The sequence below is a fragment of the Bradyrhizobium sp. Gha genome (assembly GCF_900113735.1).
In the GTDB taxonomy this organism is placed as follows: Bacteria; Pseudomonadota; Alphaproteobacteria; order Rhizobiales; family Xanthobacteraceae; genus Bradyrhizobium.
The window spans coordinates 113314-170288 of record NZ_FOQM01000001.1 but is presented as its reverse complement, the minus strand read 5'-3'; the positions used below and the strand labels follow the sequence as shown (position 1 = coordinate 170288).

General features: G+C 62.2%; 55 protein-coding genes and 2 pseudogenes (2 of these 57 only partly in view). 44 read left to right on the top strand and 13 right to left on the bottom strand.

Going from position 1 to position 56975, the window contains the following annotated elements; genetic code table 11:
* Together BM222_RS00915 and BM222_RS39755 are read left to right on the top strand one after the other, a co-directional pair.
* Positions 1 to 2414 carry the 3' portion of a PIN domain-containing protein gene (locus tag BM222_RS00915; protein ID WP_092226352.1) on the top strand. It extends 1507 nt beyond the left edge of the window, so 2414 of the gene's 3921 nt are visible here — the last part of the coding sequence; its start codon lies off the left edge, out of view; its stop codon occupies positions 2412 to 2414.
* 74 nt (positions 2415 to 2488) lie between these two features.
* Positions 2489 to 3277, top strand: coding sequence for a hypothetical protein (locus tag BM222_RS39755; RefSeq protein WP_143105882.1), 789 nt, complete (start codon positions 2489 to 2491; stop codon positions 3275 to 3277).
* Between the two features lie 39 nt (positions 3278 to 3316).
* Here BM222_RS39755 and BM222_RS00905 read toward each other — a convergent pair whose 3' ends face one another.
* The 4 genes from BM222_RS00905 to BM222_RS00890 form a co-directional block, all read right to left on the bottom strand.
* Positions 3317 to 3550, bottom strand: coding sequence for a DUF6894 family protein (locus tag BM222_RS00905; protein WP_092226350.1), 234 nt, complete (start codon positions 3548 to 3550; stop codon positions 3317 to 3319).
* A 500-nt stretch (positions 3551 to 4050) separates the two neighbouring features.
* Entirely contained in the window at positions 4051 to 4773 is a 723-nt protein-coding gene (locus BM222_RS00900) for an SOS response-associated peptidase (RefSeq protein ID WP_092226348.1), read from the bottom strand.
* A 3-nt stretch (positions 4774 to 4776) separates the two neighbouring features.
* Positions 4777 to 5226, bottom strand: coding sequence for a hypothetical protein (locus BM222_RS00895; protein WP_092226346.1), 450 nt, complete (start codon positions 5224 to 5226; stop codon positions 4777 to 4779).
* 45 nt (positions 5227 to 5271) lie between these two features.
* Positions 5272 to 5667: a hypothetical protein gene (locus BM222_RS00890; protein WP_177242936.1), complete on the bottom strand. Its 396-nt coding sequence runs from the start codon at positions 5665 to 5667 to the stop codon at positions 5272 to 5274.
* Positions 5668 to 5812: 145 nt separating this feature from the next.
* On the opposite strand from BM222_RS00890, the gene ku reads away from it, so the two are divergent.
* The 3 genes from ku to BM222_RS00870 all read left to right on the top strand — a co-directional run bounded on the left by ku (position 5813) and on the right by BM222_RS00870 (position 7996).
* Entirely contained in the window at positions 5813 to 6745 is a 933-nt protein-coding gene (gene ku, locus BM222_RS00885) for a non-homologous end joining protein Ku (protein WP_092226344.1), read from the top strand.
* A gap of 286 nt (positions 6746 to 7031) precedes the next feature.
* Positions 7032 to 7535, top strand: a complete 504-nt coding sequence (locus BM222_RS00875) for an NUDIX hydrolase (RefSeq protein WP_092226342.1) — start codon at positions 7032 to 7034, stop codon at positions 7533 to 7535.
* Positions 7532 to 7996 (top strand): metallophosphoesterase family protein, encoded by a 465-nt coding sequence (locus BM222_RS00870; RefSeq protein ID WP_092226340.1) that lies wholly within the window; start codon positions 7532 to 7534, stop codon positions 7994 to 7996. The genes BM222_RS00875 and BM222_RS00870 overlap by 4 nt, the downstream gene beginning before the upstream one ends.
* A gap of 78 nt (positions 7997 to 8074) precedes the next feature.
* Here BM222_RS00870 and ligD read toward each other — a convergent pair whose 3' ends face one another.
* On the bottom strand, positions 8075 to 9022 hold the full coding sequence (gene ligD / locus BM222_RS00865) for a non-homologous end-joining DNA ligase (RefSeq protein ID WP_092226338.1): 948 nt from the start codon (positions 9020 to 9022) through the stop codon (positions 8075 to 8077).
* Between the two features lie 244 nt (positions 9023 to 9266).
* On the opposite strand from ligD, the gene BM222_RS00860 reads away from it, so the two are divergent.
* Positions 9267 to 9455 carry a DUF3606 domain-containing protein gene (locus BM222_RS00860; RefSeq protein ID WP_092226336.1) on the top strand — a complete coding sequence of 63 codons (189 nt, stop codon included), beginning with the start codon at positions 9267 to 9269 and terminating at the stop codon, positions 9453 to 9455.
* A gap of 20 nt (positions 9456 to 9475) precedes the next feature.
* Here BM222_RS00860 and BM222_RS00855 read toward each other — a convergent pair whose 3' ends face one another.
* Positions 9476 to 9754 (bottom strand): hypothetical protein, encoded by a 279-nt coding sequence (locus BM222_RS00855; protein WP_092226334.1) that lies wholly within the window; start codon positions 9752 to 9754, stop codon positions 9476 to 9478.
* A 269-nt stretch (positions 9755 to 10023) separates the two neighbouring features.
* Positions 10024 to 10278: a hypothetical protein gene (locus BM222_RS40795; protein ID WP_177242935.1), complete on the bottom strand. Its 255-nt coding sequence runs from the start codon at positions 10276 to 10278 to the stop codon at positions 10024 to 10026.
* A 759-nt stretch (positions 10279 to 11037) separates the two neighbouring features.
* On the opposite strand from BM222_RS40795, the gene BM222_RS00850 reads away from it, so the two are divergent.
* The 7 genes and pseudogenes from BM222_RS00850 (at position 11038) to BM222_RS00820 (ending at position 22527) form a co-directional block, all read left to right on the top strand.
* Positions 11038 to 12000: an ArdC family protein gene (locus tag BM222_RS00850; RefSeq protein WP_092226332.1), complete on the top strand. Its 963-nt coding sequence runs from the start codon at positions 11038 to 11040 to the stop codon at positions 11998 to 12000.
* A 96-nt stretch (positions 12001 to 12096) separates the two neighbouring features.
* Positions 12097 to 14214 (top strand): ParB/RepB/Spo0J family partition protein, encoded by a 2118-nt coding sequence (locus BM222_RS40790; protein WP_092226330.1) that lies wholly within the window; start codon positions 12097 to 12099, stop codon positions 14212 to 14214.
* A 182-nt stretch (positions 14215 to 14396) separates the two neighbouring features.
* Positions 14397 to 18715: pseudogene (locus tag BM222_RS00840) on the top strand (strawberry notch-like NTP hydrolase domain-containing protein).
* Entirely contained in the window at positions 18715 to 19776 is a 1062-nt protein-coding gene (locus BM222_RS00835) for a DUF7146 domain-containing protein (protein ID WP_092226328.1), read from the top strand. Before BM222_RS00840 ends, BM222_RS00835 begins: the two are co-directional and overlap by 1 nt.
* A gap of 338 nt (positions 19777 to 20114) precedes the next feature.
* Complete coding sequence (locus tag BM222_RS00830; RefSeq protein ID WP_092226326.1) at positions 20115 to 21038, top strand: DUF2493 domain-containing protein; 924 nt, start codon at positions 20115 to 20117, stop codon at positions 21036 to 21038.
* On the top strand, positions 21035 to 21628 hold the full coding sequence (locus tag BM222_RS00825; RefSeq protein WP_349509840.1) for a hypothetical protein: 594 nt from the start codon (positions 21035 to 21037) through the stop codon (positions 21626 to 21628). Before BM222_RS00830 ends, BM222_RS00825 begins: the two co-directional genes overlap by 4 nt.
* Positions 21629 to 22206: 578 nt before the next feature.
* On the top strand, positions 22207 to 22527 hold the full coding sequence (locus BM222_RS00820) for a DUF736 domain-containing protein (RefSeq protein WP_092226322.1): 321 nt from the start codon (positions 22207 to 22209) through the stop codon (positions 22525 to 22527).
* 103 nt (positions 22528 to 22630) lie between these two features.
* Here the strand turns inward: BM222_RS00820 and BM222_RS00815 are convergent, their stop codons facing one another.
* Positions 22631 to 22879, bottom strand: a complete 249-nt coding sequence (locus BM222_RS00815; protein WP_092226320.1) for a helix-turn-helix domain-containing protein — start codon at positions 22877 to 22879, stop codon at positions 22631 to 22633.
* Positions 22880 to 23025: 146 nt separating this feature from the next.
* On the opposite strand from BM222_RS00815, the gene BM222_RS00810 reads away from it, so the two are divergent.
* From BM222_RS00810 to BM222_RS00790, 5 genes are all read left to right on the top strand, one after another.
* On the top strand, positions 23026 to 23298 hold the full coding sequence (locus tag BM222_RS00810) for a DUF2285 domain-containing protein (protein ID WP_092226318.1): 273 nt from the start codon (positions 23026 to 23028) through the stop codon (positions 23296 to 23298).
* Positions 23299 to 23463: 165 nt separating this feature from the next.
* Positions 23464 to 23658, top strand: a complete 195-nt coding sequence (locus BM222_RS00805; protein WP_092226316.1) for a transcriptional regulator domain-containing protein — start codon at positions 23464 to 23466, stop codon at positions 23656 to 23658.
* A gap of 79 nt (positions 23659 to 23737) precedes the next feature.
* Entirely contained in the window at positions 23738 to 24235 is a 498-nt protein-coding gene (locus tag BM222_RS00800) for a DUF2285 domain-containing protein (RefSeq protein ID WP_092226314.1), read from the top strand.
* A 133-nt stretch (positions 24236 to 24368) separates the two neighbouring features.
* Positions 24369 to 24650: a helix-turn-helix transcriptional regulator gene (locus BM222_RS00795; RefSeq protein WP_027562534.1), complete on the top strand. Its 282-nt coding sequence runs from the start codon at positions 24369 to 24371 to the stop codon at positions 24648 to 24650.
* Positions 24651 to 24672: 22 nt separating this feature from the next.
* Positions 24673 to 25554 (top strand): replication initiator protein A, encoded by an 882-nt coding sequence (locus tag BM222_RS00790; RefSeq protein ID WP_092226312.1) that lies wholly within the window; start codon positions 24673 to 24675, stop codon positions 25552 to 25554.
* A 253-nt stretch (positions 25555 to 25807) separates the two neighbouring features.
* Here the strand turns inward: BM222_RS00790 and BM222_RS41805 are convergent, their stop codons facing one another.
* Positions 25808 to 25945 (bottom strand): hypothetical protein, encoded by a 138-nt coding sequence (locus BM222_RS41805; RefSeq protein WP_244546998.1) that lies wholly within the window; start codon positions 25943 to 25945, stop codon positions 25808 to 25810.
* Between BM222_RS41805 and BM222_RS00785 the strand changes: the two genes are divergently transcribed.
* The 18 genes and pseudogenes from BM222_RS00785 (at position 25889) to BM222_RS00700 (ending at position 43558) form a co-directional block, all read left to right on the top strand.
* Positions 25889 to 26308 (top strand): DUF2840 domain-containing protein, encoded by a 420-nt coding sequence (locus BM222_RS00785; protein WP_244546992.1) that lies wholly within the window; start codon positions 25889 to 25891, stop codon positions 26306 to 26308. The two genes, BM222_RS41805 and BM222_RS00785, sit on opposite strands and share 57 nt — an antisense overlap.
* On the top strand, positions 26305 to 26817 hold the full coding sequence (locus BM222_RS00780; RefSeq protein ID WP_092226307.1) for a S26 family signal peptidase: 513 nt from the start codon (positions 26305 to 26307) through the stop codon (positions 26815 to 26817). Before BM222_RS00785 ends, BM222_RS00780 begins: the two co-directional genes overlap by 4 nt.
* Positions 26818 to 27023: 206 nt before the next feature.
* Positions 27024 to 27713 carry a lytic transglycosylase domain-containing protein gene (locus tag BM222_RS00775; RefSeq protein ID WP_244546973.1) on the top strand — a complete coding sequence of 230 codons (690 nt, stop codon included), beginning with the start codon at positions 27024 to 27026 and terminating at the stop codon, positions 27711 to 27713.
* Positions 27714 to 28098: 385 nt separating this feature from the next.
* Positions 28099 to 29862, top strand: coding sequence for a relaxase/mobilization nuclease domain-containing protein (locus BM222_RS00770; protein ID WP_092226305.1), 1764 nt, complete (start codon positions 28099 to 28101; stop codon positions 29860 to 29862).
* 36 nt (positions 29863 to 29898) lie between these two features.
* Complete coding sequence (locus BM222_RS00765) at positions 29899 to 31887, top strand: conjugal transfer protein TraG (protein ID WP_092226303.1); 1989 nt, start codon at positions 29899 to 29901, stop codon at positions 31885 to 31887.
* 6 nt (positions 31888 to 31893) lie between these two features.
* Positions 31894 to 32319: a CopG family transcriptional regulator gene (locus tag BM222_RS00760; RefSeq protein WP_092226301.1), complete on the top strand. Its 426-nt coding sequence runs from the start codon at positions 31894 to 31896 to the stop codon at positions 32317 to 32319.
* Between the two features lie 135 nt (positions 32320 to 32454).
* Complete coding sequence (locus tag BM222_RS00755; protein ID WP_092226299.1) at positions 32455 to 33783, top strand: MFS transporter; 1329 nt, start codon at positions 32455 to 32457, stop codon at positions 33781 to 33783.
* Between the two features lie 229 nt (positions 33784 to 34012).
* Positions 34013 to 34927, top strand: coding sequence for a P-type conjugative transfer ATPase TrbB (trbB, locus tag BM222_RS00750; RefSeq protein ID WP_177242974.1), 915 nt, complete (start codon positions 34013 to 34015; stop codon positions 34925 to 34927).
* A 46-nt stretch (positions 34928 to 34973) separates the two neighbouring features.
* Positions 34974 to 35255 (top strand): TrbC/VirB2 family type IV secretion system protein, encoded by a 282-nt coding sequence (locus BM222_RS00745; protein ID WP_244546991.1) that lies wholly within the window; start codon positions 34974 to 34976, stop codon positions 35253 to 35255.
* On the top strand, positions 35255 to 35518 hold the full coding sequence (locus BM222_RS00740) for a VirB3 family type IV secretion system protein (protein ID WP_092226292.1): 264 nt from the start codon (positions 35255 to 35257) through the stop codon (positions 35516 to 35518). The genes BM222_RS00745 and BM222_RS00740 overlap by 1 nt, the downstream gene beginning before the upstream one ends.
* A gap of 10 nt (positions 35519 to 35528) precedes the next feature.
* Positions 35529 to 37970: a conjugal transfer protein TrbE gene (gene trbE, locus BM222_RS00735; protein ID WP_092226290.1), complete on the top strand. Its 2442-nt coding sequence runs from the start codon at positions 35529 to 35531 to the stop codon at positions 37968 to 37970.
* Positions 37967 to 38698 carry a P-type conjugative transfer protein TrbJ gene (gene trbJ / locus BM222_RS00730; RefSeq protein WP_092226288.1) on the top strand — a complete coding sequence of 244 codons (732 nt, stop codon included), beginning with the start codon at positions 37967 to 37969 and terminating at the stop codon, positions 38696 to 38698. The genes trbE and trbJ overlap by 4 nt, the downstream gene beginning before the upstream one ends.
* Positions 38698 to 39066, top strand: a complete 369-nt coding sequence (gene trbK-alt, locus BM222_RS00725; protein WP_092226285.1) for a putative entry exclusion protein TrbK-alt — start codon at positions 38698 to 38700, stop codon at positions 39064 to 39066. Before trbJ ends, trbK-alt begins: the two co-directional genes overlap by 1 nt.
* Positions 39063 to 40292, top strand: coding sequence for a P-type conjugative transfer protein TrbL (trbL, locus tag BM222_RS00720; RefSeq protein ID WP_092226283.1), 1230 nt, complete (start codon positions 39063 to 39065; stop codon positions 40290 to 40292). The genes trbK-alt and trbL overlap by 4 nt, the downstream gene beginning before the upstream one ends.
* Before the next feature lie 95 nt (positions 40293 to 40387).
* Positions 40388 to 41069: pseudogene (trbF, locus tag BM222_RS00715) on the top strand (conjugal transfer protein TrbF).
* Complete coding sequence (trbG, locus tag BM222_RS00710) at positions 41066 to 42100, top strand: P-type conjugative transfer protein TrbG (RefSeq protein ID WP_177242934.1); 1035 nt, start codon at positions 41066 to 41068, stop codon at positions 42098 to 42100. Before trbF ends, trbG begins: the two are co-directional and overlap by 4 nt.
* Positions 42097 to 43308, top strand: coding sequence for a TraB/TrbI/VirB10 family type IV secretion system protein (locus BM222_RS00705; RefSeq protein WP_092226281.1), 1212 nt, complete (start codon positions 42097 to 42099; stop codon positions 43306 to 43308). Before trbG ends, BM222_RS00705 begins: the two co-directional genes overlap by 4 nt.
* 4 nt (positions 43309 to 43312) lie before the next feature.
* On the top strand, positions 43313 to 43558 hold the full coding sequence (locus BM222_RS00700; RefSeq protein WP_092226279.1) for a DUF2274 domain-containing protein: 246 nt from the start codon (positions 43313 to 43315) through the stop codon (positions 43556 to 43558).
* On the opposite strand, the gene BM222_RS00695 is transcribed toward BM222_RS00700, so the two are convergent.
* From BM222_RS00695 to BM222_RS00680, 4 genes are all read right to left on the bottom strand, one after another.
* Complete coding sequence (locus BM222_RS00695) at positions 43525 to 44463, bottom strand: LysR family transcriptional regulator (RefSeq protein ID WP_092226277.1); 939 nt, start codon at positions 44461 to 44463, stop codon at positions 43525 to 43527. The two genes, BM222_RS00700 and BM222_RS00695, sit on opposite strands and share 34 nt — an antisense overlap.
* Before the next feature lie 54 nt (positions 44464 to 44517).
* Entirely contained in the window at positions 44518 to 45147 is a 630-nt protein-coding gene (locus tag BM222_RS00690) for an acyl-homoserine-lactone synthase (protein ID WP_092226275.1), read from the bottom strand.
* A gap of 96 nt (positions 45148 to 45243) precedes the next feature.
* Positions 45244 to 45966 (bottom strand): helix-turn-helix transcriptional regulator, encoded by a 723-nt coding sequence (locus BM222_RS00685; protein WP_092226273.1) that lies wholly within the window; start codon positions 45964 to 45966, stop codon positions 45244 to 45246.
* A gap of 182 nt (positions 45967 to 46148) precedes the next feature.
* On the bottom strand, positions 46149 to 46880 hold the full coding sequence (locus BM222_RS00680) for an enoyl-CoA hydratase/isomerase family protein (RefSeq protein WP_210188480.1): 732 nt from the start codon (positions 46878 to 46880) through the stop codon (positions 46149 to 46151).
* A gap of 158 nt (positions 46881 to 47038) precedes the next feature.
* Here BM222_RS00680 and BM222_RS00675 point away from each other — a divergent pair, with 158 nt between their 5' ends.
* From BM222_RS00675 to BM222_RS00640, 8 genes are all read left to right on the top strand, one after another.
* The gene (locus BM222_RS00675) at positions 47039 to 47797 is read left to right on the top strand and encodes an IclR family transcriptional regulator (protein ID WP_092226270.1); all 759 of its coding nucleotides are present in this window, start codon (positions 47039 to 47041) and stop codon (positions 47795 to 47797) included.
* Positions 47798 to 47945: 148 nt separating this feature from the next.
* Positions 47946 to 48977, top strand: a complete 1032-nt coding sequence (locus BM222_RS00670; protein ID WP_177242933.1) for an acyl-CoA dehydrogenase family protein — start codon at positions 47946 to 47948, stop codon at positions 48975 to 48977.
* On the top strand, positions 48974 to 50137 hold the full coding sequence (locus tag BM222_RS00665; RefSeq protein WP_092226266.1) for an acyl-CoA dehydrogenase family protein: 1164 nt from the start codon (positions 48974 to 48976) through the stop codon (positions 50135 to 50137). Before BM222_RS00670 ends, BM222_RS00665 begins: the two co-directional genes overlap by 4 nt.
* A complete protein-coding gene (locus BM222_RS00660; RefSeq protein ID WP_092226264.1) occupies positions 50137 to 51612 on the top strand; it encodes a CoA-binding protein in 1476 nt (491 codons plus the stop codon). Before BM222_RS00665 ends, BM222_RS00660 begins: the two co-directional genes overlap by 1 nt.
* Positions 51609 to 52718 carry an acyl-CoA dehydrogenase family protein gene (locus BM222_RS00655; RefSeq protein ID WP_092226262.1) on the top strand — a complete coding sequence of 370 codons (1110 nt, stop codon included), beginning with the start codon at positions 51609 to 51611 and terminating at the stop codon, positions 52716 to 52718. Before BM222_RS00660 ends, BM222_RS00655 begins: the two co-directional genes overlap by 4 nt.
* A gap of 12 nt (positions 52719 to 52730) precedes the next feature.
* A complete protein-coding gene (locus BM222_RS00650) occupies positions 52731 to 53909 on the top strand; it encodes an acyl-CoA dehydrogenase family protein (protein ID WP_092226260.1) in 1179 nt (392 codons plus the stop codon).
* A 61-nt stretch (positions 53910 to 53970) separates the two neighbouring features.
* Complete coding sequence (locus BM222_RS00645) at positions 53971 to 55173, top strand: acetyl-CoA C-acyltransferase (RefSeq protein ID WP_092226258.1); 1203 nt, start codon at positions 53971 to 53973, stop codon at positions 55171 to 55173.
* A gap of 13 nt (positions 55174 to 55186) precedes the next feature.
* Positions 55187 to 56975 carry the 5' portion of a 3-hydroxyacyl-CoA dehydrogenase NAD-binding domain-containing protein gene (locus BM222_RS00640; protein ID WP_244546972.1) on the top strand. Its footprint extends 263 nt past the window's final position, so only the first 1789 of its 2052 coding nucleotides appear in the window; the start codon lies at positions 55187 to 55189; its stop codon lies off the right edge, out of view.

Here is a 56975-nt window from a genome sequence, read left to right as displayed (position 1 = left end):
GCCAGCTTGCCGAGAGGCTCGACGATAGCCCGATGAGCAGGATTATTCGTGCCGATCTTTGCGCCGAAGCGGACCCGGACACCGCGCGCGCGATCCTGTCGGATCGCGCGGCCTTCGTCCGCATCAACGATATCGTACCCGCAGCACTGGTGGTGATCGAAACATTCTTGAAGCAAGGGCGCTTCCAAGAAGCAGAGGATGAGGCTCGCCGGCTCCAAGCGGTCTTACCAGAGCATCCCGAAGGGTCACTTGCTCTGTTTCGCGTGCGTCAAGCCCGAGGCGACCAGGATGCCCAAGCATCGCTCGACGAGGCACTGGCATTAGTCGATGACGAGACGGAGTTTCCGACGCGGTTTCTTGTGGCAGAAGCGCTGGCTTCATCTCAGCGCTTTGACGACGTGGCAGAGCTTTTATCGAGTACGACATCGACGCAGATCGACTCCCCTGCGCTTCGTACGCTCATAGCCGCAGCCATCAATTCGGACCGTCGAGTTTTAGCGCGCAGGGTTCTCGATGAGCTTCCTCCAGCAATCAGCCAGCTCTCTTTCTATCGAAAAGCGCGTATTGGACTGGAAAGTCGCTCAGGTAATATCCCGATCGCCGAGAAGCTTATTCGGGCCTTCCTTGCATCGGAGCCCGATAATCTTGAACTGCATCTTCTACTTCTCGCCGCGCTATTCAGGCAGAACAAGCTTAACGAGTTGAAGGTTGAGACTGCCAAACCTTGGTCCACGTTCAAGGGGGCGCCGGAAGATTTTATGAAGCTAGCGCAGTTCATGGATGATTTTGCCGACTGGCATGATGCCCATGCGCTGGCCTACCGAACACTTCTCGATAACCCTGCGCGCCAGATGGTCGCTATGGGCTATGTGGGCCTATTCCTGCGGCCGGGGCACTCGCGCGGTCTGGAAGTCAGCCCCGCGAGTATCACCCTCAATATGGCCGTAGCCCTTGAGCTGGAGGACGGTACCAAACCCGTCTTCGTCATTGAGCCAGATCCAAAGCTTCGGCCGACTCCTCAGTACATTGCAGCGGACCACAAGGTAGCCAGTCTACTTATCGGAAAGGGCAAAGGCGATGAAGTGGTCATGCCGGACTCGTCGCGCGGCAAGATCATTTCGATCAAGCCCAAGCAGCTCCACACCTTGCACGATATTCTCGAAAACTTCGGCAATCGATTTCCTGAAACGCGCGGCCTCCAAAGGGTCATGGTCGATTTTGGCAAGGATGGTGGGCTTGAGCCCATGCTGTCCAAAGTCCGTGACCGGCATGACGCCATCGACGAGGTCAACAAACTCTACGAAGCAGGCACAATGCCGCTCGCCCTTGCGGGCCGAGCGCTCGGCTGCGATCCTATCGAAACTCTCGTCGGTATCGCGGACTCGGGAATCCGCATACGCTCATGTGATGGCACACATTTAGAGCGGGCGATAGCGTTCGCCGCGATCAACAACAACGCCGGCCGTGGCTGTGTGACAGATTTGGCCACGCTTCACATCATTAGGCGCCTCGGCTTGGAAAAGGCGGTAATCGGCGTATGCGGAGCGATCGGAATCGTTGCGCAAACGGCCTTGCATTATCAGCGCCGTATTCACGAGCTTCGCGAGCGTCTTTCCGAGACGGATATGTCTGTTTCGTATCGCGACGGTCAATATTATCGCACCGACATTACGTCTGAGGAGAAGCGACAAGCTCTCGAAGTGGCGGAGTCCGATCGTGCTTGGATCGAGGAAAATGCCACGATGCTACCTGCGGAGGGAGCGACCGACTTATCGCCGAATTGGCGGCCGCTTATTGCTGAGTTTGGCGCCGGGTTCCTGGACGATCTGCGAGCTGCGCAAGGCAGTGGCCGATTACTGCTTTGCGAAGATCAGCTACTTCGCCAACTCGCGCAGCTCGATTTTCAGGTGCCGGGGACGTGGCTCCAGCCTGTTTTGATGCGTGCGTTAAGTTTGAAGATCATCACGGAAGACGAATACCGCACGGCTATCGTCCAGCTTATCGATTCAGGCCTTGAGTTTATTTCGATCAGTCAAGAACTCCTGGCTTCGTCTCTGAATGGTTGTAATGACCTCTCGCTGCCAAGCGGGTTTACCAAGTTAGCCTCCCGTATCGGTGGCAAGAAGGCAGACCTTACCTCGCATGCTCAGGTTGCCCTCGGTGCCAGTATTCGGATTTGGCGTGACGACAGTCTCCCTTGGACCTTAAGGCAAGCTGCTCTGGGTCATCTTCTCGAACGACTCATCGCTGAACGATCTCCCGAGGATGCTGCGAGCGTCATGGCAACCTTCGTGCAAGGCGATCCGTGGCGTGGTACACACTCGTCGATTTCGAATTACGTGGCCGATTGGCTGCATGGGCACTTCCTCTTCTCGGTCGTGACGCCGCAACCACGATCGCGGCGGAGATCTTAGGACTACGGCCGCGGCAATTGCGAGCGTAAGCCAAGACAGTTTTGGAAAACGGCCGATTTCAGCGCTTTTCGAGCTTGGAACTCTTGCGGCCCCCCTCGTACACTCCGCCTTTTTGGAGGTCACCCGTGGCACGTAAGAACAGGGTCTCGGAAGCCATCTACCGGCATCACATCAGGCTTTTCCGCTTTTTGAACGATGCGTGGATTTTCACGACGCTTATGCGCCCCTTGCTCAAGGAAAAGGGGGATGCGCTCATCGGCAGCAAGTCAAAAGCGAAAAAGGAGTATCCGGTCCCGAAGAAAGACCGGACAGTGAGCAGCAGGCGGCGCGATGAGGACGTTGGAGCGCTGTTCCTGGCGCAGCACGGCCGCGGAATCTACGACACCAACATCATATCCATCATCTCGCGCGTCGAAGCATTCATACAGGATTGCATGTTCGAGGCCGTCAAACAGTATCCAGAAAAGCTCGCCATCATCGGAGGGAAGTCAGGCATCCCGCTGGACCTCTACCTCAAGCACGAGGACCGCGACGATTTGCTGGAAGTGTTCATCGCCCTGCGCTGCCAGGATCTGATGTTCGGGAAGCCGTCGGAGTATCTCGCGAAAGCGGCAGAGGTGCTTTCGATCCAACTCAAGCCGGACGTCATCGCGACTTACGTCGAAATGAAGGCCTCGCGCGATTTGATCATCCACAACGGCGGCCGGATCAATCAGCTTTATCTCGACAAGGCGGGCCGCAAGGCGCGCGGCGAAATCGACGATGAGCTCGACATCGACGAGGACTATTTCGAGGAAGTCATCGTGAACGCCAAAGCGCTTTCAGGCACCATCCAGCGTGAGACGGAGAAGAAATACGGATGAAGAGAGCTTTGGAGATCCCTTAGCCCGATAGTTCGGGGGTCAGCTATTCAGTTTCGGGTAGAACGGGTGACGCGCGATCTCGTTGCCGGAGGCATCCACGACGGATACCTCGGCATCGCCATAGTGAAAATCATCCATGCTGATGTCACAGGCAACGCGCGCGCCGTAGTCATCGGCCTCGCGCGCTGACGCGAATTCCGTACCCTCGTCGTCGATCGATACGCGTTCCCCGTGCTCGCCATGCCGGATGTGAAAAAAATAGCGACTGGACATCTCTCGCCCTTCAAAAACTCGCGGCTGTGGCTGCCTGATACATCATGGACGCCGGTCAGTCACGCGTGGCGCCTCGGGGGAACCGACCTAGCTGTCCAGCCGCTTAAGATACCTCGCCGCGCCCAGGCGCATCAGGTCAAGAGCGTCCGTTGATCGCGGGGGATCGCGCCGGGTCATTCGATGGGACCAGTGTATCGGCTTCGACTCCCTCTCGGGACGTATCCACCATCGGATGATTTATCGGTAGTGACCGAACAGGAATATCGTGCCGCGCAGTCGTTATTTCAAAAGAGTCTACCAACCGGCCGAGGCTAGATCGGCCCGTTCCCAGCCTAATAGCGCTTGCGCGCTCGACGAGGCAGGGTTGCCAACAAAGTGGCGTGAGCTTTCACTCTATCCCCCAAGCGCGCCGAAAGCGTGGCTGCTTTCCGCTGCCCCGGAGGCCAGCAACGAGCATTGACACGCGTGGGATCGTTGCGGCTGAAGGCAATGCGGTGGCTTTACGCTGACCCAGCCGTATCTTCCTTGAGGCCGCGGGCGACGATCTGGAGCATTCCGTCGGCAAGCGGCCGCTGCAGCTTCAGAGCCTCGTCCGGAGGAGCCGTCATCCAGGTCTCGACCTCGTCCGGCGTCGTCAGGATCACGGGCATAGCCTTGGGGTGGATGGCGCCGACCTCGGTGTTCGGCTCCGTCGTGAGGAACGCGTAGAGGTCGTTGGTCGTCTCGCCTTCCTTGACCTTCCGGACGGACGTCCAGTTGGTCCAGATGCCGGCGAAGCAGGCGAGGGGACGGGTCTCATCGAGCCCGAACCAGATATCACCGCCCTCGGCCTTGTTGAATTCGCTGAAGGAATTGAATGGCACCACGCAACGGTTCTCGACGCCGAGCCAGCGCGCCCAGTGTTTGCTCTTCACATTGCGGATGTTGGTCGTGCCGCCGTCCGGCTCCAATCTGAGCAATTCCTTGAAATCGACCGTCTTGCCTTTGGCCTGAAGCTTCTCGGCTCGTTTCTTCGTGGCGTCCATCAGCGCTTTTGACGACGATGGCATTCCCCATCGCGCAGTAGTGAGTTCGCGGCCCTCGGCTCCGTTGCGCACGATCGGTGCCTTGTAGTCGGGAAAAACCCCCGGCATCGGCGCCAGATTTCCAACATATCGGTTCACCACACGAAACAGCGCGCTGATGGCAGCCTGGTTGGTCGTGATCGAATAAAGATTGCACATCGGTCAGGATTCGGTTCGAGGGTGGCGCGGCTGCCACGTCAACTGTAGCAGAGTCGCGGACGGACGCCGGCCCGCCTTGGCGCATTTGCGGCAGCGCAGCCGGCTGGCGAGATCGTGCACGAAGGTGGTCGGCGGATGCTTCATCGCCGCGAGGTCCACTTCGCTCGGCGTCTTACAGCGCGCGCACCTGATCTCAAGCCAGGGGAAGCCTCCATTCACGGCCTGATCGATGGTCGGCGACGGATCGATCGGTTCGCCATCACTCCACATCCGCTCGTTCCAGCTTTCGCAAAGCAACCTGTCGGCTTGCTGGATCATCGCCTCGCCCTTGGCCCGCATCTCCGCCGATTGGGTAGCCAGGATGTTAGCCATCGCGCGTGCCTTGCCGAGCTCTTTCGCCAGAGCCTTGCGATCGCCGCCCGACAGCGGCGTGGGGTGATACTTCGGGGCCATCCGGACATCCAGGCGCAAGAGATCGGATCGGCAAATCCAGAGTGACTACGGCGTCTCGAACGCTGGCCAGCACCCGTCTTCTTCATGCCTGCCGGTGCGCTGCTGACAGGTGTTGTCGAGCAATCGCTGCGCCACGTCCTTCCAGACTGCGTTCGCGCCATACAAGCGGACGGCATCGGCGGTCTGGATTTCCACGGTTCGCTCGCAGCGGCGGCAGGAGACACGGAGCACGTGGGCCTTAATTTCCGAGAGGCGTCGCTCTCGGGCATGGGTCCCGCTCGCGCCGGCGCGAGGATCTTTGAGCACCGATTCCCAATATTCGGCCGGGAGGGAGGCATCCGGACCCGTAGCGGACGGCGCTCGGCTGCGGTCGGCCTCGGCGGCTAGTTTTTCCATCTGCTTCGGGGTCGGCATGCGCCAGCTCGCTGGTCGGTCGGTCATGCCCGAATTAGAACATAACAAGAACAAATGTCGAGTCCGACCAGGCAGCTGCTGAGAAAAATCCTCCCTTGGCACGGACTGCGATGTCGGAACCAAGCGGGTTCGTTCGTCTTGAATCCGGTATCGGTATCGGAGTTCCCTCGGCATGGCCCCCCGCGCTAACTGGAAAGGCTTCTTGCGTCTTTCCCTCGTCACCTGTCCGGTCGCGCTCTATCCGGCCACCTCGGAATCCGAAAAGGTCTCATTCAACCAGCTCAACCGAAAGACCGGCCACCGCATCAAGTACGCCAAGGTGGACGCAGATACCGGCGAGGAGGTCGACAACGAGGATATCGTCAAGGGCTACAAGGTCGACACCGACACTTTCATCGAGGTGACGAAGGAGGAGCTCGAGAACGTCGCGCTGGAATCGACGCGAACCATCGAGATCGACGAGTTTGTCGACCGCAGCGAGATCGATCCGCGCTACCTGATCCGCCCCTACTACCTGACGCCGGATGGCAAAGTCGGGCACGATGCCTTCGCCGTTATCAGGGAAACCATCCGCGAGATGAACAAGGTCGCAATCGGCCGCGTGGTGCTGACCAATCGCGAGCACATCATCGCGCTAGAGCCTCTGGACAAGGGGCTGATGGGAACGCTGTTGCGCTACCCCTACGAAGTCCGTTCCGCGGATGAATATTTCGATGACATTCAGGACGTCAAAGTCACCAAGGACATGCTCGATCTCGCCAAGCACATCGTCAATCAGAAGGCGGGCCATTTCGAGCCGGACAAGTTCGAAGACCAGTACGAAACCGCGCTCATCGATCTCATCAATCAGAAGCGCGCCGGCAAACCCATCACCGCGAAAGCCCGTCCTCGAGGTGAGAACGTCGTGGATCTGATGGATGCGCTGCGTAAGAGCATCGGACGAGAGGGGGCGGCAGCGGCGGAGGCGCCGAAGAAGACAGCCAAGAAGCCGCGCAAGGCAGCCGCCGGGCAGAAGGAAATGCTGATGCCGATCGCAGGCAAGAAGCCGGCGAAGGAGACCGGGGCGAAGAAGCCGGCGGCCAAGCCGCAGCGGAAGTCGGCTTAGGTGTCGTGAAGCATCCGGTGACACCGGACGGCCATACTTCGTCTTTCGCGGCAGGCTCTGGCGAATGGCAAATCCCATCTCGACGAGGTCACGCAAGATCATCTTGTCGGCCGTCTAATGGCGCCCCGGCGGGTCGGTGCGCGCGCCAGGAAGGCGGCCGACCGCGAGGCCGAAGTAACGGTGCATAGGACCGTGGACGAGGCTAAGCAGGCGCTCGGTGAGCGCAGTCCGGTATGGTGGGACGACGGCTCGCCGGATCTCGATTGCTCTGCAAAATAGGAGCGATATGGCTGCAGTGAAAAAGACTTCCAGGAGATTGACCTCGAGCGCGGGCATTCTCGCATACCGCAAGGGCGCTCGTGGGCTCGAGGTTCTGCTCGTTCATCCCGGCGGTCCGTTTTGGCGTAAGAAGGATGATGGCGCCTGGTCCATCCCAAAGGGTGAAATCGATGCCAATGATGCTCCGGAGCATGTCGCTCGACGCGAGTTTGCCGAAGAGCTCGGCCCGAGCGCTTCGATTGGTCCACTCCAGCCGCTTGGGGAAGTCCGACAGCGAGGAGGCAAGCGCGTCATCGCATTCGCCGGCGAGGGCCACTTTGATCCGGTGGCGCTGATCAGTAATACATTCGATATCGAATGGCCGCCCCGAAGCGGTCGACGGCAGAGTTTTCCCGAAGTCGACCGGGCGGAATGGTTTGATATCGAGCTCGCGCGGACCAAGATGCTGTCCGCTCAGGTTGAGTTTCTCGATCGTCTTTTGGCAATCGTGGTTGAGAGCGCCGGTAAATGATCTTCAGGATTGGAATCATTTCGGACACACACGGCCTGTTGAGGCCCGAGGCGGAACGAGGCCTGACGGGCGTCGATCACATCATCCATGCCGGCGACATCGGGCGCCCCGAGATCGTCGACGCGCTTCGCCGGATCGCGCCCGTCACGGCCATTCGTGGAAACGTGGACAGTGGCGAGTGGGCCCGCGACTACCCCGACACGAACCTTGTGCGCTTGGCAGGAAAGTCGATCTACGTTCTGCACGACCTGAAGACGCTGAAGGTCGATCCCGGCGGCCGCATCGATGTCATTGTCTCGGGGCATTCCCACGTGCCGAAGATCGACACGGTGGGCGGCGTTCTGTATGTGAATCCCGGCAGCGCGGGACCCCGGCGTTTCAAGTTGCCGATCACGCTTGCGACGCTCGAACTCACACCTGACGGCATGCGACCGGAAATCCACGAGCTTGGAGGGGACTGAGTGTCACCGCGGAGGGAATTCACACCGGAGGAGGCGAGTGCCTCGATCCTTTTTGCCGGCTTTCGCCGAACGGAAGCTCTACTTGCGCCGACGTTCTCGCTCGCGCACGACCTCCTTCGCCCGCTTGTCGGACCTGAGTCCAAGGTAGACGGGCTGGCGCAGTTCGCCCTTACTCGTCCACTCCGCAAATTTGACCTCGGCGACCAACGAGGGCTTGACCCAGGTCGTGGAGGCCTCGTCCTTCACTTTGGCAGGGAAGGGTGATTTCGGGGTCGTCAGCTTCACGAGCTTGGCGTGGAGGTCTTCCAGGACCTTGTGGCTGAAGCCAGTGCCGACATGTCCGATATAGCGCCATGTGTCGTCTTCCCGCACGGCAAGGACCAGGGCGCCGAAAAACGGCCTGGTGCGCTTGGGCGCCGTGAAGCCCGCGATCACCACTTCCTGCCGCTTTGCTGTCTTGATCTTCAGCCAATCCGCCGTCCGGCTTCCGGACGCATACGCACTGTCGGCGCGCTTCGCCATGACGCCTTCCAGACCCTTCCGCTCGGCCTCGGCGAAGAATTTCGTGCCGTTCGCTTTGCGGTGATGGCTGAAGGCGATCAGCCGGTGACGCGGCAAGATCGCTTTCAGCCGCGCCTTGCGCTCGAGAAGAGGCTGTTTGCGCAAGTCAACTGGGTCCTGAAACATGAGATCGAAGGCGCAATACAGGAGCTTCGCTTCATGGCGCAGCGCGTTCTGAAGCAGCTGGAAATGGGAGACGCCGTCCTTTCCGATCGCAACGAGCTCGCCGTCGATCACAGCGTCGCCCTTCACGCTCTCCAGCGCCTTGGCGACCTCGATATAGCTGCGGCTGATGATCTTGCCGTTGCGGCTATAGAGCGAAACCTTGCCCCGCCGGATTTCCGCGATCATCCGGAAGCCATCGTATTTATCCTCGAAAACCCAGCCGGGGTCGTCGAACGGCGCGTCGGTGAGCGTAGCGAGCATTGGCTGCAGGCGCTTGGGCAGGGTCGACGTCCGGCTCATTCAAGGGCCATTTCTTCGGAGCGTGTTGCGTACTGCATGGACGGCACCTTATCGCTCGAGGTGGCCGTGGCTGGTGCGATGAAGCCGGGGAGAAGCGCCTTGACGCCGATAGCCGCTGGCATTTACGCGCGAAACGCCACTGAAGAACTCCACGTTACAGCCGATTCAAATTGGCACAGTTCGAATCGTTCCGGAACCTGCGAATCCTTGTCGCGTTGCTTCGATGTCACAACAGGAGGCACCGATGGCGGTAGCGAAGAAGAGCAAGACGGCGCGCGGACGAAAACAGGACCGGGCGCGGGTGGCTGGCGGGCAGGACTACGAAGTGCAGTACGAGGCAAAGAAGACCGGAAAGTCGGCGCAAGCGGTGAAAAAAGCCGTCAAGAAGGTCGGCAACACGCGCAAGCGCGTGGAGAAACGGCTAGGCCGCTGAGTCGGAGACGGCGTCGGGGCCTAGCGCCGGTCCTCCTCGTCAGGAGGGCATTCAGGGCAGGTATCACCAATCGAGTCCAGCACGTCGCGAACCGCGGCCTCCGCTGCTTCACGGGATACGCCTTCCGGCAGGTCTCGACGCGCGATATCGAAGGCCCGCTCTCGTGCATGCGGATCGGCGCGATCCTGCATCCAACCGTGCTCTTCGCACTCGCGGATGGCGCCGGCTTCGTTCAGCACGTGGATCGCCCAACCGCGCAGGGTGCGGATCGCCGGCCGTCTCTGCTTGGTCATCAGCATTGAAAGGTTCTCCCACGCTGAGACGAATCGCTTAGTCCCGCAGACGTTCCCCATCGTTAACACACGACTGGGATTCCGGCTCAGGTGGTTGCTCTTTGTCCGTTTGCGCGTGCGGCTGTCGCCGCACCGGGCTCTCGTGAACCGAGCCGCGCAGCGTCTCGGCGCGGCTTCGATCCCTCGCGCTAGAGCAGACCACGCCCCTCGCGGGGGCAGAAACGAAAAACCGGACCTTTATGCAGCAGCCACCTGCACAAAGGTCCGGCCTTATCTTAGGGTGCCGCGATACCGAACGGCTGCAAAGGATGCTTCATATCCTTTGGGAGGTCTCGCTTTTCATCCGGGTCGCGACCCGGAGGCGGCAATAAATCAGTAGCCGATACGACTACTTCTTTTTCTTTGAAGTCTTCTTTGCCACCTTCTTGGTAGCTGCCTTCGCGGTCTTCTTTGCCTTCTTCGCTTTCTTGGCCATGTCGTCCTCTGTAAAGAATTGGCTCAGTGAACATGCCCACGCCGTGCATAGACATGCGCACGCGTGAGACGATATCACAAAAGCAAAATTGATACCAAGGCGACGTGCATCCGTATTGAGTCGCTCGCCGGAGGCACTCGCTCTCGGGTCCCGCCGCATTGCATTCCGGCGTCGCTATCACTGCCCGAGCTCGGGTGCCTTTTTAACCGGTCTCGCGACTGCACTCGGTCCCGGGTCCCGCCGCTACGCGTCGGCGCTATGCTGACCCTCCTGCGGGTGCCTCTTTCGCCGCGTCCGCGATGGTCTTCGCTTTCGCTCCGCCCACAGGCCTCTCTTCCACAATTGTGAGACTCCTGTGAAAATGCCCGGCGGTTCTCGCATCATTGCCTGCATCACGTTCGCTCAGGTTTTGGCGCGTGCGGCCAGGGCCGCACCGGGCTCTCGTGAACCGAGCCGCGCAGCGTCTCGGCCTTGCGGCTTCGATCCCTCGCGCTAGAGCTTTGGTGCTCCTCGCCGGGGGCACTCGGGAAAGGGGCTCGCCTGCGGCGATCGCTATCACTGCCCCGTTCCCGGGTGCCACTATTGAACCGGTCTCGTCGCTGCACTCGGACCCGCGTGCCCCTTCGGGTCGCTATGCTCACGCTCTCCGGGTGCCATTTTCCGTTGAGGCGATGCGCCCTTGGGCGCACGCCTGATCGGGCCTGGGCCCCAGGTAGATGGCGCTAGAGGCTGAGAGTAAGAGTGCAGGCTGGTTTTTCCGTGACGGGTTACAAGCTGCGAGAGAGGCTCGCGGTGCCCGTCGCGGAGACCCGCGATGTCATTCTCTACTGCTTGCGCGCGCGCCGGCCAGGACCGGGCGAACCTCTATAACGAAATCACCGACAAGATCATTGCCGAGCTTGAGGCCGGGCGCGTCCCCTGGGTTCAGCCCTGGGGTACGGCCGCGGCGAAAGCGCCGCTGGCCATGCCGAAAAATGCGTCAACCAATCGGCAATACAGTGGCGTGAATATCCTCATTCTCTGGGGAGCCGTGATCGAACACGGATTCACCGGGCAAAGCTGGCTTACATTTCGCCAGGCGCTCTCGCTTGGCGGCCACGTTCGCAAGGGAGAGCGCGGCACCACTGTTGTCTACGCGGATCGTTTCGTGCCGAATGACGAAAAGCGGCGCGCCGCCGAGACTGGCGAAGACGCGCAGGCAATTCCATTCCTCAAACGATTTACCGTTTTCAACACCGACCAGTGCGAACAACTGCCCGACGGCATTGCCGCCGCTGCGCCGCCACCGCCGCCTGGCCTGATCGAACCCACGGTCGACGCCCTGATCAAGGCGAGCCGCATTCCGTTTCGGATCGGTGGAGATCGCGCATTCTATGCAACAGCCGAAGACTATGTTCAGGTCCCGCCGCCGCAGGCCTATTTCGAACCCATCAACTGGCACCGCACGGCGTTGCATGAACTCGGTCATGCGACCGGGCATCCCTCGCGCCTCAATCGCGACCACAGCGGATCCTACGGTACGAAGAAATATGCCTTCGAAGAACTGGTCGCCGAGTTGAGTTCCGCGTTCAGCTGCGCCTCGCTCGGGATCGTCCCGACGGTGCGCCATGCCGACTATATCGGCTCCTGGCTTGAAGTCCTGCGCGAAGACGCCAGGGCCATCGTGCGTGCCGCCTCGCAGGCGAGCAAGGCGGCGGACTATTTGCTCGGCTTCATACCCGAGTCAGTTGAGCCCGCGTCGCTGGATTCGGTTGTCGCCGATCACGAGGCGGCGTGACGGTTGGCCCGTGCGAGAGTGAGAGGAGGGGAGGCTATTCGCGACGGGTTGGAGGCCGAGAGAGAGTCTCACGGCCGCCCGTCGTGGAGAGCCAAAATGACGAAAGCCGTACAAAAGATCACGCTGTCGCCTTCCCGGGACATCCCTTTCAACAAGCTCGTGCTCAGTCAGTCGAACGTTCGCCGCGTCAAGGCCGGTGTCTCGATCGAGCAGCTAGCCGAGAGCATCGCGCAGCGTACGCTTCTGCAGAGTCTGAGTGTCCGCGCCATCGTTGATGCAGATGGCAACGAGACCGGCATGTTCGAGGTGCCGGCGGGCGGCAGGCGCTATCGCGCTCTCGAGCTCCTGGTGAAACAGAAGCGGATGTCGAAGGCGCAGGCGGTGCCGTGCGTCGTTCGCGAAGGGGGCATCGCCGAGGACGATTCGGTGGCGGAGAACGATGAGCGGGTCGGCCTGCATCCGCTTGACCAGTTTCGGGCCTTCCAGATCCTCCGTGATCTCGGCATGAGCGAGGATGACATTGCCGCCCGGCACTTCGTGAACCCTGCGATCGTCAAGCAGCGGCTGCGGCTGGCGTCGGTCTCGCCGAAATTGCACGAGGTCTATGCCGAAGATGGCATGACGCTCGAGCAGCTCATGGCGTTCTCAGTCACTACCGATCACGCTCGCCAGGAGCAAGTCTGGGAGAACGTCAGCCGTTCCGGTTATGACGAGCCATACCAGATCCGCCGCATGCTAACCGAGAACACCGTGCGCGGGTCCGATCGTCGGGCCCAATTTGTCGGCCTCGATGCCTATCAGCACGCGGGTGGCGGCGTTCTGCGGGATCTATTCGAGCGCGACGACGGCGGTTGGCTCCAGGACGTCGTGTTGCTCGACCGCCTCGTAACCGAAAAGCTCAAAACAGAAGCTGAGACGATTGCGGCCGAAGGCTGGAAGTGGATCTCAGTCGCCGTAGAGTTCCCCTACGGTCACACTCAAGGCCTACGAGAAATCGAAGGCAAGCCTGTCGATCTCTCGCCTGAGGAGCAGGCCACCATCGATGCCCTGAACGCCGAGCAAGCCAAGCTTGAAACCGAATATCAGGATGCCGACGAGCTGCCCGACGAGATCGATCAGCGTCTCGGCGAAATCGAGGCGGCACTGGCGGCATTCGAAGACCGGCCAATGCTCTACGATCCGACGGAGATCGCCCGAGCAGGTGTCTTCATCAGCATCGATTCCGAAGGACGCCTCGCCGTGGATCGGGGTTACGTCCGGCCAGAGGACGAGGTGCAGGCAAGTGATCCTGATGTCGGGCAGGACGCCGACGTGTCGTCGAGCGAAAGTCAAGAGGAGGGCCCTTCCGTCCAGCGCACGGTCATCGCGGTCGCAGGTAGTGCTCCCGATGCCGAGGATGATGATGAAGACGCGGCCAAGCCTCTGCCGGATCGGCTGATCACCGAGCTGACGGCGCATCGGACGCTGGCATTGCGCGATGCGCTGGCAGAAAATCCCGCGGTCGCGTTCCAGGCGGTGCTGCACAATTTCGTGCTGACGGCCTTCTATCGGTTCGCGTCATCCGGGAGCTGTCTTGAGATCAGCCTTCGCACGCCGAACTTTCCAGCTCAAGCTCCGGGGCTGAGAGAAAGCGTCTCAGCCAAGGCTGTCGAGGCGCGGCATGAGGCCTGGAAGGTGCGGTTGCCGAAGAGCGAGAACGATCTTTGGGATGCGCTGACGGCTCTCGATGGCGGTGCACAGGCATTGCTGTTCGCCCACTGCGCGTCATTTGCAGTCAATGCCGTCTATGAGCCGGCCAATCGCTACAATCAGGCTCGCGTCTCAGCCCACGGCGTCCGCGCGCGTCTCGACCAAGCCGATGTGCTGGCGCGCGCGGTCGGGCTCGACATGGTTCAGGCAGGGTGGAAGCCCTCCGTCGACAACTATCTCGGCCGTGTCACCAAGCCGCGCATTCTGGAGGCGGTGCGGGAAGCCAAGGGCGAGTCGTCGGCTCAACTGATCGACCATCTGAAGAAGGCCGACATGGCCAAGGAGGCAGAGCGTCTTCTGGATGGCTCGGGCTGGTTGCCGGAGCCGCTGCGACTCGTCGATCTGGATGCGGCGCCAGTGCGGCAGGGGGGCGAAGCGGGCTCGCTGCCCGAATTCCTTGCCGACGACGAGGATCGGGAGAGCGCCGGCGACGACGATCCGCAAGAGCTCGACGCGGCTGAATGATAGGAGAGAGCAGGATGGCCGCGGCCGTCCGGCAGTCGTTTGGGGACCGGCGCTGAGCACCGGTCCCTTTTTATTGGCGGCGGCCGAGAGGGAGAGACAGGCCGGGAGGGGTTTGAATCGCCGTGGTCTTAAGGAGAGCGCCGGGCGGTTCGTCCCTTACTGTTCTCCTGAGAAATCCTGCCATGACCGAATCTCTCACCGGCGCAGCCGCGGCGCCGCTCTCGATGCGTGCCGCTGCAAATCTCACCTCTGCCGCCGTCCGGGCCGCCCGACAGCTGCTGACCGATCTCGAACGCGGCCGTCGCATCGATGCCGCCGTTCTGCGTAGCGCCATGGAGGCTGCCTTCCGGGCCTCGGACGCGGCCGGCGCCTGGAACTGGAAGACCGCCTATGACGTCTGCGAGGCGGCAACCGTTCTGTTCCTTCGCAAGTTCGGCCCGGCCATGCGCGCCAAGGCTGGCTCGACGGCCGCCATGCTCCCGATGCTCGCGAGAGTCGCCAGTCTTCTGCCGACGCATACGCGGCGCTCCGAGGACAGTCAGGCGCTTCAGCAATTCTCGACGCCGATTCCGTTTGGGCTGGCTGCATCTACCGCAGCCGGCATTACGCCGGCTGATCGCGTGCTCGAGCCCTCCGCGGGAACCGGTTTACTTGCCATCTTTGCTGAGCTCGCCGGCGGCGCTCTAATGCTGAACGAGTTGGCGGAGGCTCGCTCGCAGCTGCTCGACCAACTGTTCACCAAGGTTGAGGTCACGCGGTTCGACGCCGCCCAAATCGATGACCACCTCGATGCGAGTGTCAGACCTACCGTCGTCCTGATGAACCCGCCCTTCTCGGCGCTGGCGAATGTCGATCGACGGATGGCGGACGCAGCTATCCGGCACGTCGCTTCAGCCCTGGCGCGCCTTTGCGACGGTGGGCGGCTGGTCGCCATTACCGGAGCCAGCCTTGCCCCGGATAATCCCGCATGGGCAGATGCCTTTGTTCGATTGCAGGAACGCGGGCGGGTGGTGTTTTCCACTGCGATCGACGGTGCTGTTTACGCCAAGCACGGAACACAGATCGACACACGGCTGCTCGTGATCGACAAGCTGCCCGCCGCAGATCCGAAGGTCTTTCCCACTTCACTGGGCGTGACGGACAATGTCGCCACCTTGCTTGATTGGGTGACCCAGCATGTGCCTCAGAGGTTGCCAGTCGCCACGCCAGTCGCGGTCCACGCCATCAAGCGCCCTCCAATATCACGATCGGCCGGCTTCTCCGCGCCACGCCCATCGTCCGCTTCGAGCGGCGTAGCGCCTGAAGGCACAGAACTGATCTACGAGACGGTCGAATGGTCGCCGCCAGAAGGCGCGCGACTTACCGACTCGCTTTATGAGGAATACGGATTGCAGTCGATCCGTATTCCCGGATCGTGCGCACATCCGACCAAGCTCGTGCAGTCCGCGGCAATGGCGTCCGTTGCGCCGCCGAAGCCGTCCTACCGCCCACATTTGCCTTCGTGTATCGCGGCAGATGGAGTTCTGTCGGACGCCCAGCTTGAGAGCATCATCTATGCCGGCGAAGCGCATTCCGAGTTTCTCGGAGGCTCCTGGACAGTGGATGCGACCTTCGACGTCGTGGCCGCCGCGCGCGACGACGCCGAGAACGCCGTACGCTTTCGCCGGGGCTGGTTCTTGGGCGATGGCACCGGCGCGGGCAAGGGGCGGCAGGTCGCCGGTATCCTGATCGACAACTGGCTCAAGGGCCGCCGCCGCGCGATCTGGGTCAGCAAATCCGATAAGCTGATCGAGGACGCGCAGCGCGACTGGTCCGCGCTCGGCATGGAGCGGCTGCTGGTCACGCCGCTATCGCGTTTCCGGCAGGGCACGCCGGTTCGGCTCGCGGAAGGCGTCCTATTTACCACCTATGCCACGCTGCGCACCGACGAACGTGGTGAAAAGCTTTCGCGTGTCAGGCAGATCGTTGAATGGTTGGGCTCCGATTTCGACGGAGTGATCGTCTTCGACGAGAGCCACGCCATGCAGAACGCGGTCGGGGGCAAGGGCGAGCGCGGCGATCAGGCGGCCTCCCAGCAGGGGCGTGCGGGCCTTCGGCTCCAGCACGCCCTGCCGAATGCTCGCGTGGTTTATGTGTCGGCGACCGGCGCCACCACGGTCCACAACCTCGCTTATGCCCAACGCCTCGGTCTTTGGGGCGGCTCCGACTTCCCGTTCGCTACGCGAGCCGAGTTCGTCGAAGCGATCGAGGAGGGTGGGGTCGCGGCCATGGAGGTGCTGGCGCGCGACCTCAAGGCGCTCGGCCTCTACGCGGCTCGCTCGCTCTCTTACGAGGGCGTCGAGTATGATCTCGTTGAGCACCAGCTTACGCCGGAGCAGGTTCGCATATATGACGCCTATGCCGATGCGTTCAGCATCATTCACAACAATCTCGACGCCGCGATGCGAGCGGCCAACATTACCGGCGAGACCGGAACGCTGAACGGGCAGGCAAAATCCGCGGCGCACTCCGCCTTCGAAGGCGCAAAACAGCGCTTCTTCGGTCATCTCCTGACCTCGATGAAGACGCCATCGCTGATCCGCTCGATCGAGCGCGATCTCGAGGCCGGCCATGCCGCCGTGATCCAGATCGTGTCGACGGGCGAAGCGCTGATGGAGCGCCGGCTGTCCGAGATCCCGACTGAAGAATGGGGCGACGTCCAGGTCGACATCACCCCGCGCGAGTATGTCCTCGACTATCTCGCCCATTCCTTCCCGGTCCAGCTCTACGAGCCTTTTAGCGACTCAGAAGGCAACCTCTGCTCCCGGCCTGTCTATCGGGACGGCCAGCCGGTCGAGAGCCGGGAAGCCGTCGCACGTCGCGACCGCCTCATCGAGAAGCTCGCCTCGCTGCCGCCGGTACCCGGCGCGCTCGATCAGATCGTGCAGCGCTTCGGCGCGGACTTGGTCGCCGAGGTCACCGGCCGCTCGCGCCGCATCGTTCGCAAGGGGGACCGGCTAGTGGTCGAAAATCGCGCGGGCTCGGCCAACCTCGCGGAGACCTCGGCCTTCATGGATGACGTCAAGCGCATCCTCGTGTTCTCCGACGCCGGCGGCACGGGGAGGAGCTATCATGCCGAACTGTCGGCCCGGAATCGCCGGTTGAGGGTCCATTACCTGCTCGAGCCCGGCTGGAAGGCAGACGCCGCGATTCAGGGCCTTGGCCGGACCAACCGGACCAACCAGGCGCAGCCACCGCTATTCCGGCCGATCGCGACTGATGTGAAAGCCGAAAAGCGCTTTCTCAGCACCATTGCCCGCCGGCTCGACACCTGGGGGCCATCACACGCGGCCAGCGCCAGACCGGAGGGCAGGGCCTGTTCCGGCCCGAGGACAACCTCGAAAGCCAGTACGGCCGTGATGCCTTGCGTCAACTCTACACGCTGCTCGCCCGAGGCAAGGTGGACGGCTGCTCGCTGGGGAGGTTCGAGGATGCGACCGGCCTGAAGCTGACAGATGCCAATGGGCTCAGGGATGACCTGCCGCCGATCACGACCTTCCTTAACAGGTTGTTGGCGCTCACCATCGAGCTACAAAACGTCCTCTTCACTGCCTTCGAGCAGCTGCTGACCACTCGGATCGAGGGCGCGGTCGCATCCGGCACCTACGACGTCGGGCTGGAAACGCTCCGTGCCGAGAGCTTTGTTGTCACCGGCCGGCGGACGGTCCATGTCCATCCGGGTACTGGCGCCGAGACCCGGCTGATCACGATCGCCCAACGTCAGCGCAATTATCCTGTGGGTCTGGATGACGCTCTTGCTCGTCTTTCCGATCGTCATGCTGTCCTGCTGGTCAATGAGCGCTCGGGACGAGCCGCCGTGCAGGTCCCGGCGGCGAGCGTCATGCTCGATGACGGCGAGATCGAGGGGCGCGTACGCCTGATCCGGCCGATGGAGCAGCACACCGTCCCCTCGACCATGATGGCGGAGAGCCATTGGGCCGAGGTGGACCGTGAACGCTTTGCCGCGGCCTGGCGGGCGGAGCTTGCTGAGATCCCAGAGTTCACCGAAAGCACGATTCATGTCGTGGCGGGCTTGCTTCTCCCGATCTGGAAGCGGCTGCCGAATGAGTCGACCCGCGTCTATCGGCTTCAGACCGACAAAGGCGAGCGCATCATCGGCCGCAAGGTTTCTGCTGGATGGGTCGCAAACGTCCTGGCAGCGGACGCGGCTACGTTGGCGCCGGACGCTGCCTTTGCCGCGCTGATGGAGGGACGCACCGTCCTCGAGCTTACGGACGGGCTCCAACTTCGCCGCGTTCGGGTGATGGGCGCATACCGCATCGAACTGTCGGGCTTTAACGACACGATGCGCGATCGTCTCCGGGCTAACGGCTTCTTCGGGGAGATCATCTCCTGGAAGCTGCGCATGTTCGTGCCCACGGACGCAAGCGGCGTCGCGATCCTCTCGAAGGTGCTCGACACCTATCCGGTGGCGCGCATCAGTGAGCGGGAGGCTGCGTGATGTCACGCGACGCCTGCGAACTGGCACGCCGTCTCGCGCGCGAGGCCGAGGCGGTGTGCCGACACTATCTCTCCCATGGCAAACGGGCGGGGCGATACTGGGTGGTCGGCGACGTTCACAACACCCCGGGACGCTCGTTGTTTGTGCGGCTGCACGAATCGCCGAAGGGGCCTGCCGGCAAGTGGACCGATGCCGCAACCGGCGCACATGGTGATCTCCTCGACATCATCCGCGAAAGTCTGGCGTTGCGAGACTTTCGCGAGGTCGCTGAGGAGGCGAGGCGCTTTCTGAAGCTGCCTCGTTCTGAGGAGCAATCACTCCCGAGACCCGTTCGTCCAGTCGTGCCGGCCGGATCGCAAGAAGCCGCCCGTCGACTTTTTGCGATATCCGGTCCGATCGAAGGGACGTTGGTGGAAACGTACTTGCAGCGTCGCGGAATAGCCCGCATCCACCATGGTGGCAGCCTCCGCTTCCACCCACGTTGCTACTACCGACCGGACGAGCATTTGCCGACTGAAACCTGGCCGGCGATGATAGGTTCTGTCACGGACCTCGAGGGACGGATCACCGGCGTACATCGCACCTGGCTAGATCCACACGGCTTTGATCGCGTGCGGCTCGGCAAGGCCCCGATCGACACGCCACGACGGGCCATGGGCGACCTGCTTGGTAACGCCGTTCGCTTCGGCGTGGTGGACGACGTGCTCGCTGCGGGCGAGGGGATCGAGACCATGCTGTCGCTGCGTTATGTACTGCCGACCTTGCCCATGACCGCTGCTCTCTCGGCCAATCACCTCTCAGCTATGTTGCTGCCGTCTGGCCTACGCCGACTCTATATCGCCCGCGACGCAGATGCCGCCGGAGATGCCGTACAGGCCATTCTCACCCAGCGCGCAGAAGCCGCTGGCATTGAAGCGATCGCATTGTCGCCCCGGCTGGGCGACTTCAACGAAGATCTGCACATCTTCGGCCTCGAGGCCCTCCGAGCAGCGTTGCTACTTCAACTCGTACCGGAGGACGTCGTCCGTTTCCTGCATTCGTCGATGGCAACCGCGGAATAGCCCTGGCAATTCGATGGGCGTCGACAGGTCGGTCGCGGTGCGGCCACTGCCGGAAGAGGACGCGACCACGGCCTTCTAGAGGGCGATCGGACGGCAAGCGGCTCGGGCCGGCAATGGCTGCGTCCGGCTATTTTCCGCCGCGCGCCGGCGACGAGAAGACACATTAGCCATCTGGCGAGCGCGCTTTGCATCGCGAAGCAAAATAGCCGGCCTCCGCCATCCTCCGCTGCGCTTCGGCCCTCCGCTCTGCTCCGGGTTCTGGCCCGTTCCGCCTGCCGTCTGAGTGATCGCCACGAAGGCCGCGATGGTCGCGGCCGATCCGGCAAAGGATCGCCTCCATGACCGACCACGATGACATCGAACCGCCGCACGCCGCATCTGCGACCGATCACGTCCTCAACGAATTGCAACTCTTCGGCTATCGTCCCTTCGACGACCAGCCCGACCCACGGCCGCTTCCCGAGGCCAGGATCATTACCGGTGCCGTCGCTGACATCTTCGATGCCTTGGTCGCCACGTTGAGCGACACGCGGCTCGAGCCGGACCTCGACGATCTGCTCTGGTCGACTGTCAACCTGTTCCATCGTGCCGTCGACCGCATCGGGCGCCAACTCGACGACAACGAACAGGCACAACAGAAGGGTCAGCGCGAGCAGGACGGTTCCGAAGTTCGATCCGTCGAACTCGAACGCATCACGGCGGAAGGCATCACGTTGATTGAGCGCCGCAACTGCCTGGAGCTCTTCCGTGATCAGGCCATAGAGCGCTTCGAAACTCACACCGGCTCATTCTGGCGCCCCCGATCGGGATCACTGGTCAACCATCGTACGCTGACCGCAGCGATGATCGACTCCCGCGACTTCATCGCGGCCAAGCGCCGGGCCGAGACCGAGGTCATGCTGCCCGCTGGGCCGAAGATCGCGCTCACCGGAGGGCTCGACTTCAACGACCACCACCTCATCTGGGATCGTCTCGACAAGGTTCATGCCAAGCATCCCGACATGGTCTTGCTCCATGGCGGCTCCCCGAAGGGTGCCGAACTGATCGCATCCAAATGGGCGACGATCCGCAAGGTGCCTCAGATCGCCTTCAAGCCTGATTGGACGAAACATGCCAAGGCAGCACCTTTCAAGCGCAACGATGCCATGCTCGAACTCCTGCCGATCGGCGTCTTGCACTTCCCGGGCACGGGCATCCAGGACAACCTCGCAGACAAGGCGAAGCGGCTCGGCATCCCGGTCTGGATGTTCGGCGGCGCGTGAGCGCCGTCTGCTCGACTGAAGCCTTTGAGGCGAAATTGCTCACGCCGCAACTCCGCCTCGTTTCGGTCTCATATCCAGAGTTGCGCCGTGGTGGTGGTGGAAGGCGCAACTGGTACATCTATGCACATGGAGCCACCACCATGCTCGCTATTGGGCTTGTTCTCAACACACTCGGCATTGGCTTGTTCTGCTGGGCTATCTTTGCGCTCGCTGTGTACGCCCTGCCGTTTTTCGTTGCACTGAGTATCGGGATGACGGCGTTTCAGAGCGGTGCCGGCATCATCGGAGCGCTGCTTCTCGGAACGGGCGGCGGCGCGTTGACGCTTGTCCTTGGTCAGGTCGCCTTTGCAGTTACTCGGTCCTCGGCCTTGCGCATCGCGATCGCGACAGCATTCGCTGTTCCCGCCGCCGTCGCCGGCTATCATGTGGTGTTCGCCCTGTCCCAGATCGGAGTGCCTTCACTGGCCTGGCGTGAGGTCTTCGCTTGCGTCGGCGCAGTTTGCATTGGCGTTACGTCATGGACGCGTTTGATGGTTTTGGCGAAGACCGGCCCGTTCGGGCCGGCCGGGTTGGTGGAGAACCCGTCCTAACCAGTTCTTGCGGCCACACGGCCCGAGGGGACGACCTTTTCCGCTTTCATCGTCGGACAGGTGTGCGTTAGATCGGCGCGGTGAGCGCGAGATGATCGAAACCTGAGCGCGGAGAGCTCGTCCTGCTCGGAACCCCTCGATCAAGCTGCCGACATGCGGTTTGGCCCACGCAGCCGCGGCAGAGCGATCTTATCTCGATCGGTTCTTGGGAGACGATGCCGCCCTTTGCAGGAGATTGTTTCTCTTTCCGCGCTGAATCGTACCCACCTCTTGTTCATCAAAACCGAGATAGTCACGCTTCTCCGTAAGATTGTGGTTCAGCACGCGGACGCACGTGGCCTCGTTGATGGCTTGATCTGGCCGAAGACCGGCTTCGCCTCGATCGTCTGAACCGCAACGCCGTTGATGCAACTTTCTTCCCCTGGGCTTCGCCCATTCCTCGCGAGACAAGAAAGTCGCCACAACGGCGTCCTCCGCTACGCTCCGGCCCGAGCGGGTGCGTCGCCGATCGTCCTCGGCCCTAGATCGCCATCGAGGCCGCGGTGGTCGCGGGCTCGAAACACAACAGGAGAAGTGACATGGCTAACATCGGTTCTTTCAAGAAGGTCGGGAACGAATTCCAGGGCGAGATCGTGACCCTGAGCCTGAAGGCCAAGGGCGTCCGCATCGTCGCCGAGACCACCCGATCCAGTGAGAACGCTCCGAGCCACCGGATCTACGTGGGCCGAGCCGAGATCGGGGCCGCTTGGTCGAAGCGCTCCGAAGAGGGCCGCGACTACCTCTCGCTCAAGCTCGACGATCCCTCCTTCAACGCGCCGATCTACGCGAACCTGTTCGACGACGAAGGCGGCGAAGGTTACACCCTGCTCTGGTCGCGGGCGCGCAAGACTGGCGAGTAGGGCCACTCCACCAAGCCCCGTCCGGTCCGCCGGGCGGGGCTTCTCATTCTTCCAGGCATCAGTAAGCGCGCACCGGCCGCCCGATCGAGCGGCTCGACATCAATCAGTCGGCCTGCCCCCGAGTCTTTTTCTTGGTGCTTGTGGGCGGGCGGGTGAGCAGGTCGGAGGCCTCGACACCCAGGCTGCGCGCGAGCCGATCGACAACGTCGATACCAGCCGCATAAACGCTTCGCTCAAGTGCGCTGATATAAGTGCGGTCAATTTCAGCACGATGAGCCAATTCCTCCTGTGACAGACCACGGGCCTGCCGGAGCTTCCGCAAATTGATTGCAAGTATCTCGCGTATATCCATACGCGAGAGGGCATGTCCTTGAAGAGTATTTCACCACGGAGTATTCTCGACAAAACGCTATCCGGACGGCTCCCGCGAAGATTTTGGCGCTTCTGCTCCTTGCTGCCCGCGTGTTAGAAATTGTCTAAACTAAGGCGTGGAGTCTTATGAGGAAGCCGCCGCTCGACCCAGACGTCGCCGACGCTGCGCCTGCAGATCAAATTCTCACTGTCTACGATGAGCAGCATGTGGTGACGTACATGCGCCTTCTGCAGGCCGATAGCGAAGGGGCTGACTGGATGGAAGTCGCTCGATTGGTGCTGCATATCGATCCGGTGCGAGAGCCGGACCGTGCGCGAAGCGCATATCAGAGTCATCTCGCGCGCGCCAAATGGGTGACTGAGCAGGGCCACCTACTACGCGGCACCGGCTCGAAATAGAACAAGATTACCGGCTGGTCTCTTGCGGGCAGAACTATTTTCTTCTGCTAACCGGTGGTCATTCCGGTGCACCACGTGGTGCCAAACTAGGGTCTTCCTACAACCGCCTCGTTCATACCTATTGCGACGCAATCGTTGTTAGCAGCGTGCAATGGGGCGGAAGCAATGCCTGAATTCGACTGGCGGTCGCCGGAATCCTACAAGAGCCTACAAGAAGCTGAAATCACCGACATCGCCTGGGAATGTCTTCGCCGTAACGCGGACTATCGACGCGAGTACGAGGTGATGATTGCCAACAGTCCGAACGGCGAAGTGACACCAGAGTTCAGGAGGAGGTGGGGCCTCTGCTTTCGCCCATGACCTGCAGAGGTCCTTCGACGAGCAGACGATCTTTTGGGCGCCTGAGGTTTTAGCGGCGGTCGTTCCGGTCAAGGTCGCAATGGCCGACGACGGCAGGGCGCCGTCTCAGCCACTGATCGACCTTACAGCTGGCGAGGTGCGCCGCGCTGTCGACGGCTGGCATGCCGTGCTGCGTATCGGTGCGGTAGATCACCGTGTTTGGTCCAAAGAGCCGCCGGTGCTCGGCGCGTCATATGCGGCCGAACTGCCGTTTGACGGCGATTTCGACGCGCGTGCGTATGCAGCCCGCCGGCTGTGGCGCGCGATGAATGGACGCGCGCCAGGGCCGGCATTTCACACACTATCCATACAGCGGCGCGAACGTCTGAGCGCCGCGATCCGCGCGCTCGATGCGCATAGCGCCGGCGGCAGTTATCGCGTTATCGCCGAAGCGCTGTTCGGAAAAAAGCGAATCCCCGATCGTGCCTGGAAAACCCATGATCTGCGCAATCGAACGGTTCGCTTGGTGCAAGGCGGCCTCGCATTGATGCGCGGTGGTTACCGCAAACTCCTGCGGCCCGGGCGCAGGGACGAATAGCGCAGTCCCCAAGGGGTGCCGAAAACCGTACCCTCCATATTCGGCATCCCCCTCCGAGATCCTGCTCCTCCATGATGACCGCACACACGCCGGCCTAGCCAAGCGTAGTGCGCTGTCCTCCTGGAGTTCTCAAATGCCCGATCCGATGGCCGGTCTTCCCCCGCGCTTCCTGCGTACACCGGAGGCCGCGCGTTATCTTGGCCTGTCCGGTCGCACGCTGGAGAAGCACCGCACATACGGGACGGGACCGATATATCGGAAGATTGGCGGACGGGTCGTTTACGCCGTCGATGACCTGAAAGCATGGGCCGACCGGGGCGCCAAAACATCGACCTCCGATCCCGGCAAGGGGACCGTGCTGCCGGCCAAGAAGCATCCGGCGCTGCGTCCTTATGCAGGCCAGGAACGTCGCTGATTGCCGCGTGAGAGCAGTGACCATGCGGCGCAAACACCATTCCGAGCGCGACCAGCTTGAGCTCTTTCGAGCGCTTCCAGGCGATCTTGCGCCGCGCGACGCGCAGGATCTGATGGCCTATCCGTTCTTCTCGCTTGCAAAGACTAAGCGGATCGTGCCGATCGATTTCCGCGCGGGTGCGATCGCAATTCGTGTCGAAGCGGTGCCGGAACACGGCATGGCGACCATCTGGGATGCGGACGTTCTGATCTGGGCCGCGTCGCAGATCGTCGAAGCCCGTGACGCAGGATTGAAGACGTCGCGCTTGATGGCTGCAACGCCTTACGAGATTTTGACGTTCGTGGGCCGCGGCACCAGCGCACGTGACTATGACCGGCTGAAGGCTGGTCTCGACAGACTTCAGTCAACGACCGTGCTGACGTCGATCCGCCAGCCGACGGAACGACGGCGACACCGCTTCTCCTGGATCAACGAATGGAAGGAGACGGCCGATGCAAATGGTCGCCCAATTGGGATCGAGCTGATCCTGCCGGATTGGTTTTATGCCGGTGTAATCGACGACGCGCTCGTACTGACGATCGACCGCGCCTATTTCGAGCTCACGGGCGGGCTTGAGCGCTGGCTTTATCGTCTTGTGCGCAAGCACGGAGGTCGGCAGGACGGCGGCTGGAGTTTTGATCTTGTGCACCTTCATGCCAAGTCCGGCATCGTCTCGCCGCTCAAGCATTTTGCTTACGACGTACGTCAGATCGTCCAGCGTCAGACGTTGCCCGGTTATCAGCTCGTGCTCACACGCGACCCGAACGGTGCCGAGCGGTTGAACTTCGCGCCTCGGCCTGTCGATCCCTTAACGGCACGCCTGCGCCGGCGCGGTCTCATTCCAAATTCGGAGGACAACCTGTGAATCAGCTCGTGCTATCGGGGACCGCTACCCTCGTGCTATCGGGGACCCGACCCTCGTGCTATCGGGGACCGGTATCGGACTTAAGAGCCTGTTTCTCCGCGCTTTTCAGCTGCTCTAACTTTACTAACCAGAAATCCTTCGGATTTCTTCTAACGGACCAGACCACAAGCCGCGTTGGCGGCGCTCGGCAACGGCAGTCGGACAGGCCAGCCTGCCTTTGCAGTCCAAACATACTCTCGACCGAGCCCCAAGCTCACGGCCGCCAGCTCCAGCGTCGGGGTGCCGCCGCATGAGCGATCTCACGGAAGTGGAAGTGTTGTGGCTCGAGAAGCGGATCGAAAACCGCGTTCGTTTCGGTCGCGTTGTCGAGGAACGGAAGATCGATCGTCACCGGCGTGTCCTGTCATTTGCGCCCGGCAGCATGTTTGCCTTCGTCCGATGGACCTCCAACGACTTTGGCACGATCATTTCGCGGATCGACATCTTGCGCGCAGTCGCTCCGGGACAGCGCTGCTCGACCGTCCCTTATGTGACACCCGGTGGAGAGATTTTGCTGCGTCTCTCCGGCTGGCCGAAGGTCGAACGAGTGCTGCAAATGATCGATGCCGTTGAGGCGCTGGGCATCGATCCAGCTGATGTCGCGCCTGATCATTGGCATCACGTTCATAACCGCCTGTCCGTCAACGAAAACCCGCGCCCGTATACGAAAGCGCGCCATCAGGCCTGGCTTCATCGCCAAAAGGTGATGCGATGACGGGCCGCCCAATGATGCTGGCCGTGACGATTGGGGTCGCTGCTGCACTCATCGCGACGATCGTGCTGGAGCCGCTTCCTCTTTACATCTGGAACGCATCCGCGAGCGTGCCGATCGGTCTATACAGCTTACGACCGGCCAGGCACTTCCATGTCACCGAGCTTGTCGCCGTGCAGCCGCCGGAGCCGCTGGCGACCTTCCTCGATTTGAACGGGTATCTGCCGGTCGGCGTCCCCATGCTGAAGCGGATCCTGGCGCTGCCAGGGCAGACGGTCTGCAGAAGCGGGCTCACGATTTCCGTCGATAATGTTGCGGTGGGTGAGGCAAGAGACCGCGACGGACGCGGCCGGCCACTGCCGAAATGGCAGGGCTGCCGCGTCGTCGGCGACGGCGAGCTGTTTCTGATGAACTGGCAATCGGACGACTCTCTCGATGGCAGGTATTTTGGATTCGTGCCGGCCTCCGCGGTGATCGGCCGTGCGCTGCCCGTGTGGACGTGGGAGGAGTAATCGTGCGTGTTCCACGCTCTTGTCCCGCTATTCCTCTGTTCGATCGATCGCGGGACCATTCCTCCGTCCCGACCAACGCTTGCAGGGCCGACGCGCGCCGCGGCAGTCCAGGGCGGCCCCATGGCCGGCGCGAAGCAGCTTTACCCTGGACGGGCGCGAGCACGACGGCATGCTTGGTTCGGTCGGGCGTGCGTGTTTGGGCTGTCGTGCCGCTGCTGTTTATTCTCGCTGCGTCGGACAGTGCTGCACTAGCCGAGAGTGGATCGGCGTTAGCTCAAGCGATTCCTCAGGCAAGCAATCCATTTGCAGCTTTCGCCGACGATGCCTCCAAGCGTTTTGCAATTCCGATGAACTGGATCGGTTCGGTCATCAAGATCGAAAGCGCTGGAGACGTGCATGCCAAGTCCCCAAAAGGCGCAATGGGCCTGATGCAAATCATGCCGGCGACTTGGGCGGAACTGCGCGAGCGCTACCGTCTCGGAAACGACCCCTACGACCCGCACGACAATATTCTGGCCGGCACGGCGTACTTGCGCGAACTGCTCGATCGGTATGGCTCGCCTGGCGTGTTTGCCGCGTACAACGCGGGGCCAGCTCGCTATGAGGAGCATCTGTCAGGCGGCTCTTTGCCAGAGGAGACGCGAGCCTATGTCGCAAAGCTTGCAAATCTGCTTGCCATCGAATTGCCGCCACGTTGGTCGTCCAGCGGACAATCGTCAGCAGCTGCAACGCTATTCGTCACGCAATCCGATCCCATGAGAACGCGAGATCGGTTGCTGGCGCTCATGCCGTCGAGCGGTGTCACGACCGCAATTATGGCGCCCGATGTTTCGCCCATGGTTCCCCGGTCTATTGGCGTGTTCGTCCCTCGATCGGATTCGGGAGCATCGCAATGATCAAGTGTGCGGGTTCGCAAGCTGATGGCGTATGGGCGATGCCTCCGGCCCGCGCTCTACTCGTCGCTTCGCTCCTCACCGAGCCACCCTTCAGGTGTCTCGGCCCTTCGGGTAACGATCGCTATCGCAAGCGTGCGGAAGCAGTGGGGGCTTCGCGAGTTGGTTGCCAAGTCGCGGCGGCTCTTTCGGCATCCCGCGACGGGGAGACCACGACGGCAGGACGGCGAGATAAAAGGGGCTCGCCGGCCGAACCGCAAGCCATTGGCATGGCTTGGGTTCTGGCGTGCCAGTCGGTCGGGGCGCGTGCCGCGCCTTGCATTTTGATGAATGCAATCAAAGGCGTTCTCGGCACTGAAGGCGTTTTTGATCGTTGGGAGGCCCTTCCGTGAGCGTGCGCGACAGCGACCTGCACGTTCGGCCGGGGCGCATCCGCAGTACCCGTGCGCCGAAGCAAAAGAGCTTCATCAACCAGGTGCTTCGGGCGGCCAAGAAAGCTGGACACCCCTCGGGGCAGGCAGCGGCTGGAAGGCGCTCGGCGGCCTATGGACGCTCGACGTTTGGCCGCGGGCGCCTCGCCTTTAGTCGCGCCAGATTGTTCAGCCCAACGCGGCGCGTCGTGGTGAAGGCGCGCGTGGTTCGTCACAAAGGGCGGGCGTTCCGCTCAGCGCCATTGACGGCCCATCTCTCGTATCTGAAGCGCGACGGCGTGACCCGGAGCGGTGCGCGGGCCGAGATGTTCGATGCCGGCGGCGACCGTGCCGATAGCGCGGCCTTCGCTGAGCGTTGCACGGACGACCGTCACCATTTCAGGTTCATCGTCTCGCCGGAGGATGCCGGCGAGATGACAGACCTGAAGGCCTTCATTCGCGATCTCGCCAGGCAGATGGAGACGGATCTCGGCACGCGGCTCGATTGGGTTGCCGTCGATCATTGGAACACGGATAATCCACACGTCCACATTCTCGTCCGGGGAGTAGATGAGGAAGGAGTAGATCTCGTGATCTCCCGTGACTACATCAGCCAGGGCCTGCGCTCACGCGCCGAGGAACTGGTCGCGATCGAACTGGGTCCAAAACCCGAGCACGAAGTCCGCAATTCGCTGGAGAGGGAAGTCACGGCGGAACGATGGACGCGGCTCGACCGGGAGATCCGGCTGGCGGCCGATGAGACCGGCTCTATCGATCTTCGTCCAGAGGATCCCGGCAAGTCCGATCTCGAGATCCGGCGCCTGATGGTCGGCCGCCTCCAGCACCTGGAGAAGATGGGCCTTGCCGCATCCACTGCGCCTGGGGAATGGATGGTAGGGCTCGAGGCCGAGCGCAGCTTGCGCGACCTCGGCATGCGCGGTGACATCATCAAGACGATGCACCGCGCCTTCACCGAGCGTGGGGAAGCGCGCGGCGTTGCCGACTACGTCATCGAGGGTGGACAGCCGACGTCCGAGATTATCGGACGGCTGGTCGACCGGGGATTGCATGACGAACTGACTGGCGAGGCCTACGCCCTGATCGATGGAACGGACGGACGCGCGCACCATGTGCGCTTCCGAGGGCTCGAGGCTTTCGACCATGCACCGCCGATCGGCGGAATCGTCGAGGTCCGACGCTTCGGTCAAACCGGTGAGCCGAGACCCACCGTAGTGCTAGCGACCCGTTCCGATCTCGATCTCGGTGGGCAGGTCAACGCGAAAGGCGCGACCTGGCTCGACCACCGGCTGGTCGAACGCGATACCATGCCGCTCGCCATGGGCGGATTCGGCCGCGAGACCCGAGACGCCATGGAAGCCCGTACCGAGCATCTGATCCAGGAGGGCCTGGCGTGGCGGCAGGGCCAACGTATCATCTTGCAGCGCGACCTCCTGAACACGTTGCGCCGACGCGAGCTGGACGAGGTGGCCGCAAAGGTCTCGTCTGACACTGGCTTGCCTAGTGTGAACGCCGCCTCCGGGGAGCACGTGGCGGGCACCTATCGCCAGCGCCTAACGCTCACCTCGGGACGCTTCGCCATGATCGATAGTGGGCTCGGCTTCCAGCTCGTGCCCTGGTCGCACGAGCTCGAAAAAAGGCTCGGCCAACACGTCACCGGCGTCGTGAAGGACGGCGGCGGCATCGAATGGGGCATTGGTCGGAAGCGCGACCTCGGCCTTTAGCAAACTCTACAATTCAATTGCAGAAGGACGTTCGGGATGTCCGGAACCAAAATCCTTTGGGGACAGGTGATAGTCGTCGGCCTGATCGTCTTGCTGGCCATCTGGGGAGCAACCGAGTGGACGGCCTGGCGGCTCGCCTACCAGCCGGAGCTTGGGCGACCGTGGTTCGAACTGCTGGGCTTCAAGATCTATTACCCGCCAGTCTTCTTCTGGTGGTGGTTCATCTTTGATGCCTATGCGCCGCAGGTCTTCGTCGAGGGGGCCTTCATCGCGGCGTCCGGGACCTTCGTTTCGATCGCCGTGGCGATCGGCATGTCGGTCTGGCGCGCGCGTGAAGCCAAGAATGTCGAGACCTATGGCTCGGCGCGCTGGGCTGGTGCGGAAGAGGTCCGGGCTGCCGGACTTCTTGGTCCGGACGGTGTGGTGCTGGGCAAGCTCGACCGTGACTACCTTCGCCACGATGGACCGGAGCACGTATTGTGTTTTGCACCAACCCGGTCCGGCAAAGGCGTCGGTCTTGTCGTCCCGTCGCTGTTGGCTTGGCCCGGCTCGGCCATCGTGCACGACATCAAAGGCGAGAACTGGCAGCTGACCGCCGGCTTCCGCTCGCGGCATGGGCGCGTCCTGTTGTTCGACCCGACCAATCCAAAGTCTTCAGCTTACAATCCGCTGCTCGAGGTCCGCCGAGGGGAATGGGAGGTTCGCGACGTCCAGAACGTCGCCGACGTCCTGGTTGACCCCGAAGGCTCTCTCGACAAGCGGAATCATTGGGAGAAGACTAGTCATTCGCTCCTCGTCGGCGCCATCCTTCATGTTCTCTATGCCGAGATGGACAAGACCCTGGCCGGCGTCGCTGCCTTCCTCTCAGACCCGAAGCGGCCGATCGAGGCGACACTGAAGGCGATGATGACCACGGCGCATCTTGGCGGGCAAGGTGCGCATCCGGTGGTCGCCTCGACCGCGCGCGAGCTCCTCAACAAATCCGAGAATGAACGTTCCGGCGTCCTGTCCACTGCGATGTCCTTCCTCGGGCTCTACCGTGATCCTGTCGTGGCCCAAGTGACCTGTCGCTGCGACTGGCGGATCGCCGATCTGATCGCGGATAGTCGCCCCACGACGCTTTACCTCGTGGTGCCGCCGTCGGATATCTCTCGGACCAAACCGCTGATCCGCCTGGTGCTGAATCAGATCGGTCGACGCCTGACTGAGGATCTGCACGCTCGCGACCGCCGGCATCGTGTCCTGTTGATGCTCGACGAGTTTCCGGCGCTGGGGCGGTTGGATTTCTTCGAGTCGGCGCTTGCCTTCATGGCGGGTTACGGCATCAAGAGCTTCTTGATCGCGCAGTCGCTCAATCAGATCGAGAAGGCTTATGGGCCTAACAATGCCATCCTCGACAACTGCCACGTTCGCGTCAGCTTCGCGACCAACGACGAGCGGACCGCCAAGCGTGTATCGGATGCGCTGGGTACGGCGACGGAGATGCGGGCGATGAAGAACTACGCCGGGCACAGGCTGAACCCCTGGCTGGGACACCTGATGATCTCGCGCCAGGAGACGGCAAGGCCATTACTGACCCCGGGCGAGGTCATGCAGCTTCCGCCGATGGACGAGATCGTCATGGTGGCGGGCACGCCGCCGATCCGGGCGAAGAAGGCCCGCTACTACGAGGATCGGCGGTTCACCGAGCGCGTTCTGCCGCCGCCCGATCCGGCGAGCGCCGGCCGATCATCGCGAACGGACGGATGGTCAGCGCTCGGACCTCTGAAGCCGACGGCTACTCCAGCTGACCAAGCTTCGGGGGTCGAGGAAGACACGGCGAACAGCGGACTCCGTCGTGAGCCCGAACTCCCCGATCACGTCGCGATCGCCAGGGAGACGACCGAACCAACACCGGCAGAAGAATTCGCTGCCGTTCTTGACGATGACGAGGATGCGGTCCGCCAGTCCCGGCTCATACGCCAACAGATGCGAGGTGTCGCCCGTCAGGCCGCGCTGGACCCGAATGACGGTATGGAGCTGTGAGGCGATATGCGCGACCGGATGAACGTCTATTTCCCGCCAGAGCTTCTGAAACAGATTTCGGATCTGGCGGATCGCAAGAAGCTTTCCCGGTCTGCGATCGTGGAAGCCGCGGTCGCTTCGTTTCTATCGCCGGACGGAGCAGACAGGCGGGAGGCGGCCTTTACCCGTCGCCTCGACCGGCTATCGCGTCAGATGCAGAGGCTTGAGCGTGACGTTGGTTTAACGGCCGAGACCTTGGCTCTCTTCATCCGCTTCTGGCTGACGATCACACCGCCACTACCCAACGACGCGCAGGCGGCCGCGCAGGCAAAGGGCCGCGAACGCTTTGAAGGATTTGTCGAGGCGCTTGGACGTCGTTTGCAAAAGGGGCAAAGTTTTCTCCGGGAGATTCCAGAAGATATCCGCCGTCAGGAACCGGCCGAGGAAGCCTGAGCGAGACCGCGTAGACAGACCAGTTCGCCGGTCCTTCTTTTTCTACGCCAGCCTACGACCGCAGCGATTTAACCGAACTGACGAAAAGCTGGCCACGCTATCGGCTCGCACGAGCTGATAACAAGAGGGACCAGCATGCAGATCTCGGGGACATGGCGTCTCATCGCACGCGTTTTTCTCCCTTTTGCGGCTGGTTACTATCTTTCGTATCTGTTTCGAACGATCAATGCTCTGATCGCGAACCATCTCAGCTCGGATACCGGGGTTGCGACTGCCGACCTCGGTTTGCTTACGTCGGTCTATTTTCTTGTTTTCGCGGTCGCTCAGATCCCCGTCGGTATATTGTTGGATCGCTTTGGTCCGCGTCGCGTCCAGAGTGTTCTGCTCTTGCTTGCCGCAGTAGGCGCTGGCCTCTTCGCGATATCGACTCACTTCCTGTCGCTCTTGATCGCGCGTGCAATGATCGGGCTTGGCGTGGCGGCGGCATTGACCGCAGGACTGAAGTCGATCGTCCTCTGGTTCCCCAGGGAGCGTGTCGCCTTGCTTAACGGCTACATGGTCATGCTGGGATCGCTTGGAGCGGTGACTGCTACGGTCCCCGTCGAACACCTGCTCGCCTGGATGGGCTGGCGGCAGCTCTTTGAGATCCTGGCGGCCGCGACCGGTGCGACGGCCATTCTCATCCACGCCGTCGTGCCTGAGCGAGGCATTGTCCCATCAGCAGCGCGCGCCACTCTTGGCTTCGTTCTAGGCGATCGGCGCTTCTGGCGAATGGCCCCGTTGTCGGCGACGTGCGTCGGATCATCCTGGTCTCTGCAAGGTTTGTGGGCGTCCCCGTGGTTGATTGACGTAGAAGGGTTTGATCGCGCAAGTCTCGTCAGACAGCTTTTTATGATGTCTATCGTATTGTGCGCTGGCGCCTGGTTATTCGGTACGACCGTCCATTCCATCAAGCGGAGAGGTATCGGGGCGGAGGCGGTGTTAGCGATAGTTGCGGTGCTGTTCATCGCGGCCGAGTTATCCCTGATCCTGCGAGCGTCTTTGCCGTCCATCCTGCCTTGGTCTATTGTCGCAATTGTCGGAACGGCGACAGTGGTCAGCTTCGCGGTGATAGCGGATTACTTCCCGCCGGAGCTTGCCGGCCGTGCCAATGGTGCCTTGAACGTTTTGCACTTCGGTTGGGCATTTCTGGCGCAATACGCGACAGGTCTTGTCCTGGAGCAATGGTCCGCAAATGATGGGCATAGGCCCGTCCAAGCCTATCAAGTCGCGTTTGGTCTCAACATAGCACTGCAAATCGCGACGTTGGTCTGGTTCGCGCTGCCTTGGTGCCAATCCATTGCTTCGTGGATGCGTTCAATCCTCTTCTTGAAGCCGGCAAGTGATTCTGACGCTCTCGAACCCGCCGGCGTGTACCAGAACTCGGTCATACTGGTACCCGCGGATGACGATGCGGAGTGGTGAGCGGCAGATCGCCGAGCACGATACGATTGAGCAGGCCTCAGGCATCAGTTCTCGGTCTTTCTTTTTCTACGCCAGTCTACGATCTCTGAAGCCGCTTGTTGCGCCAAGTCCATCGGTGCCTTTTCTAATCATCCCCACATGAGGACGCTCGTTGGACGTCCTCATTCGGTGGGGACGAACGGTGGCAATCCATTCCATTCAATCGGAAGCGAGTTCGCGCGGCGCGCGAATGCTGCGCAGCGCGCTTGGTTCTGCGATCGCCGGCTACCTCGAAGACGAAGCGATCATCGAGGTGATGCTCAACCCGGATGGGCGGTTGTGGATTGACCGGCTGTCGAATGGTCTGATCGACACAGGCGAAACTCTGTCGGCAGCGGACGGCGAGCGCATTGTTCGGCTGGTAGCGCATCACGTCGGCGCCGAGGTGCATGCCGGCTCGCCACGGGTCTCGGCCGAATTGCCTGGGACCGGCGAGCGCTTCGAAGGTCTCTTGCCTCCGGTCGTTGCTGCACCGGCCTTTGCTATCCGCAAGCCTGCGGTCGCCGTGTTTACGCTCGACGACTACGTCGGCAGGGGGATCATGACCTCGGAGCAGGCCAAGATCCTGCAGAACGCGGTCGCCGCACGGAAAAACATTCTGGTCGCCGGCGGGACATCGACCGGCAAAACAACATTGACGAATGCGCTTCTGGCCGAGGTGGCAAAGAGTTCCGATCGGGTCGTGCTGATCGAAGATACGCGCGAACTTCAGTGCAAGGCTCCCAATCTTGTCGCGCTCCGGACCAAAGATGGCGTGGCCACGCTTTCCGACCTGGTTCGCTCATCGCTGCGCTTGCGTCCGGATCGCATTCCGGTTGGCGAGGTTCGCGGTGCCGAAGCGCTCGACCTGCTTAAGGCCTGGGGCACAGGCCACCCCGGCGGCATTGGGACCATTCACGCGGGCAGTGCGCTTGGTGCGCTGCGGCGGCTCGAGCAACTCATCCAGGAAGCGGTCATCACGGTTCCGCGCGCCTTGATCGCCGAAACCATCAACCTCGTTGCCGTGCTTGCGGGGCGCGGCGCTGACCGTCGCCTCGCTGAGCTCGCCCTCGTCACCGGGCTTGGCGCCGCCGGCGACTACAAACTTTCATCAGCAGGAGACTGACATGCGTCCGCAATTTCGTTTTCGTCGAGATGCCGCTTCACTAGCCATGTCCGGGATGGTTCTTTTGGTGTCGGCGCCGGCATGGGCGGCTGGCTCGAACATGCCGTGGGAGCAGCCACTCAATCAGATCTTGCAGTCGGTGGAGGGGCCGGTCGCCAAGATCATCGCCGTCATCATCATCGTCGTGACTGGGCTCACACTCGCGTTCGGCGACTCGTCGGGTGGTTTCCGCAGGCTGATCCAGATCGTGTTCGGTCTGTCGATCGCGTTTGCCGCCTCGAGCTTCTTCCTGTCGTTCTTCTCCTTCGGCGGCGGCGTGGTGATCTGATGGATGAACCGGTCACAGGCTTTGTCGTGCCCGTCCACCGCGCGCTGACCGAGCCAATCCTGATGGGCGGCGCGCCGCGGTCGGTTGCGATCGTCAACGGCACGCTTGCGGCGGCCCTTGGGCTGGGATTGCGGCTCTGGATCGCGGGTCTTGTCCTCTGGTTCATCGGCCACATGGCCGCCGTCTGGGCCGCCAAACGCGATTCCGCCTTTGTCGATGTGGTGCGCCGACATCTGCGCATTCCAGGCCATCTCAACACCTGAGTTCTCGGTCATGATGAACCTTGCCGAATATCGTCATTCCAACGCTCGTCTTGCCGACTTCCTGCCCTGGGCAGCCCTGGTCGACGAAGGAATCATCCTGAACAAGGATGGCTCGTTCCAACGGACGGCAAAATTCCGGGGCCCGGATCTCGACAGCGCGGTGTCGGCAGAGCTTGTCGGCGTCGCCGGTCGCCTGAACAACGCCCTTCGTCGACTCGGATCAGGCTGGGCCGTATTCGTCGAGGCACAGCGCCATTTTGCCGGGGCCTATCCTCCGAGCACATTTCCGGATGTCGCGTCCGCACTGGTCGACGCCGAGCGCAGAGCTCAATTCGAAGAGGCGGGCGCCCATTATGAGTCCAGCTATTTCCTGACCTTCCTTTATTTGCCCCCAGAAGAGGGGGCTGCCCAAGCAGAGCGACTGCTCTACGAGGGACGGGATCGGACCGTCGGAGCGGACGCCCGCGAGGTGCTGCGCGGGTTTGTCGATCAGACCAACCGCGTGCTGCAGCTCGTTGAAGGGTTCATGCCCGAATGTGCCTGGCTCGATGATCAGGACACGCTGACTTATCTGCACTCGACGATCTCGACCAAGCGTCATCGGGTTCGAGTGCCCGAAATTCCGATGTACATCGATGCGCTGTTGGCCGACCAGCCGCTGACCGGCGGGCTTGAGCCGATGCTGGGTTCTGCCAATCTTCGGGTCCTGACGATTATCGGCTTTCCGGGCGCGACGACCCCGGGAATTCTGGATGATCTGAATCGCCTGCCATTCTCTTATCGTTGGTCGACCCGGGCGATCATGCTCGACAAGACCGATGCCACCAAGCTGCTGACCAAGATTCGTCGCCAGTGGTTTGCCAAGCGAAAATCCATCGGCGCCATCCTCAAAGAGGTCATGACGAACGAGGCGTCGACGCTGCTCGATACCGACGCCCACAACAAGGCGCTTGATGCCGACGCGGCCTTGCAGGAACTGGGGTCGGACCAGATCGGACAAGCCTTTGTTACGGCGACCATCATTGTCTGGGACCGCGATCCCAACACTGCCGACGAAAAGCTGCGCCTGGTCGAGAAGGTCATTCAGGGCGGCGATTTCACCTGCATGATCGAGACGGTGAATGCCGTCGAAGCCTGGCTCGGCAGTTTACCCGGGCACGTTTACGCCAACGTGCGGCAGCCTCCGGTGTCGACACTTAACCTCGCCCACATGATTCCGATGTCGGCCGTGTGGGCGGGCGAGGCGAGGGACCTCCACTTCAAAGGGCCGCCTCTGTTGTTCGGCAAGACCGAGGGATCAACGCCGTTCCGCTTCTCCCTCCACGTCGGCGACGTCGGTCATACCCTCGTGGTAGGTCCGACTGGCGCCGGCAAATCCGTGTTGCTGGCTCTGATGGCGTTGCAATTCCGCCGCTATCCGAACTCTCAGGTCTTTGCGTTTGACTTCGGCGGTTCAATCCGGGCGGCCGCGCTCGCCATGGGGGGCGACTGGCATGATCTAGGCGGCGCATTGTCTGACGGGAGTGAAAACCCCGTCGCCCTGCAGCCGCTGGCCTGGATCGACGATCCTTCCGAGCGGGGATGGGCCACAGAGTGGATCGGCGCGATCCTGGCGCGGGAAAAGATCGAGATCACCCCGGAGGTCAAGGATCATCTGTGGTCGGCGCTGACATCCCTCGCCTCGGCGCCGAGGGAGGAACGCACCCTCACGGGCCTGTCAGTCCTGCTCCAATCGAATTCCCTGAAACGCGCCTTGCAACCTTATTGCCTCGGCGGTCCGTCCGGACGCCTCCTCGATGCTGAATTCGAGCGCCTCGGCGAGGCCTCCGTCCAGGCATTTGAGACCGAAGGCTTGATCGGAACGAGTGCCGCGCCGGCCGTTCTGGCGTACCTCTTCCATCGTATCCGGGACCGTCTCGATGGCAGGCCGACACTTCTTATTGTCGATGAAGGTTGGCTTGCGCTCGACGATGAGGATTTCGCCGGTCAACTCCGGGAATGGCTGAAGACGCTTCGGAAGAAGAACGCGTCCGTCGTCTTCGCCACCCAGTCGCTTTCGGACATCGATGGATCTGCTATCGCGCCAGCGATCATCGAAAGCTGCCCAACGCGGCTGTTGCTGCCGAACGAGCGGGCGATCGAGCCGCAAATCACAGCGATCTATCGCCGCTTTGGCCTCAATGACCGCCAGATCGAGCTTTTGAGCCGCGCTACGCCAAAGCGCGACTACTACTGCCAGTCCCGCCGCGGCAACCGGATGTTCGAACTTGGCCTTGGTGAGGTTGCGCTCGCGTTCACCGCAGCCTCTTCCAAGACAGATCAGGCTGTCATCACGCAACTCATCGCCGAACATGGAGCCGACGGCTTCGTGCCCGCCTGGCTCCAGCACCGTGGCGTCGCCTGGGCCAACGATCTGATCCCCAATTTCGTCAATCTGGAGAGCTCCCTATGAGGCGTCTTGGCCTATTGGCGACCGCTGGCACGGTCGCGCTGATCCTCGGCGTCACTGTCCCCGCGCGGGCGCAGTGGATCGTTTTTGATCCCAACAACTATGTTCAGAACGTCCTGACCGCCGCGCGGGAGCTCCAGCAGATCAACAACCAGATCACCTCGTTGCAGAACGAGGCGCAGATGCTGATCAATCAGGCGAAGAACCTGGCAAACCTGCCATATTCGTCACTGCAGCAACTGCAATCATCGATCCAGCGCACCCAGCAATTACTGGCACAGGCCCAGCGCATCGCGTACGACGTCCAGCAGATCGACCGCGCCTTCTCGACCAGCTACGCGCCAGCGACCAGCAGCCAGTCGAACCAGTTACTCATCTCCAACGCTCAATCGCGCTGGCAAAATACCTACTCGGCAACGCAGGACGCGCTTCGCGTCCAAGCCGGCATCGTCGGCAACCTCGACACCAATCGTATCCAGACGTCCGCACTCGTAACGTCGAGCCAGGGTGCCAGCGGCGCGCTGCAAGCAACGCAGGCTGGCAATCAGATCCTTGCGCTGAACGCGCAACAGCTCGCCGACCTCACCGCCGTCGTGACGGCGCAGGGCAGGGCGCAGAGCCTTGAATCCGCTCAGCGCGCCTCGGCGCAGGATCAGGGACGAGAACAGCTTCGGAGGTTCCTGACACCGGGGCAGGGCTATCAATCATCCAACGTGCAGATGTTCCACTGATGACCGATGTAAGGGCATTCAAGGCGCTGTCGCTGCTCACGACAATCGGCCTAGTCGCCGTCGCGGCCTGCACGATTCAGCTGCGTGGCCGCGACGAGTCTGGGTCGGCGCCGAAGGCGGAGCAGAGGAGCGATGCAGCCAACGCCGACCTCGTACGTTGTCGCGGCGTCACTCCGGAGGAGACGGCAAGCTATCGCTACTGCCAGCAGATTTGGGCTGAAAACCGGCGCCGGTTCCTTGGCAGGAAAGACGGCGATGTAGCTCCCGGCCACGATGACTCAGCCAGTTCAATACCTGTCCCAAAGGATCAAAGCCGGATCCCGCAGGGATATCCGTACCTGACGGCACCCGAGGCAAGCAAGCCATGACGGGTACGGGGATCATTGACCAGTTTCTGGAAACGTTCACGCGTTACATCGACAACGGCTTTGGGCTGCTGGGGAGTGATGTCGGATATCTCGCAACGACCCTTGCTGCGATCGACATTACGCTCGCAGCGTTGTTCTGGAGTTGGGGAACAGATGAGGACATCATCGCGCGTCTCGTCAAGAAGACGCTCTTCGTAGGGGTCTTCGCCTACCTCATCGGTAACTGGAACAGTCTGGCGCGCATCGTCTTCGAGAGCTTTGCCGGTCTTGGCCTGAAAGCATCAGGCGCAAGCCTCTCCGCATCGGATTTCCTGCGGCCCGGAAAGATCGCTCAAGTCGGCCTTGATGCCGGCCGACCATTGCTTGATTCGATCTCCAACCTGATGGGCTATATCAGTTTCTTCGAAAATTTCGTCCAGATCGTCGTTCTCCTGTTCGCGTGGGTCGTGGTGCTGCTCGCCTTCTTTATTCTGGCGATCCAGCTCTTCGTTACCCTGATCGAGTTCAAGCTCACGACGCTGGCCGGCTTCGTGCTCATTCCGTTTGGGTTGTTTGGCAAGACCGCCTTCGCGGCCGAGCGGGTCCTGGGCAACGTCATCTCATCAGGAATCAAGGTCCTGGTCCTGGCCGTCATCGTCGGGATCGGCTCGACCCTGTTTTCGCAGTTCACCGCAGGCTTCGGCGGCGCTCAGCCGACCATCGAAGACGCGATGACGCTGGTGCTCGCGGCGCTCGCGTTGCTGGGCCTCGGTATCTTCGGTCCGGGTATCGCAAACGGCTTGGTGTCCGGTGGACCCCAGCTCGGTGCGGGGGCCACGATTGGAACAGGCCTTGCTGCCGGCGGCATTGTTGCGGCGGGCGCGGGCCTCGCCGCCGGCGGTGCCGGTCTCGCTAGCGGCGCGATGGCAGGTGCCGCGCGCGGTGGCGGCGCTGTCATGAGCGGAGCAACAGCCGCTTACCGGAGTAGCGGCTTCGTCGGCGTCGCCGAAGCCGGCACCTCCGCTGCCATGAGCCCGTTGCGTCGTGCAGCGGCTGCGCTCGGCGGGGGCGGGGAAGCCGGTGCGCAGACCGCGAGCACCTCGGCCGAAGGGCAGCCCGATTGGGCGCGACGCATGAAGCGCGCCGAGGCTATTCGGCATGGTGCCTCGGCCGCTAGCCAGGCCGTCCGCTCGGGCGATCATGGTGGCAGCGGTTCCTCCGTCGATTTGTCCGAAGGAGAGCGCTGAGACGCACCACTGCACCTCCGCTGTACAGCACAACGTCTCAAACCATTCCATCGCACCACTCGAAAACGATCACTTGATCCCAGGGGCAACTATCGATGTTCAAACGACCATCAGTACACTACGGGCGCATGCCCGAGCCGATCACGCCTTATCAAAAGGCGGCGCAGGTTTGGGACGAGCGCATCGGATCTGCCCGCGTGCAGGCCAAGAACTGGCGCCTGATGGCGTTCGGTTGCTTAATGCTATCGGCCGGTCTCGCGGGTGGCCTTGTCTGGCAATCGAGCCAAGGCTCGATCACGCCGTGGGTGGTCGAAGTGGATCGTCTCGGCCAGGCCCAAAGGGTCGCGCCGGCCAACATTGACTATCAACCGACTGATGCGCATCGCCTACCATCTGGCGCGCTTTATCGAGGATGTCAGAGGCCTACCGGCCGACGGCATCGTTCTGCGCCAGAACTGGCTCCGCGCCTATGACTTTACGACCGATCGCGGCGCGGCCGCGCTCAACGATTACGCGCGCAACAATGACCCCTTTGCCAAGTGGGGCAAGGCGCAAATCTCCGTGGACGTCTCGAGCGTCATTCGGGCGTCGCCGGAGAGCTTTCGGGTCGCATGGACCGAGCGCACCTACGACAACGGTTCGCTGAGTTCGACCGAGCGCTGGACTGCGATTCTCACGATTGTGATCGAAACGCCGCGCGATGCCGAACGTCTGCGCAAGAATCCCCTCGGCGTCTACGTCCGCGCCATCAACTGGTCAAAGGAGTTGGGTCAGTGACCAAGACGCCGTCTGACGTTCATTCGAAGCGCCCCATCTCAAACAGCAAGCTCAATTCTGCTTTGCCCGAATTCGTGGCTGCTAAGCGAGCAGTTCTGTTTGCTCTCCTGGTCGGTTCCTCGGCGCTCGGTGGGTGCGCGACCTACATTCCGCCGGAGATCAGCTATGACGCCGAGGTCCCGCCACTGCCGGCGCCTCCGGCGTCTCTCGACGACAGACCGCGGCCGCTTCACGTTCCACCGCTTTGGAAGCCGGCCTTTGGCGGCAAGTCGGCAGGGAAGGAGGAGCCTGAACCCGTGAGCCGGGTTGAGACGGCAAACAGTGCGGCCCGCGTCGAACCGCGCAAGCGGGGGTATTTCAACGCAGCTCAGATCTACGCCTATAGCCCCGGTGCCCTCTATCAGATTTATGCCGCACCCGGGCAGATTACGGATATCGCACTCGAGGAAGGAGAGCAGTTGACGGGATCGGGGCCGATCGCGGCCGGAGATACTGTACGCTGGGTCGTTGGCGATACCGAGAGCGGGAGCGGCGACACGCGGCGCGTCCACATTCTGGTCAAGCCGACGCGAGCTTCCATCGAGACCAATCTTGTGGTCAATACTGACCGGCGCACCTACCTGATCGAACTCCGCTCGCGCGAACGGCCATACATGCCGTCGGTTGCGTGGTACTATCCAGAAACTGCACGGGAACGATCGCGTTCGGTCGCTCTGAAGCCCGTTCTTCCGGACCCGGCGCAGCGCATCTTCCGCTATGCCATCGAAGGCGACAGTCCTCCCTGGCGGCCGCTCGCCGCATATGACGATGGCCGCAAAGTCTATATCGAATTCCCGCAAGGTATCGTGCAGGGCGAGATGCCTCCGCTCTTCGTCATCGGTCCAGACGGCAAGACTGAACTCGTCAACTATCGCGCTTACGGCAACGTACTGATCGTCGATCGGCTTTTTGCTGCCGCCGAACTGCGGCTTGGCGGTGAGCACCAGCAGAAGGTCCGTATTGTCCGGACCGACGGGAGGCCGTCGTCATGAACGTCAGGAATGAAAGTGATCAGGCGCAAGCAGCTCCGCCTGAGAGCCAAGAGGATCAGTCCGGAAGCTTTCGCTTGAGAGCGGAGCACCCGCGCGTGACGCGGTTGTCACGGAAAGTACTGGCGGGAGGGAGCGCGGTCGTCCTGCTAGTCATCGGCGGAGCCGTGCTGTGGTCGCTGCAGAAGAATCGCCCTCGAGACCAGGTGGTCGATGAGCTTTACAGTACCGACCATCACAATGTCGCCGACGGTATTACGGCGCTGCCGAAGGACTACACTGGCATTCCGCGCCAGCCAATCCCGCAACTTGGTCCACCGCTTCCCGGGGACCTCGGTCGGCCGATTCTTGCAGCCCAAGGACAGTCGCCGACGATGGGCGTCGATCCGGAACAGCAGCGCCGGGATCATGAGACCGAAGCAGCCCGCATCAGCCATCTGTTCGCTTCGACCAATGGGAGAGAAGTGCGTGAGCCCACGGCTGCAGGTGGAGGGGGCGACCGCATCGCATTGCAAAGCCCTACGAGTGCCAACGACGACGGATTTGCGCAGAACGGTCAAGACCGCAAGCTTGCCTTCGTCAACGCCTCTGTGGACCGTCGCACAGTCAGCCCTGATCGCGTCACCAAGCCAGCTTCACCATATATCGTGCAGGCCGGGACAGTTATTCCGGGAGCCCTGATCACCGGAATCCGATCGGACCTGCCAGGCCAAATTACGGCGCAGGTCACCGAGAATGTCTATGACACGCCGACTGGCCGCTTTCTGCTTGTGCCTCAGGGAGCGCGTCTGATCGGGATCTACGATAGCCAGGTCACTTTCGGCCAGTCCCGCGTCCTGCTCGTCTGGACCCGACTAATCATGCAGAATGGACGTTCTATCGTTCTCGAGCGGCAGCCTGGCGCTGACACTGCCGGGTATGCAGGCCTCGAGGACCAGGTCGACAATCACTGGGGTGAGCTATTCAAGGCCGCGGCACTTTCGACGTTTCTGGCTGTCGGGACCGAACTGGGTGCCGGCTCGGACACCAACAGCAACGACAGCGCAATTATCCAGGCCTTGCGGCACGGCGCCTCGGACTCACTAAACCAAACCGGACAACAGGTGGTTCGGCGCAGTCTCAACATCCAGCCCACTTTGACCGTGCGACCTGGTTTCCCGGTTCGCGTTGTCGTCAATCGCGACCTCGTACTTGCGCCTTACGGAGGATAACAGCATGTCCAAGCTTAGAATAGGAGCACTGCCTGACGACAAGCCGGTCAAGGTCACCACTGAGCTCCCAGCATCAGTGCATCGGGATCTCGTCGCCTATGCAGAGGCCTTGGCGCGCGAAAGTGGGCAGCGTATCGATCCGGCGAAGCTGATCGCGCCGATGTTGGCGCGCTTTATGGCCACGGACCGCGGATTTGCAAAGGCGAGACGAACCAATCATTCCACAAGAACCGGCGGAGGCGAGGGATAGCGTTCTGCTAACAGGTTAAGGAAGCGCTTCAGAGCGGGATTTTCGTTATCGTGCAGCCAACGCGCATAGAAGCCGATGCGGCTCGGGCCGGCGCCGTCGTGCAATTCGCGATAGACCAAACCGGCGAAGCTGGCGCCCACATCCGACTCCATGGCAAGACCAATTCCAAGTCCCATACTGATCAGGCTCTTTATGATGCCCCTGCTCACATCGTGACGTTCGATTGTTGGGCGATGTTCGTCTGTCACCAGCTTGGAGACCAACAGATCTTCGAGATCGTTTCCAGGATCATGCTCGCTCAAGAGCACCGTTTGGCCGCGGAGATCTGTCCAGTAGATGATTTCACGCGTAGCCAGAGGATGGTCGTTAGGAACGAAAGCCAGTGTACGCTCGCTCCAGACTGGCAGGGTTTTGGCGTCCGACAGCGGTGTTTGCCCTGGAACGATGGCTATGTCGAGAGTACCGTTCCTGAGAGCGCTCATTAGAAGAGCGCGTGGCCGCTCGATAGGCGCAAGCTCGACCTGGGGCACTCCCTTCTTGAACTCGATTATGGTTGCTCTCAAGTTTCCCGCGGAAATGGACGTGCAAAAGCCTATCGAGAGACGTCCGGCTTCGCCGCGACCGCTGGATCGAGCGGTCGCAAGCATCGCCTCGACCTGTTCTAAAATTGTTCGCGATATGCACAGGACGCTCCGACCTGCGACGGTAGGCACAACTCCTGCGCTGGAGCGTTCAAATAGCGTCGCGCCGACCAAATGTTCTAGCTGGCTGATCAAGCGACTTAAGACGGAATGTCGGACCACCAGAAGCTCCGAAGCCTGGCGAAGGCTTCCGCAATCTGCGGCAGCTATTGCGGCCCGCAAGTGACGCAACTCGATTCGGGTAGCTTGAGAAGCAGGAGCCATTTGAAGCTTCCTGATGCTAGGATTTGACATGGAGCCTTCGAAACAGCGCGTTGTCTACGCGGCTGTCACTGCAGGTTCCCAAAGTATCGGAGACTGCAGCTTTCCCGCAGTTCGTACCTGTGTCAGGCATTCCGAGGAGACCTCAAGATAGCCAGCAACTGCCTCAGTGTTTCCAAATCTTCTTGGCTGGCCTGTTCGGCGTAGGGGCCATCCCGCACGACGCAAGAGGCGCTCCATGCGGGTGTCTGTGACGGTAACAATGTCCGTTAGGCGTCGCGATAGACCGAACTCGATCATGCCGGCGAAGAGCTCGTAAGTTGCGTTGGTCAAGCCATGAATTGTGCTGCGCGCGTCATTGGCAACGTCGAGTGCGAAACGGCTACTTTCCCAAACTGAAGGAATTGCTTGGAACGACTTCCCGTCCAGCAAGGCCGGGAAAATATCTCGCAACATTGTCGGCCCCGTGGACGGAAGCATTCGAACGCAACCTTGAATACGGTAGTCGCTCGCTCGCTGAATTAGATAAACGGGATGAAGGGCATCGAATTCGTCTATCTCCATATCGCCGCTGATTTGGACGTCCCATTGGAGTCGTTCTTTGAATACCCGGTACCGAAGCCGGTGCATTTCGGCGATCTCATGGGCGAGAGCCCCATAGTATTCTCGCGTGATGACCTGCATCATGATGTGCCTCCAAAGACGACAATGGTCTATTGAAGGACAAGCTTCGTGGGCCCGCAGCCTCCTCAACTAAGGAGGTGCTAACGCGAGACGCATGCTTTAGATGCGATGCTTCGCTGAAGCAAGACGCGCGACCGCCTGAATTGTCGATCCAACACCGAGCTTTGCCCTGGCATTTTCGAGATGAAAGGCCACCGTATGACGCGAGATTCCCATGATGCGCCCAGTCTCCCAGGCCGATTTCCCCTCGGCGGCCCACTTGAGACATTCAGTCTCTCGGGGTGAAAGATTAACGCCGTCAATCCGATTATCGAATGCGATCTTGCGCTGGGCGTGGGCATGAAAGTAAATCGCCATGAGCTGTAGGACGAGTGCATGATCGTCAATTGTACGCTCGAAAGTCGACCGACGCTCATCAGCAGCAAAGGTAACCGCGGCAATGGCTCCGCTACTATCGTGAATGGGAATTGTGAACCCACAGCGAATGCCAAAGCGAGCCGCTTCCTCGAACAGCTCACGTTCAGGGTCCGAGCTCGCTGCCAGTCCTACTCCGAGGCCCCACCGAAATGGACTTGGATAGTGGAGCGCTTGCACAACTACGGGATCGGTCCGCTCATATTGCCTTTGCAAATAGTATGAAGTCCAAGTTGAAGGATAATTTGAAATCAGCAGCGGCGGTGCGCCTGGAGCGCGCGGCAGAGAAAGGTAGGCGAAGCAGCAGAGATTGAGCGCCGCAGCAGATTCGGCCAATCCGTCTCCGAGATCCTTGTAATCCTTACCTTCGACGAGACGATCGACAAATGCTTGAAAGACACGCCGCACGGTACTGCGTCTCGCTTTTATCTTACTATACGAATCGTTTCCTTGGCAACTCGCGGTCCGGGAAATCGCCGTACCAGCCAACGAGCCTCTGCCTTCCGACCAATAGCAATCCACCGGACAACCTTGCGAACGTCAGCGAACGCCTGCCGGTGTCGTGAGCGTAAGATCACGGATGCGCTAGGTCAGGCTCCGCTAAATCGTCCCGGTCGGCGCTCCGCGACGGCGCGGATCCCTTCGCGATAATCGGTCGTCGCAAACAGTTTGTTTTGCTCGGCAAGCTCATGGTCGGTCTGTGCGCGCACTAACTCGGCGAGACCTTTGCGGATCGTGGCGCGTGTGGCAAGAACGGCGAGCGGCGCCGCCTCTGCGATCTCACTTGCGAGCGCCAGCGCCGAACCACGCAATTGATCTTGCGGAACGAGGAAGTCAACGAGACCCGACGCGCTCGCCTCCTCCGCCTTGATACGGCGACCGGTGTAGAGCATGAGGCCAGCCCTTTGCTCTCCGATGAGGCGGGGCAACGTCGCGGTAATGCCAAATCCTGGGTGAATGCCCAGCTTGACGAAGTTCGCTGCAAATCGCGCCTCCGGCGCCGCCACGCGAAAGTCGGCGACGAGCGCCAGCCCCAACCCGCCACCGATCGCGGGACCCTGCACGGCGGCGATGATCGGCTTCGGGCACTCGAACAGCCGTACCGCGGCCCGATATAGATCCCCATCGGATCCCTGGCGACCTGTCCCCGCGCTCCTCGAGAAATCCGCTCCGGCGCAAAACGCCTTGCCGTGCGACGCCAACACAATGGCGCGGCACGTCCGGTCTTCGGCCAGGAGCGCGAACGCATCGGCGATCGCTTCGATCAGGCCAAGATCGAAGAAATTGTTCGGCCCCCTTCGAATCTCGACCAGACCGATCATATTCTCGATGGTCGCGACAACGTCATTCCTTACGAAAACTTCCATCAGCTCCTATCCCATCTTGCGCGGGTGAACGGTAAACGCGACTTTCTGAATTGGAAGCGAATCCCTGATAAAGATGTCGTTTCCACATAGAAGGAATTCAGGCGGAAACAGTCATGGCCAATTCCACCATCAAATCGGCTCGTCGCGTCATCGAGATCATGGAATTCTTCGACCGGAAGCGGCGGCCGCTCGGCCTCAAGGAGATTTGCGAGGCGCTCGATTATCCCGTCTCGAGCGGAGCGGCGATGCTGAAGAGTCTGATGCTGCTCGGCTATCTCGAATATGACCGGACGACACGAACATACCTGCCGACCATGCGCATTGCCGTGCTCGGCCGCTGGGTCGCCGACCAGCTCTTCAATGAGTTCAAGATGCTGCCGCTGATGGAGGATCTGCGCGAACGCACCCGGGAAACCATCATCCTGGGAACGCAGAGCGAGATCCGCGCGCAGTACGTCCACGTGCTGCGTTCGCCACAGCCGTTGAGCTATTCTGCCGAGCCTGGCTCGTTGCGACCGCTGACGAGATCCGGCGTCGGGCTGGCGCTGCTGAGCACAAAATCGGACGCAGAAATCGATACGCTGGTCTACCGGAGCAACTATGACGAGCCGAACAGGAGCCGTCGCGTCGCGTTGAAGGACGTGATGGACAAGGTGGCCACCATCCGCAGGCAGGGCTACTTCTTCTCCCGCCACCTCTATACCGAAGGTGTCGGGGTCATCGCGATGCCGCTGCCCGTCGCACCCTACAATCGGACGTTCGTCATCGCGCTCGGCGGGCCGGTGCGACGTCTCGAAAAGAACCTCTCGGCGAATCTCGCGTCGATGAAGAGGTCGATCAAGGCGTTTCTGCCGGCACAGCCCACGATCTGAGTTTCCTTGGATATGGAAAATAGTCCACCTGTGCGAATCTCGTTGCGAGGATGAAGGACCGCTTCTAATCGGGAGCCGGCCTGCCTTCGGGCAGGTCTCCTCCAGATCTAGGGTCCGAATGAACTTCTCCTCCAACGATACAGACGACATGCTGTCGGAGACTGTTCGGCGGTTTGCCACCGAAGAGTTGCGACCGAAGCTGCGTGAATTCGAGGCAAGGAGGTCGGTCGCCAGGGACGTGCAAGAGCGCTTCGAGTCGCTCGGCCTTGCTGCGATTGATCTGCCGGAAGCTCTCGGAGGTGTTGGGCTTGGTCTTTCGAGCCGCGTCCTGGTGAACCGCATCCTGGCCGAGGCAGATGCCGGAGCCGCGCTCGCGCTGGATCGTTTCGGCCCGGCCGCCTACGTCATCGAGACATTCGGCGGCAGCGATCTCCTGGAGAGATATCGAGACCTCCTCGCGAGCCGCCCGGAGACGCGACTCGCGCTCCTCATCGACGTTGATGCCGGTACGGTGCTCGAAGGACCTGTTCGGGGCGAGGCGGCATGGATCGCGTCGGGCAACGCCGATGTCCTCGTGTGCCTTCGGCGCGACGGTGCCTGGGTGATGGAGAGCGGGTTCGAACTGGAACAGGCTCGCGGGGCTGCGCTGCACGCGACCGGTGCCAGCCGCATCCGCTACGGCGGCGCACCAGCACATGTTTGGCGTGATTCGACATTGGCGGCGCAGGCTTGGGCGAAGGTCCGGCTCTATCATGCCGCCTTGATCTGGGGCGTTCTGGTCGATGCTGCGGGCTTCTCGCGTCGCTACGCGCTCGAACGCGTGGCGTTCGGCAAACCCATCGCGCACCACCAGGCGCTCGCCTTCCTGATCGTCGACATGGAAATCGCCGTCGAGCGTGTCGGTCTCCTGATCGCGGATGCCGCTCGACTGATCGATGCCGGAATGGATGGGACCGGCGCCGCGGCATCGGCATTCGTCGACGCGGTCGAGGCGAGCCGGTTCGTCGGACCAAACGCCGTGCAGATCCTGGGCGGCCACGGCTTCATGCGGGACTATCCCGTTGAAAAGGCGATGCGTGACAGCCGCGCGCTCGGCTTGCTCGCCGGCGGCACCGATGCCGCGCAGGACGATGCCGGCGCGGCGCTCGCGCCCGCCAACCCGATGGAGTTTGCAGCGTGAGCGGATTCAGTGCGGCGCTTCGCGCCCATATCGAGCGCGCCAGGGAGTGGGGGCGGAACGAGGTTCGGCCGGCAGGGCTGGAGGCCGACCGCAACGCCGCCCCGCTTCCGGCCGATCATCCCTACTTCGCGAAGTTCGTCGACTTTCGCCGCCGGCATCCTTCGCCAGCGGAAGACGACACGATATCCGAAGGCTCGGCCGTCCGGATGGCCGTGCTCAACGAGGAAAATGCCTATTGGGATCGCGGCATGGGCGTTGCGGCGCCGGGACCGGGGCTTCCCGCCGCCATCGTCGCCGCTCTCGGTACGCCCGAGCAGCGCGAGCGATTCCTTGGGCCGTTCCGCGGCGCGAAGGAGCCGCGCTGGGGAAGCTTCGCGCTGACGGAGCCAGGCGGCGGCTCAGACACGGCGGCATTCCGCACGCGCGCCATACGCACCGACCGAGGCTATGTACTGCGCGGCTCGAAATGCTTCATCGGCAATGCCGCTCGCGCCGACTGGGTGCTGATCCAGGCCAACCTCGATCCAGAGAAGGGGCGCGCGGGTCAGCGAGCGTTCTTTGTCGAACATGGCAACCCCGGCATGACGGGCATCAAGATCGAGAAGAAAATGGGGCTGCGGGCATACGAATCCGTTTCGTTTATTCTCGAGGACTGCGAGGTGCCGCACGAGAATCTCCTGGGGGGAGAGCAGCCTGCGCGAACCTCGCAATCGAGTGCCTATGGCGCCACGATGGGCTCGCTCAACACGACCCGCGTCGGCGTGGCCGCGAGCGCCGTTGGTCTTGCACGGTCCGCCTACGACGAGACGCTCGATATCGCGAAGCAGTCGGGATCCATCAAGTCGGCGCGGGTGCGGGATCGGCTCGAAGCGATGCGGCGCCGATTGCGCGCGGCATGGCTCATGACGCTTCGCGCGGCCTGGAAGGCGGACGAGAAGATCCCGAACATCGTCGATGCCTCGATGGCAAAGGTGTTCGCGGCGGAAACCGCACACGAACTCGCGACCGTCGGCATGGAGATCGTCGGTCTGGAGGCCGGAGCAGGGGATTGCCTGGTCGAGAAGCTGTTTCGCGACGCCAAGGCGCTCAACATCGTTGAGGGCACCGGACAGATCCAGCGGATCATCATCGCTCGCAACCTCGTCGGATTACCACGCTGATGACAACACGATCGCTTCCCCAGGAACCCAGTCAAGATGCGGGCATCTCGACGATCGGTTCATTCGTCCAGCCAAAGTCCATCGCCATCATCGGAGCTGCTCCGGCCGAGCAGCGCACGATCCGCGGTTCGCTCATGCGCGTGCTGCGCCGCTGCGGCTTCAAGGGCCGGATCGTGCCCGTCAATCCGAGCTATCAGGAGATCAACGGGCTCCGCTGCTACCCCTCCATCTCGGCCGCCGGCTCCGCGGTCGACCTCGCCGTGGTGGCGATTCCGGCCGAATTCGTCTGCGACGTCGTGGAGGAATGCGCCGTAGCAGGCGTGCGTGCCGCGATCGTCATCTCGTCGGGCTTTGCCGAGGAGAGTGCCGCAAAAGCGCGTCTCCAGCTCCAACTCACCGAAATTGCGGGGCGCACCGGGATTCGCATCTGCGGGCCGAACTGCGAGGGATTCTACAATCTCGTCGATGGCATCGCGGCAACCTTCAGCGCCGCGGCGGAGCCGACCGAGGCAGCCGAGCCTGTGATTGCCAATGCCGGAAAGGTCGCCGTCGTCGCGCAAAGTGGAGGCCTCGGCTTTGCTCTGCTCAATCGCGGGAGGGCGTTCGGGCTCGACTTCAGTCATATCGTCACCACGGGAAACGAGTGCGATCTGACTGCGGCGGATTTCATCGAATACTTTGCCGGCGATATCGAGAGCAGGGTTGTCATCGCCTATCTCGAGGAAATCCGGGACCCTACGAGGTTCAGGCTTGCCGCCGAACGCGCGCGTGCCGCTGGCAAGACGATCATCATCATCAAGATCGGCCGATCGGAAGCGGGACGACGGGCCGCATTGCACCATACCGGCAGCGTGACCGGCTCCGTTGCCGACGAGAACTCCATGTTGGCGAAGCTCGGTGTCGTCGTCGTGATCGAACCCGACGAAGCGGTTGCGGCAGCGCTTGCGCTCGTCACGAGCCCCGCTGCTACGGGCAAGCGGGCAGGGATCGTCACCACGGCAGGTGGTGCGGGTACGGTGCTGTCCGAGTGTCTCTCTGCGGCGGGCTTCGTGATACCCGCGCTGAGCGACCGGCTTCAGACGTCGCTCCGTCCGACCTTTCCCTCCTATGGATCGGCGGCGAACCCCGTCGACGTGACGGCGCAGGGCATCTTCACGGGCGGCGCCATGCAGGCACTGAAGGTGCTGCTGGAAGGGGATGAGGTCGATCTCATCGTGTTCGCAGCAGGGCTGTCGAGCGAGCGCAGCGTCCCGCTCGATGTCGACGCACTGCGGCAACTTGCGGCGCGCAGCTCGAAGCCGATCCTGATCTACAGCTACACGCTGCCGTCGGCCTTCGCCCGCAGCGCCTTCTGGCGCGTCGGTCTGCCCATCTTCGCGCATGTGCGGGATCTCGTCTGCGCCGCTCAGGCGCTGCGAGCCGCCGGTCCTCGCGAGCCGTCCTTCTCCGTGGAAGCCGGGATGCCGCAACCATGATCAGCTTCGCTTTGACGGAAGAACAGACCCAGGTTCGTGATACGCTGCTGTCGTTCGCGACGAGCGAATTGGCCACTCGCGCGCGCAGCGCCGATGAGGCCCGGTTGTCACCGTCTGAGTTGCTCGACACCGCATGGTCCCTCGGGTTCACCGCACTGTCGATCCCCGAGGATTGCGGGGGTGGCGGGGCGCCGCGCTCGCTCGTGACCAGCGCGCTGATGCTCGAGGCCCTGGGATATGGATGCGCGGGTCTTGCGAGCGCGGCGTTTGCCTCCATGCTGTTCGTCAATCCGCTGATTGATCTCGGCTCCGAAGAGCAGCGGCTGCGTTATCTGCCGGAGTTCTGCGGCGAGAAGCGCCGCGCCGCAAGCCTTGCCTTGCACGAGGGGGCACCGGCCTTCGATCCGGCGCGGATGGCGACTCGCGCGATGCGGGACGGGAAGGGTTGGGTCCTCACGGGCACAAAGCGGCTGGTACCGATGGGCGAGCATGCAAGCCGTCTGCTCGTGCTGGCGCGCGCATCCGATGCGCCAGGCCTTGCGGGAATCAGGGCCTTCATCGTCGACTCCGATGCAACCGGAGTCACCATCGCGCGGGACAGCGGGACGCTCGGGCTGACGGCAGCCGGCTTCGCCCGCGTCGAGCTCGCACAGGTGCGGGTGCCGGCCGACGATGTGCTGGGAGACGGCGAGGGCGCCGATATCAGGCCGCTGCTTGCGAGCCTGCGTATCGGAGGGGCGGCGCTCGCGGTCGGGCTCGCGCGCGCAGTCATCGATTTCGCCATTCCCTATGCCAAGGAGCGCGTTGCGTTCGGCGAGCCGATCGCACGGAAGCAGTCGATAGCCTTCATGCTCGCCGACATGCACATCGAGTGCGAAGCCATGCGATGGATGGTGTGGAAGGCGGCCGCCGAGGCCGATGCCGGGCGCGACGCCGCCAAGGCCTCCGTGCTCGCGCAGGACTACGTCAACCGGCACGCCGTCAGGATTGCCGACGATGGCCTCCAGATCTTCGGCGGGCATGGCTACATCCGCGATCTGCCGCCGGAGATGTGGCTGCGCAACATGCGCGTGCTGACCAGCCACGACGCGATCGCAGCCGCCTAAGGAGAATGAGCCATGGTCGATTTCTCATTGTCTGATTTTGATCGTGCCGTTCTCGACGGCGTCGCCGCAGAGGCCAGGGTCGGCGAGAAATACGCTCGCTACTATGACGAGCACGAAGACGAGGTCCTGCCTAAGTCCTTTCCGGAGGCCGCTCAGTTTCCGCCGATCCAGCAGCGTCTGCGCGGCCGCCCCCGCGACGACACGCCGATGCTGCTGCTCCAGGTGCTGATGAGGATCGAACGCGAGGCGCATTGCGGGGTGCCGCTGCGCCAGGCGCCGACCGCGCTCGGTAACGCCGCACTTGGTGCCGCCGGCACCGACGCCCAGAAGGCGCGCTGGGGGAATCTGATGCTCGCGATGTCGATCACCGAGCCCGGCGCGGGCTCGGACACCAAGGCGATCCAGACGACCGCCAGGCTCGACGGTGAGGAGTGGGTGTTGAACGGCGACAAGATCTTCGTCACCAACGGCGTTCGCTGTGACGGCGCGATCGTTTGGGCGACGGTGGACAAGTCGGCAGGCCGAGGCGGAATCAAGTCGTTCCTGGTCTTGAAGGGAACCCCCGGATTCGAGCTGGTCCGCAAGGAGAAGAAGCTCGGCATCCGCAGCAGCGATACCGCCGCCTACGCATTCCGCGACTGCCGCATTCCGCGCGATCACCTGATCGGCGGGGATGAGGGCGTACCGCGCGGCGAGGGCGAAGGCTCGGCGTCGTACAAGGGTGTACTCAAGACCTTCAACATGACACGTCCCTTCGTCGCGGCGGGCGGCGTCGGCAAAGCCATCGGCGCGTTCCGCGTCGCGCGCGACGAGCTTGCGAAGGAGGGCATCGCAGTCGATTTTGACGACAGTCGCCACGCCCGCAGCGCCACGGCGCAGACATTGCTCGAGCTCGAGGCCGACATCGAGGCCGCGACGTTGACGGTCATGCACGCCGCCTGGCTCGCCTCGGACGGCATGCCCAACAATCTCGAAGCGTCGGTCGCGAAGGCAAAGGGAGGCGAGGTCTGCCGCACCGGCCCGCAGCGCGCGATGGATGCACTGGGCGCCATGGGCCTCAGCCATGATTATCAGGTCGAGCAATATCTGCGGGACGGCCGCATCGCCGACATCTACGAGGGCACGGGGCAGATCCAGCGCCTCGTGATCGCGCGGGAGATTCTCGGCTATTCCTCCGCCGAGCTCACCTGACGAGACTCGCTTCAATGATGAAACATCGCAAAGGCGCGTCGCGCCGCAACAGGAGAGCTCGATGCGCGAAGCCGTAATCATCGCCACGGCCAGGACCCCGATCGGAAAAGCCTATCGCGGCGCCTTCAACAATACGACGTCACCGGCCCTCGGAGGACACGTCATCCGCGAGGTGGTCAAACGCGCCGGAATAGATCCGCGCGAGGTCGACGATGTCGTAATCGGCGCGGCGCAGCAGCAGGGGTCGTCCGGCAACAATGTCGCACGTCACGCCGCCTTGCGCGCCGGACTTCCCGACAGCGTCGCGGCGATGTCGATCGACCGCAAGTGTTCGTCCGGCCTGATGGCCATCGCGACGGCCGCGAAATACATCGTCAATGACGGTGCGCCGATCGCGATCGGAGGCGGCCTGGAATCCATCAGTCTCGTGCAGAACGACAAGGTAAATTGGTACCGTGCCTGGGACGATTGGATCCTGAAGAATGTGCCGGGACTTCCGACCACGATGATCGAGACCGCCGAAATCGTGGCCGAGCGCTATGGCGTCAGCCGCGAAGCCCAGGACGAATATGCGCTTCAATCGCAGCAGCGTACCGCAGAGGCACAGGCCGAGGGACGCTTCGATCGCGAGATCGCGCCGCTGACCACGACGATGACCGTTGCCAGCGCCGAGAGCGGAGAGACGAGCGAGCGCGAAATCACCCTGACAAGGGACGAGGGCAATCGCCCGGGAACGAAGCTCGAGGATCTCACCCGCCTCAAGCCCGTGTTCAAGGGCGGACGCTTCGTCAAGGACGGACGGTTCGTCACCGCCGGCAATGCGTCGCAATTGTCTGACGGCGCCGCCGCCGTGCTGCTGATGGAGGCGAGCGAGGCGGCAAAGCGCGGGCTTGAACCGCTCGGCGCCTACCGGGGCCTGGCGGTGGCGGGCTGCGCACCGGAGGAGATGGGAATCGGTCCGGTGTTCGCGGTGCCGAAGCTGCTCGAACGCAATGGACTCAAGGTCGACGACATCGATCTCTGGGAAATGAACGAGGCGTTTGCCTCCCAGCTTCTCTACTGCCGCGACCGGCTCGGCATTCCCAACGAGCGGCTCAATGTTTCCGGCGGAGCGATCTCGATCGGCCATCCCTACGGGATGACCGGCGCCCGCTGCGTCGGACATCTGATGCACGAAGGGAAACGGCGCGGTGCCCGCTACGGCGTGGTGACCATGTGCTGCGCAGGTGGCATGGGCGCCGCCGGCCTGTTTGAGATCTTCTAGGATGGAGCACAGCATGATCAGGAGCGAACCTCACGGCGAGGTGATGCTTGTCGTCGCCGACAACCCGCCCGTGAACGCGCTTTCGCAGGAGCTCCGTCACGCTCTCGGTGACGCGCTGGATCGCGCGGAGGCGGATCCGGCGGTGGGCGCCATCGTCATTTGCTGCGACGGGCGCGGATTCTTTGCGGGCGCCGATATCGGCGCGCTCGGCAAGTCGTCGACGCCGCCTTCGCTGCCGCAGCTGATCGAGAAGATCGAAGGGAGCCAAAAGCCCGTCATCGCAGCGATCCACGGCAACGCGCTTGGCGGCGGATTGGAGGTCGCGCTCGGATGCCACTACCGCATTGCGACGCGATCGGCGAAGCTCGGACTGTCCGAGGTCAAGCTCGGGCTCCTGCCAGGCGCCGGCGGAACTCAGCGGCTGCCGCGGCTCGTCGGGGTCGAGAAGGCGCTGTCGATGATCGTGACAGGAGAGCCGGTCACCGCGACCGACGCCCTTGGCATGGACCTCATCGATCGGCTTGTCGATGACGACAGTCTTGTCCGCGAGGCAATCCTCTTTGCACGAGAGAGGATCTCTGCAAGGGACCATCCGCGCAGCTCCCTTCGGACCGATCGCCTGGCCGACGCCGTGCGGGATCCCGCCATGTTCGACCGGTTCCGCCATGAGATCGCCGGAAAGACCCGAGGATTTGCCGCGCCGGAGGCCTGCATCAAGGCGATTGAGGCCGCGGTGAAGCTTCCCTTCGCGGACGGCATGGCGCGCGAGCGCGCGCTGTTCGCCTCGCTCGTCAAGAGCGACCAGTCGAGGGCGCAGCGCCATGTCTTCTTTGCCGAGCGGACCGCCGCGAAAGTCGACGACATTCCGCCGGGCGTGCCCCGCATTCCGATTGCGGGGGTCGGCATTGTCGGTACCGGGACCATGGGCGGCGGCATCGCCATGAACTTCCTGTCGATCGGCATCCCCGTCACCATCGTAGAGCGCGAGCAAGCCGCGCTCGACAGGGGGCTGGCAACGATCCGGCGCAACTACGAGCGGGCGGCCAGTCGGGGTCGGCTCAGCGGAGAGGAGGTCGATAAGGCGATGTCGCTGCTGGCGTCGAGCCTCGCGATCGAAGCTCTTGCCGATTGCGACCTGATCATCGAGGCCGTTTTCGAGAGCATGGCGGTCAAGCAGGAGGTGTTTCGGAAGCTCGATGCGGTCGCAAAGCCGGGCGCCATCCTCGCTTCGAACACCAGCCGCCTCGATCTCAACGAGATAGCGGCGCAAACCGGGCGGCCAGAAGCGGTGATCGGACTGCACTTCTTCTCTCCGGCCAATGTCATGCGGCTGCTGGAGGTGGTGCGTAGTGCGAAGACGGGGGCCTCACAGCTCGCCACCGCCATGGATCTCGCGAAGCGGATCGGCAAGGTCGCCGTCGTGTCGGGCGTCTGCCCCGGCTTTATCGGTAACCGCATGCTCGGACAGCGGTCCCGGCAGGCGCAACTCCTGATCCTCGAAGGCGCAAAGCCCTGGGATGTCGACCGGGTCCTCACGAACTTTGGGTTTCCGATGGGGCCGTTCCAGATGAGCGATCTGGCCGGCCTCGATCTCGGCTGGCGCCGCGAGAGCTCGAAAGGCGAAAGCATACGCGATCTGCTGTGCGAGCGCGATCGACGAGGGCAGAAGACCTCCAAGGGCTACTACGACTACGACAGCAATCGCATGGCCACGCCTTCGGCGGAGGTCGAGAGCATCATCGCCGAATTCGCCGCGAGCCGGAGATATCGCCCGCGTCAGATCAGTGAGCAGGAAATCCTGG

Excerpts from the sequence above, each read along its gene's own strand:
- BM222_RS00890 (WP_177242936.1), bottom strand. The coding sequence starts at position 5,667 with ATGACCGACCGACCAGCGAGCTGGCGCATGCCGACCCCGAAGCAGATG.
- BM222_RS00765 (WP_092226303.1), top strand. The coding sequence starts at position 29,899 with ATGTCCGGAACCAAAATCCTTTGGGGACAGGTGATAGTCGTCGGCCTG.
- BM222_RS00745 (WP_244546991.1), top strand. The coding sequence starts at position 34,974 with ATGTCCGGGATGGTTCTTTTGGTGTCGGCGCCGGCATGGGCGGCTGGC.
- trbK-alt (WP_092226285.1), top strand. The coding sequence starts at position 38,698 with ATGACCGATGTAAGGGCATTCAAGGCGCTGTCGCTGCTCACGACAATC.
- BM222_RS00815 (WP_092226320.1), bottom strand. The coding sequence starts at position 22,879 with ATGGATATACGCGAGATACTTGCAATCAATTTGCGGAAGCTCCGGCAG.
- BM222_RS00645 (WP_092226258.1), top strand. The coding sequence starts at position 53,971 with ATGCGCGAAGCCGTAATCATCGCCACGGCCAGGACCCCGATCGGAAAA.
- BM222_RS40795 (WP_177242935.1), bottom strand. The coding sequence starts at position 10,278 with ATGTCTATGCACGGCGTGGGCATGTTCACTGAGCCAATTCTTTACAGA.
- BM222_RS00805 (WP_092226316.1), top strand. The coding sequence starts at position 23,464 with ATGCCTGAATTCGACTGGCGGTCGCCGGAATCCTACAAGAGCCTACAA.
- BM222_RS00895 (WP_092226346.1), bottom strand. The coding sequence starts at position 5,226 with ATGGCCCCGAAGTATCACCCCACGCCGCTGTCGGGCGGCGATCGCAAG.
- BM222_RS00875 (WP_092226342.1), top strand. The coding sequence starts at position 7,032 with ATGGCTGCAGTGAAAAAGACTTCCAGGAGATTGACCTCGAGCGCGGGC.
- BM222_RS00790 (WP_092226312.1), top strand. The coding sequence starts at position 24,673 with ATGCGGCGCAAACACCATTCCGAGCGCGACCAGCTTGAGCTCTTTCGA.
- BM222_RS00760 (WP_092226301.1), top strand. The coding sequence starts at position 31,894 with ATGCGCGACCGGATGAACGTCTATTTCCCGCCAGAGCTTCTGAAACAG.
- BM222_RS00675 (WP_092226270.1), top strand. The coding sequence starts at position 47,039 with ATGGCCAATTCCACCATCAAATCGGCTCGTCGCGTCATCGAGATCATG.
- BM222_RS00800 (WP_092226314.1), top strand. The coding sequence starts at position 23,738 with ATGGCCGACGACGGCAGGGCGCCGTCTCAGCCACTGATCGACCTTACA.
- BM222_RS00905 (WP_092226350.1), bottom strand. The coding sequence starts at position 3,550 with ATGTCCAGTCGCTATTTTTTTCACATCCGGCATGGCGAGCACGGGGAA.
- trbJ (WP_092226288.1), top strand. The coding sequence starts at position 37,967 with ATGAGGCGTCTTGGCCTATTGGCGACCGCTGGCACGGTCGCGCTGATC.
- BM222_RS00830 (WP_092226326.1), top strand. The coding sequence starts at position 20,115 with ATGACCGACCACGATGACATCGAACCGCCGCACGCCGCATCTGCGACC.
- BM222_RS00795 (WP_027562534.1), top strand. The coding sequence starts at position 24,369 with ATGCCCGATCCGATGGCCGGTCTTCCCCCGCGCTTCCTGCGTACACCG.
- BM222_RS40790 (WP_092226330.1), top strand. The coding sequence starts at position 12,097 with ATGACGAAAGCCGTACAAAAGATCACGCTGTCGCCTTCCCGGGACATC.
- BM222_RS00870 (WP_092226340.1), top strand. The coding sequence starts at position 7,532 with ATGATCTTCAGGATTGGAATCATTTCGGACACACACGGCCTGTTGAGG.
- BM222_RS00820 (WP_092226322.1), top strand. The coding sequence starts at position 22,207 with ATGGCTAACATCGGTTCTTTCAAGAAGGTCGGGAACGAATTCCAGGGC.
- BM222_RS00860 (WP_092226336.1), top strand. The coding sequence starts at position 9,267 with ATGGCGGTAGCGAAGAAGAGCAAGACGGCGCGCGGACGAAAACAGGAC.
- BM222_RS00780 (WP_092226307.1), top strand. The coding sequence starts at position 26,305 with ATGACGGGCCGCCCAATGATGCTGGCCGTGACGATTGGGGTCGCTGCT.
- BM222_RS00740 (WP_092226292.1), top strand. The coding sequence starts at position 35,255 with ATGGATGAACCGGTCACAGGCTTTGTCGTGCCCGTCCACCGCGCGCTG.
- trbB (WP_177242974.1), top strand. The coding sequence starts at position 34,013 with ATGCTGCGCAGCGCGCTTGGTTCTGCGATCGCCGGCTACCTCGAAGAC.
- BM222_RS00655 (WP_092226262.1), top strand. The coding sequence starts at position 51,609 with ATGATCAGCTTCGCTTTGACGGAAGAACAGACCCAGGTTCGTGATACG.
- BM222_RS00850 (WP_092226332.1), top strand. The coding sequence starts at position 11,038 with ATGTCATTCTCTACTGCTTGCGCGCGCGCCGGCCAGGACCGGGCGAAC.
- BM222_RS00705 (WP_092226281.1), top strand. The coding sequence starts at position 42,097 with ATGAACGTCAGGAATGAAAGTGATCAGGCGCAAGCAGCTCCGCCTGAG.
- BM222_RS00900 (WP_092226348.1), bottom strand. The coding sequence starts at position 4,773 with ATGTGCAATCTTTATTCGATCACGACCAACCAGGCTGCCATCAGCGCG.
- BM222_RS00700 (WP_092226279.1), top strand. The coding sequence starts at position 43,313 with ATGTCCAAGCTTAGAATAGGAGCACTGCCTGACGACAAGCCGGTCAAG.
- BM222_RS00755 (WP_092226299.1), top strand. The coding sequence starts at position 32,455 with ATGCAGATCTCGGGGACATGGCGTCTCATCGCACGCGTTTTTCTCCCT.
- BM222_RS00835 (WP_092226328.1), top strand. The coding sequence starts at position 18,715 with ATGTCACGCGACGCCTGCGAACTGGCACGCCGTCTCGCGCGCGAGGCC.
- BM222_RS00660 (WP_092226264.1), top strand. The coding sequence starts at position 50,137 with ATGACAACACGATCGCTTCCCCAGGAACCCAGTCAAGATGCGGGCATC.
- BM222_RS00680 (WP_210188480.1), bottom strand. The coding sequence starts at position 46,880 with ATGATCGGTCTGGTCGAGATTCGAAGGGGGCCGAACAATTTCTTCGAT.
- BM222_RS00650 (WP_092226260.1), top strand. The coding sequence starts at position 52,731 with ATGGTCGATTTCTCATTGTCTGATTTTGATCGTGCCGTTCTCGACGGC.
- trbE (WP_092226290.1), top strand. The coding sequence starts at position 35,529 with ATGATGAACCTTGCCGAATATCGTCATTCCAACGCTCGTCTTGCCGAC.
- BM222_RS00810 (WP_092226318.1), top strand. The coding sequence starts at position 23,026 with ATGAGGAAGCCGCCGCTCGACCCAGACGTCGCCGACGCTGCGCCTGCA.
- BM222_RS00670 (WP_177242933.1), top strand. The coding sequence starts at position 47,946 with ATGCTGTCGGAGACTGTTCGGCGGTTTGCCACCGAAGAGTTGCGACCG.
- trbL (WP_092226283.1), top strand. The coding sequence starts at position 39,063 with ATGACGGGTACGGGGATCATTGACCAGTTTCTGGAAACGTTCACGCGT.
- BM222_RS00855 (WP_092226334.1), bottom strand. The coding sequence starts at position 9,754 with ATGCTGATGACCAAGCAGAGACGGCCGGCGATCCGCACCCTGCGCGGT.
- BM222_RS00695 (WP_092226277.1), bottom strand. The coding sequence starts at position 44,463 with ATGGCTCCTGCTTCTCAAGCTACCCGAATCGAGTTGCGTCACTTGCGG.
- BM222_RS00690 (WP_092226275.1), bottom strand. The coding sequence starts at position 45,147 with ATGATGCAGGTCATCACGCGAGAATACTATGGGGCTCTCGCCCATGAG.
- ku (WP_092226344.1), top strand. The coding sequence starts at position 5,813 with ATGGCCCCCCGCGCTAACTGGAAAGGCTTCTTGCGTCTTTCCCTCGTC.
- ligD (WP_092226338.1), bottom strand. The coding sequence starts at position 9,022 with ATGAGCCGGACGTCGACCCTGCCCAAGCGCCTGCAGCCAATGCTCGCT.